This window comes from Nonomuraea sp. NPDC050547 (genome assembly GCF_044457345.1).
In the GTDB taxonomy this organism is placed as follows: Bacteria; Actinomycetota; Actinomycetes; order Streptosporangiales; family Streptosporangiaceae; genus Nonomuraea.
The window spans coordinates 1-55,981 of sequence record NZ_JBITGW010000026.1 but is presented as its reverse complement, the minus strand read 5'-3'; the positions used below and the strand labels follow the sequence as shown (position 1 = coordinate 55,981).

General features: G+C 71.2%; 54 protein-coding genes and 1 pseudogene (1 of these 55 cut by a window edge). 37 read left to right on the top strand and 18 right to left on the bottom strand.

Features of this window, described 5'->3' with window-relative positions; all coding sequences use genetic code 11:
* The 5 genes from dinB to ACIBHY_RS47610 all read right to left on the bottom strand — a co-directional run.
* Positions 1 to 788, bottom strand: the 5' portion of a protein-coding gene (dinB, locus tag ACIBHY_RS47630; RefSeq protein WP_397310240.1) for a DNA polymerase IV. 394 nt of this gene lie to the left of the window's left edge; only the first 788 of its 1,182 coding nucleotides appear in the window; its start codon is at positions 786 to 788; its stop codon lies off the left edge, out of view.
* A gap of 33 nt (positions 789 to 821) precedes the next feature.
* Positions 822 to 1,232: a cupin domain-containing protein gene (locus tag ACIBHY_RS47625; protein WP_397258413.1), complete on the bottom strand. Its 411-nt coding sequence runs from the start codon at positions 1,230 to 1,232 to the stop codon at positions 822 to 824.
* A gap of 21 nt (positions 1,233 to 1,253) precedes the next feature.
* The gene (locus tag ACIBHY_RS47620; RefSeq protein ID WP_397310239.1) at positions 1,254 to 1,511 is read right to left on the bottom strand and encodes a hypothetical protein; all 258 of its coding nucleotides are present in this window, start codon (positions 1,509 to 1,511) and stop codon (positions 1,254 to 1,256) included.
* A gap of 82 nt (positions 1,512 to 1,593) precedes the next feature.
* Positions 1,594 to 2,823, bottom strand: coding sequence for a DUF349 domain-containing protein (locus ACIBHY_RS47615; RefSeq protein WP_379624685.1), 1,230 nt, complete (start codon positions 2,821 to 2,823; stop codon positions 1,594 to 1,596).
* A 60-nt stretch (positions 2,824 to 2,883) separates the two neighbouring features.
* Positions 2,884 to 3,762, bottom strand: coding sequence for a peptidylprolyl isomerase (locus ACIBHY_RS47610; protein ID WP_397258409.1), 879 nt, complete (start codon positions 3,760 to 3,762; stop codon positions 2,884 to 2,886).
* 139 nt (positions 3,763 to 3,901) lie between these two features.
* Here ACIBHY_RS47610 and ACIBHY_RS47605 point away from each other — a divergent pair, with 139 nt between their 5' ends.
* From ACIBHY_RS47605 to ACIBHY_RS47590, 4 genes are read left to right on the top strand one after another with little or no spacing between them, the layout of a single operon-like run.
* Positions 3,902 to 4,582 carry an MBL fold metallo-hydrolase gene (locus ACIBHY_RS47605; protein WP_397258407.1) on the top strand — a complete coding sequence of 227 codons (681 nt, stop codon included), beginning with the start codon at positions 3,902 to 3,904 and terminating at the stop codon, positions 4,580 to 4,582.
* Positions 4,582 to 5,838 (top strand): histidine--tRNA ligase, encoded by a 1,257-nt coding sequence (gene hisS, locus ACIBHY_RS47600; RefSeq protein WP_397310238.1) that lies wholly within the window; start codon positions 4,582 to 4,584, stop codon positions 5,836 to 5,838. Before ACIBHY_RS47605 ends, hisS begins: the two co-directional genes overlap by 1 nt.
* Entirely contained in the window at positions 5,835 to 7,565 is a 1,731-nt protein-coding gene (gene aspS, locus ACIBHY_RS47595; protein ID WP_397258403.1) for an aspartate--tRNA ligase, read from the top strand. The genes hisS and aspS overlap by 4 nt, the downstream gene beginning before the upstream one ends.
* A 19-nt stretch (positions 7,566 to 7,584) precedes the next feature.
* Entirely contained in the window at positions 7,585 to 10,362 is a 2,778-nt protein-coding gene (locus ACIBHY_RS47590) for a DEAD/DEAH box helicase family protein (protein ID WP_397310237.1), read from the top strand.
* A 119-nt stretch (positions 10,363 to 10,481) separates the two neighbouring features.
* Here the strand turns inward: ACIBHY_RS47590 and ACIBHY_RS47585 are convergent, their stop codons facing one another.
* From ACIBHY_RS47585 to ACIBHY_RS47575, 3 genes are all read right to left on the bottom strand, one after another.
* Positions 10,482 to 11,678 (bottom strand): cytochrome P450, encoded by a 1,197-nt coding sequence (locus tag ACIBHY_RS47585; RefSeq protein WP_397258399.1) that lies wholly within the window; start codon positions 11,676 to 11,678, stop codon positions 10,482 to 10,484.
* A gap of 10 nt (positions 11,679 to 11,688) precedes the next feature.
* Positions 11,689 to 12,885 carry a cytochrome P450 gene (locus ACIBHY_RS47580; RefSeq protein WP_397310236.1) on the bottom strand — a complete coding sequence of 399 codons (1,197 nt, stop codon included), beginning with the start codon at positions 12,883 to 12,885 and terminating at the stop codon, positions 11,689 to 11,691.
* A gap of 77 nt (positions 12,886 to 12,962) precedes the next feature.
* A complete protein-coding gene (locus ACIBHY_RS47575; RefSeq protein WP_397310235.1) occupies positions 12,963 to 13,859 on the bottom strand; it encodes a peptidylprolyl isomerase in 897 nt (298 codons plus the stop codon).
* 146 nt (positions 13,860 to 14,005) lie between these two features.
* Here ACIBHY_RS47575 and ACIBHY_RS47570 point away from each other — a divergent pair, with 146 nt between their 5' ends.
* From ACIBHY_RS47570 to ACIBHY_RS47515, 12 genes are all read left to right on the top strand, one after another.
* Positions 14,006 to 14,455, top strand: a complete 450-nt coding sequence (locus tag ACIBHY_RS47570) for a DUF2231 domain-containing protein (RefSeq protein ID WP_397310234.1) — start codon at positions 14,006 to 14,008, stop codon at positions 14,453 to 14,455.
* 69 nt (positions 14,456 to 14,524) lie between these two features.
* Positions 14,525 to 15,766, top strand: a complete 1,242-nt coding sequence (locus ACIBHY_RS47565) for a replication-associated recombination protein A (protein WP_397258463.1) — start codon at positions 14,525 to 14,527, stop codon at positions 15,764 to 15,766.
* A 5-nt stretch (positions 15,767 to 15,771) separates the two neighbouring features.
* Positions 15,772 to 16,158: a VOC family protein gene (locus tag ACIBHY_RS47560; protein ID WP_397310233.1), complete on the top strand. Its 387-nt coding sequence runs from the start codon at positions 15,772 to 15,774 to the stop codon at positions 16,156 to 16,158.
* Between the two features lie 82 nt (positions 16,159 to 16,240).
* On the top strand, positions 16,241 to 17,116 hold the full coding sequence (locus ACIBHY_RS47555) for a hypothetical protein (RefSeq protein ID WP_397310232.1): 876 nt from the start codon (positions 16,241 to 16,243) through the stop codon (positions 17,114 to 17,116).
* On the top strand, positions 17,113 to 18,330 hold the full coding sequence (locus ACIBHY_RS47550; RefSeq protein ID WP_397310231.1) for a methyltransferase family protein: 1,218 nt from the start codon (positions 17,113 to 17,115) through the stop codon (positions 18,328 to 18,330). Before ACIBHY_RS47555 ends, ACIBHY_RS47550 begins: the two co-directional genes overlap by 4 nt.
* Positions 18,331 to 18,595: 265 nt before the next feature.
* Positions 18,596 to 18,982 (top strand): DUF948 domain-containing protein, encoded by a 387-nt coding sequence (locus ACIBHY_RS47545; RefSeq protein WP_397258385.1) that lies wholly within the window; start codon positions 18,596 to 18,598, stop codon positions 18,980 to 18,982.
* Positions 18,979 to 19,209 carry a hypothetical protein gene (locus ACIBHY_RS47540; RefSeq protein ID WP_397096907.1) on the top strand — a complete coding sequence of 77 codons (231 nt, stop codon included), beginning with the start codon at positions 18,979 to 18,981 and terminating at the stop codon, positions 19,207 to 19,209. Before ACIBHY_RS47545 ends, ACIBHY_RS47540 begins: the two co-directional genes overlap by 4 nt.
* Positions 19,210 to 19,227: 18 nt before the next feature.
* Positions 19,228 to 21,900, top strand: coding sequence for an alanine--tRNA ligase (gene alaS, locus ACIBHY_RS47535; RefSeq protein WP_397310230.1), 2,673 nt, complete (start codon positions 19,228 to 19,230; stop codon positions 21,898 to 21,900).
* Between the two features lies 1 nt (position 21,901).
* Positions 21,902 to 22,384 (top strand): Holliday junction resolvase RuvX, encoded by a 483-nt coding sequence (gene ruvX / locus ACIBHY_RS47530; RefSeq protein ID WP_397258381.1) that lies wholly within the window; start codon positions 21,902 to 21,904, stop codon positions 22,382 to 22,384.
* The gene (gene mltG, locus ACIBHY_RS47525) at positions 22,381 to 23,760 is read left to right on the top strand and encodes an endolytic transglycosylase MltG (protein WP_397310229.1); all 1,380 of its coding nucleotides are present in this window, start codon (positions 22,381 to 22,383) and stop codon (positions 23,758 to 23,760) included. Before ruvX ends, mltG (ACIBHY_RS47525) begins: the two co-directional genes overlap by 4 nt.
* A 211-nt stretch (positions 23,761 to 23,971) precedes the next feature.
* Positions 23,972 to 25,120 (top strand): endolytic transglycosylase MltG, encoded by a 1,149-nt coding sequence (gene mltG / locus ACIBHY_RS47520; RefSeq protein WP_397258377.1) that lies wholly within the window; start codon positions 23,972 to 23,974, stop codon positions 25,118 to 25,120.
* Between the two features lie 354 nt (positions 25,121 to 25,474).
* The gene (locus ACIBHY_RS47515) at positions 25,475 to 26,308 is read left to right on the top strand and encodes a shikimate dehydrogenase (protein ID WP_397310228.1); all 834 of its coding nucleotides are present in this window, start codon (positions 25,475 to 25,477) and stop codon (positions 26,306 to 26,308) included.
* Here the strand turns inward: ACIBHY_RS47515 and ACIBHY_RS47510 are convergent.
* Positions 26,283 to 26,699, bottom strand: a complete 417-nt coding sequence (locus ACIBHY_RS47510; protein WP_397310227.1) for a type II toxin-antitoxin system VapC family toxin — start codon at positions 26,697 to 26,699, stop codon at positions 26,283 to 26,285. The genes ACIBHY_RS47515 and ACIBHY_RS47510 overlap by 26 nt on opposite strands.
* Positions 26,696 to 26,953 carry a type II toxin-antitoxin system Phd/YefM family antitoxin gene (locus ACIBHY_RS47505; RefSeq protein ID WP_184961806.1) on the bottom strand — a complete coding sequence of 86 codons (258 nt, stop codon included), beginning with the start codon at positions 26,951 to 26,953 and terminating at the stop codon, positions 26,696 to 26,698. Before ACIBHY_RS47505 ends, ACIBHY_RS47510 begins: the two co-directional genes overlap by 4 nt.
* 363 nt (positions 26,954 to 27,316) lie before the next feature.
* Here ACIBHY_RS47505 and infC point away from each other — a divergent pair.
* The 7 genes and pseudogenes from infC to ACIBHY_RS47470 all read left to right on the top strand — a co-directional run.
* A pseudogene (infC, locus tag ACIBHY_RS47500) lies at positions 27,317 to 27,829 on the top strand (translation initiation factor IF-3); the annotation flags it as partial.
* Positions 27,830 to 28,072: 243 nt separating this feature from the next.
* Positions 28,073 to 28,267 (top strand): 50S ribosomal protein L35, encoded by a 195-nt coding sequence (rpmI, locus tag ACIBHY_RS47495; RefSeq protein WP_379624731.1) that lies wholly within the window; start codon positions 28,073 to 28,075, stop codon positions 28,265 to 28,267.
* 24 nt (positions 28,268 to 28,291) lie between these two features.
* Positions 28,292 to 28,675 (top strand): 50S ribosomal protein L20, encoded by a 384-nt coding sequence (gene rplT, locus ACIBHY_RS47490; RefSeq protein WP_184961802.1) that lies wholly within the window; start codon positions 28,292 to 28,294, stop codon positions 28,673 to 28,675.
* Positions 28,676 to 28,718: 43 nt separating this feature from the next.
* Positions 28,719 to 29,531, top strand: coding sequence for a TrmH family RNA methyltransferase (locus tag ACIBHY_RS47485; RefSeq protein WP_397258369.1), 813 nt, complete (start codon positions 28,719 to 28,721; stop codon positions 29,529 to 29,531).
* Positions 29,532 to 29,580: 49 nt separating this feature from the next.
* Positions 29,581 to 30,663, top strand: a complete 1,083-nt coding sequence (locus ACIBHY_RS47480; RefSeq protein WP_397258367.1) for an ATP-binding protein — start codon at positions 29,581 to 29,583, stop codon at positions 30,661 to 30,663.
* A 123-nt stretch (positions 30,664 to 30,786) separates the two neighbouring features.
* Positions 30,787 to 31,827, top strand: a complete 1,041-nt coding sequence (pheS, locus tag ACIBHY_RS47475) for a phenylalanine--tRNA ligase subunit alpha (RefSeq protein ID WP_379636452.1) — start codon at positions 30,787 to 30,789, stop codon at positions 31,825 to 31,827.
* The gene (locus ACIBHY_RS47470; protein ID WP_397310226.1) at positions 31,827 to 34,376 is read left to right on the top strand and encodes a phenylalanine--tRNA ligase subunit beta; all 2,550 of its coding nucleotides are present in this window, start codon (positions 31,827 to 31,829) and stop codon (positions 34,374 to 34,376) included. The genes pheS and ACIBHY_RS47470 overlap by 1 nt, the downstream gene beginning before the upstream one ends.
* A gap of 36 nt (positions 34,377 to 34,412) precedes the next feature.
* Here ACIBHY_RS47470 and ACIBHY_RS47465 read toward each other — a convergent pair whose 3' ends face one another.
* Complete coding sequence (locus tag ACIBHY_RS47465) at positions 34,413 to 34,997, bottom strand: Uma2 family endonuclease (protein ID WP_397310225.1); 585 nt, start codon at positions 34,995 to 34,997, stop codon at positions 34,413 to 34,415.
* Positions 34,998 to 35,058: 61 nt separating this feature from the next.
* Here ACIBHY_RS47465 and ACIBHY_RS47460 point away from each other — a divergent pair, with 61 nt between their 5' ends.
* Together ACIBHY_RS47460 and ACIBHY_RS47455 are read left to right on the top strand one after the other, a co-directional pair.
* Entirely contained in the window at positions 35,059 to 35,286 is a 228-nt protein-coding gene (locus ACIBHY_RS47460) for a hypothetical protein (protein WP_397258363.1), read from the top strand.
* Between the two features lie 18 nt (positions 35,287 to 35,304).
* A complete protein-coding gene (locus ACIBHY_RS47455; RefSeq protein ID WP_397310224.1) occupies positions 35,305 to 36,045 on the top strand; it encodes a metallophosphoesterase family protein in 741 nt (246 codons plus the stop codon).
* Positions 36,046 to 36,057: 12 nt separating this feature from the next.
* On the opposite strand, the gene ACIBHY_RS47450 is transcribed toward ACIBHY_RS47455, so the two are convergent.
* The 3 genes from ACIBHY_RS47450 to ACIBHY_RS47440 form a co-directional block, all read right to left on the bottom strand.
* Positions 36,058 to 37,335: an MFS transporter gene (locus tag ACIBHY_RS47450; RefSeq protein WP_397258359.1), complete on the bottom strand. Its 1,278-nt coding sequence runs from the start codon at positions 37,333 to 37,335 to the stop codon at positions 36,058 to 36,060.
* A gap of 103 nt (positions 37,336 to 37,438) precedes the next feature.
* Entirely contained in the window at positions 37,439 to 37,792 is a 354-nt protein-coding gene (locus ACIBHY_RS47445) for a nuclear transport factor 2 family protein (protein ID WP_397258357.1), read from the bottom strand.
* A gap of 29 nt (positions 37,793 to 37,821) precedes the next feature.
* Positions 37,822 to 38,226: a hypothetical protein gene (locus tag ACIBHY_RS47440; protein WP_397310223.1), complete on the bottom strand. Its 405-nt coding sequence runs from the start codon at positions 38,224 to 38,226 to the stop codon at positions 37,822 to 37,824.
* Positions 38,227 to 38,476: 250 nt separating this feature from the next.
* Between ACIBHY_RS47440 and ACIBHY_RS47435 the strand changes: the two genes are divergently transcribed.
* The gene (locus ACIBHY_RS47435) at positions 38,477 to 39,571 is read left to right on the top strand and encodes a hypothetical protein (protein WP_397310222.1); all 1,095 of its coding nucleotides are present in this window, start codon (positions 38,477 to 38,479) and stop codon (positions 39,569 to 39,571) included.
* A 61-nt stretch (positions 39,572 to 39,632) separates the two neighbouring features.
* Here ACIBHY_RS47435 and ACIBHY_RS47430 read toward each other — a convergent pair whose 3' ends face one another.
* Entirely contained in the window at positions 39,633 to 41,294 is a 1,662-nt protein-coding gene (locus tag ACIBHY_RS47430) for a class I adenylate-forming enzyme family protein (protein ID WP_397310221.1), read from the bottom strand.
* A gap of 228 nt (positions 41,295 to 41,522) precedes the next feature.
* Between ACIBHY_RS47430 and argC the strand changes: the two genes are divergently transcribed.
* From argC to ACIBHY_RS47385, 9 genes are read left to right on the top strand one after another with little or no spacing between them, the layout of a single operon-like run.
* Positions 41,523 to 42,545: an N-acetyl-gamma-glutamyl-phosphate reductase gene (argC, locus tag ACIBHY_RS47425; protein ID WP_397258349.1), complete on the top strand. Its 1,023-nt coding sequence runs from the start codon at positions 41,523 to 41,525 to the stop codon at positions 42,543 to 42,545.
* Complete coding sequence (argJ, locus tag ACIBHY_RS47420; protein WP_397258347.1) at positions 42,542 to 43,693, top strand: bifunctional glutamate N-acetyltransferase/amino-acid acetyltransferase ArgJ; 1,152 nt, start codon at positions 42,542 to 42,544, stop codon at positions 43,691 to 43,693. Before argC ends, argJ begins: the two co-directional genes overlap by 4 nt.
* Complete coding sequence (gene argB, locus ACIBHY_RS47415; RefSeq protein ID WP_397310220.1) at positions 43,690 to 44,562, top strand: acetylglutamate kinase; 873 nt, start codon at positions 43,690 to 43,692, stop codon at positions 44,560 to 44,562. Before argJ ends, argB begins: the two co-directional genes overlap by 4 nt.
* Positions 44,562 to 45,728, top strand: coding sequence for an acetylornithine transaminase (locus ACIBHY_RS47410; RefSeq protein ID WP_397310219.1), 1,167 nt, complete (start codon positions 44,562 to 44,564; stop codon positions 45,726 to 45,728). Before argB ends, ACIBHY_RS47410 begins: the two co-directional genes overlap by 1 nt.
* Complete coding sequence (argF, locus tag ACIBHY_RS47405; RefSeq protein ID WP_397310218.1) at positions 45,725 to 46,645, top strand: ornithine carbamoyltransferase; 921 nt, start codon at positions 45,725 to 45,727, stop codon at positions 46,643 to 46,645. The genes ACIBHY_RS47410 and argF overlap by 4 nt, the downstream gene beginning before the upstream one ends.
* A 1-nt stretch (position 46,646) precedes the next feature.
* Positions 46,647 to 47,153: an arginine repressor gene (locus ACIBHY_RS47400; RefSeq protein ID WP_379627459.1), complete on the top strand. Its 507-nt coding sequence runs from the start codon at positions 46,647 to 46,649 to the stop codon at positions 47,151 to 47,153.
* Positions 47,154 to 47,209: 56 nt separating this feature from the next.
* The gene (locus ACIBHY_RS47395) at positions 47,210 to 48,409 is read left to right on the top strand and encodes an argininosuccinate synthase (protein ID WP_397310217.1); all 1,200 of its coding nucleotides are present in this window, start codon (positions 47,210 to 47,212) and stop codon (positions 48,407 to 48,409) included.
* Positions 48,410 to 48,417: 8 nt separating this feature from the next.
* A complete protein-coding gene (gene argH, locus ACIBHY_RS47390; protein ID WP_397258338.1) occupies positions 48,418 to 49,875 on the top strand; it encodes an argininosuccinate lyase in 1,458 nt (485 codons plus the stop codon).
* Positions 49,857 to 50,534, top strand: coding sequence for a DNA-3-methyladenine glycosylase (locus ACIBHY_RS47385; protein ID WP_397310216.1), 678 nt, complete (start codon positions 49,857 to 49,859; stop codon positions 50,532 to 50,534). The genes argH and ACIBHY_RS47385 overlap by 19 nt, the downstream gene beginning before the upstream one ends.
* Here ACIBHY_RS47385 and ACIBHY_RS47380 read toward each other — a convergent pair.
* The gene (locus ACIBHY_RS47380) at positions 50,474 to 50,875 is read right to left on the bottom strand and encodes a PH domain-containing protein (RefSeq protein WP_397258334.1); all 402 of its coding nucleotides are present in this window, start codon (positions 50,873 to 50,875) and stop codon (positions 50,474 to 50,476) included. The two genes, ACIBHY_RS47385 and ACIBHY_RS47380, sit on opposite strands and share 61 nt — an antisense overlap.
* An 84-nt stretch (positions 50,876 to 50,959) precedes the next feature.
* On the opposite strand from ACIBHY_RS47380, the gene tyrS reads away from it, so the two are divergent.
* The gene (gene tyrS / locus ACIBHY_RS47375; protein ID WP_397258332.1) at positions 50,960 to 52,222 is read left to right on the top strand and encodes a tyrosine--tRNA ligase; all 1,263 of its coding nucleotides are present in this window, start codon (positions 50,960 to 50,962) and stop codon (positions 52,220 to 52,222) included.
* A gap of 48 nt (positions 52,223 to 52,270) precedes the next feature.
* On the opposite strand, the gene ACIBHY_RS47370 is transcribed toward tyrS, so the two are convergent.
* Positions 52,271 to 53,437 (bottom strand): glycerophosphodiester phosphodiesterase, encoded by a 1,167-nt coding sequence (locus ACIBHY_RS47370; protein ID WP_397310215.1) that lies wholly within the window; start codon positions 53,435 to 53,437, stop codon positions 52,271 to 52,273.
* Positions 53,438 to 53,595: 158 nt separating this feature from the next.
* A complete protein-coding gene (locus ACIBHY_RS47365; RefSeq protein WP_397310214.1) occupies positions 53,596 to 55,008 on the bottom strand; it encodes a glycosyltransferase family 39 protein in 1,413 nt (470 codons plus the stop codon).
* A 22-nt stretch (positions 55,009 to 55,030) separates the two neighbouring features.
* Between ACIBHY_RS47365 and ACIBHY_RS47360 the strand changes: the two genes are divergently transcribed.
* Positions 55,031 to 55,627: an HAD family hydrolase gene (locus ACIBHY_RS47360; protein ID WP_397310213.1), complete on the top strand. Its 597-nt coding sequence runs from the start codon at positions 55,031 to 55,033 to the stop codon at positions 55,625 to 55,627.
* Positions 55,628 to 55,981 lie beyond the last annotated feature (354 nt).

The window sequence follows — 55,981 nt, the reverse complement described above, 5'->3', positions numbered from 1 at the left end:
CCGATGGTGATGGCGTCGAGCTCCCGGCGGGTACGCCGGGTGCGGCCCAGGGCGCGCTGGGCGCCGATGGAGCGCCGCCGGCGGCCTGTGCGCACGGGGCGCGGGTCGTGGTTGAGCGCGAGGGCGAGCAGGTGGCGTCCGGCGGCGGGGCCGAGGCGGGCGGTCAGCGTGGACTCCCGCAGGGCGGCCACCTCGCCCACGGTGGTGATGCCCAGGGCGTGGAGTTTGCGGGCGGTGACGGGGCCCACGCCCCACAGGCGCTCGACCGGCAGGGGATGGAGGAAGTCCAGCTCTCCGTCCGGCGGGACGACGAGCAGGCCGTCGGGCTTGGCGACGCCGCTGGCCACCTTGGCCAGGAACTTGGTGCGGGCCACCCCGACGGTGATGGGCAGGCCCACCTGCTCGCGTACGTCGCGGCGGAGCTTGGCGGCGATGTGGCCGGGCGGGCCGGAGATCTCGCGCAGGCCGCCGACGTCGAGGAAGGCCTCGTCGATGGACAGGCCCTCGACCAGCGGCGTGGTGCGTTCGAAGACGTCGAAGACGGCCTTGCTGGCCTCGGAGTAGGCGGACATGCGGGGCTCGACCACGATCGCGCGCGGGCACAGGCGGCGGGCCTGGCCGCCGCTCATCGCGGTGCGGACCCCGCAGGCCTTAGCCTCGTAGCTGGCCGCCAGCACCACGCCGCCGCCGACGATGACCGGACGGCCGCGCAGGCGCGGGTCGTCACGCTGCTCGACCGAGGCGTAGAAGGCGTCGAGGTCGGCGTGGAGGATCGTCGCTTCGCTCACGAACACATGTTCGCATGGAAGGCAAGATCAGGGCTACCGCAGGCCGGGCAGGTTGACGACGACGGCCTCCTGGGTGCTGCGGGCGATGACCACGACGGCCTCCTGCGAGGGGTCGGGGTTCTCCTCGCGGTGCGGGACGAACGGCGGCACGTAGATGTAGTCGCCGGCCTTGGCGTCGATGCGCACCTCCTCGCCGCCGTCGGGGTCGAGGAAGACGAAGCGCGGGGTGCCGCTGACGACGTAGATGGCGGTCTCGGACTCGCCGTGGTGATGGTCGGCCGAGGTCGTGGACGGGGCGACGTGCGTCTGCCCCATCCACAGGCGGCTGGAGCCCACGGAGGCGCCGCTGATGGCTGCCAGGCGGCGCATGCCCCCGGTCTGCGCGGTGTCGGCCGTCAGCCCGCCGGGGGCGATGTGGTGGAGCTTGCGGTGGAAGGCGTCCATGGCGGCCACCTTCTCACGCGGTCAGACCTCGACGCCGTTGACGAAGACCTCGCGCAGCCTCAGGCCGTCGGTGAACGCGATCTTGTCGGGCCCGGTGATCCCGGTGAGCCGGCACCTGTCCAGGCGTACGTCCGTCAGGTGGCCGGTTGCGAGGCCGTCGAGGTTGAGCACGGCGTCGGCGCGGGTGTCGCGCATGGTGATGTTCCGCACCGACACCGGCAGGGTGCCCGGCTCGGTGCTCGCGCAGTTCATGGTGACGAAGACGATCTCCCGGTCCACCCCGGAGCCGGTGAAGCCGCGGACGTGGACGCACGAAAAACGCCGGCCGGACGTGACCGGCCGGCGTTCGCCGTGGCGAGGCTCAGCTGAACTCGGCGAGCGTGCGCTCGGCCTCCTCCAGCCAGGAACGGCGGGCCGTCAGCGCCTCCTCGGCCTCCTTGACGTCCTTGGCCCGGCCGGCGGCCTCGGCCTTGGCCAGGCGCTTCTCCAACTGCTCGATGGAGGTGCGGAGCTGGTCGACGGTGCTCTGGGCACGGGCGCGGGCCTCGGGGTTGGAGCGCTTCCACTCCGCGTCCTCGGCCTTGCGCACGGCCTCGTCGATCTTGCGCAGCCCGCCTTCGAGCCGGTCGCGCTGCTCGCGCGGCACGGGACCGACGGCCTCCCAGCGCTCCAGCATGTGGCGCAGCGCACCGCGGGCGGCCCGCGCGTCGGTGACCGGGAGGATCTTCTCGGCCTCGACGAGCAGCACCTCCTTGGCCTCCGCGTTGGCCGCGAGCGACGCGTCCCGCTCGGCGAAGACGGCGGAGCGGGCCTGGAAGAACACGTCCTGCGCGGCCTTGAAACGGGCCCACAGCTCGTCCTCGGCGTCGCGTGAGGCCCGTCCCGCCGACTTCCAGCGCTGCATCAGCTCGCGGTAGACCGAGGCGGTGGGGCCCCAGTCGGTGGACTCCGCCAGCGCCTCGGCCTCGGCGACGATGCGCTCCTTCTCGGCGCGCACGCCTTCGCGCTGCTCGTCGAGCCCGGCGAAGTAGGTCTTGCGACGCTTGGCGAAGGCCGTGCGGGCGGCGGAGAGCCGCTTCCACAGGCCGGCCTCGGTGGCGCGGTCGATGCGGTCGGCGGCCTTCCACTCCTCGACGAGCTGCCGAAGCCGCTCGCCGCCGGACTTCCAGTGGGTGGTCTCCTCGGCGATGCGCTCGGCCTCGGCGACGATGCGCTCCTTGACCGCCTTGGCCTCGACGCGCGCGTGCTCGCGGGCGGCCTTGACCTCCTCGCGGCGGTGCGCGACCAGCTCCGACAGCCCGTCGAGGCGGGCCGTCAGCGCGGCCAGGTCGCCGATGGCATGGGCGTCGGCGACGGCCTCGCGCAGCTTGACGATGCTGGCCTCGGCCTGGGCCGGCGCCAGGTCGGTGCCCTTCAGCCGCTGCTCCAGCAGCTGCACCTGCCCGGCCAGCTCGTCGTACTTGCGATGGAAGTAGGCCAGCGCTTCCTCGGGTTCACCGGCCTGCCAGGAGCCGACGGCCCGCTCTCCCTCAGCCGTACGCACGTAGACGGTGCCGTCGTCGTCTACCCGGCCCCACGGGTCGGTGCTCACCGTGTCCTCCCGCACTTTCCATCAGACCCTTCGGGACTACCCGTCCCTAGTTGTATTACGTCAGCTCTTGCCAGAGATTGTCACGTCTTTGAGTTGGAGGGTTTCCTTGGGCGCTCCCGTTCCGTCCGGACCCGGCGTGATAACGCCCGCCTTGTTCACCTTGTCGAGAATGTCGAGCCCCTTGGTGATCGTACCGACTGGCGTGTAATCCGGGGTGAGTCCGATGTCGCCATATACCAGGAAGAACTGGCTGCCGGTCGACCCGGGCGCGCTCGTCTTGGCCATGGCCATCACACCGCGCTTGTAGGCGGCGCCCTTGAGGTTCTCCTCGGCCATCACGTAGCCGGGGCCGCCCATGCCGTCGGTCTGGCTCTTGCCGTCGGCCTTGGCCGTCGGGTCGCCGCACTGCAGCATCGGGAACTTCTCGTTGCCCAGCCGGTGGCACTTGCTGCCGTCGTAGTAGTTCTTCTTCGCCAGGAACTCCAGCGAGTTGACGGTGCACGGCGCGTTGGCGTTGTTCAGCTCCACCTGGATGTCGCCCAGGTTCGTGGCGAACGTCAGCGTCTTGGCCGCCGGCTTCACGCTCGCCTTGGCCGGAGGCATGCCGACGTCCTTCACGGTCCCGTTCTTGTCGGCCACATAGCCGCACTTGCCGGTCTTCGGATCGAACGGCGCAGCCGCCGCGACCTGACTCGGCGAGGTGCTCGGCTGGGCCGAGTCGGAAGCCGCAGGCGTGGGCGAGGCCGCCGCCTCCGTGCCTGGCTCCCCGTTGAACAGGGCCACGGCGGCGACGATGCCGCCGACCACGACGACGACGCCTATGCTGGAGCCGATGATCGCAGTGCGCTTGTTACGCTGCTCGCGCTCGATGCGGCGCTGCATCTGCCGCTCGTAGTGCTCACGAGCCAGCTGCTTCTGCCGGTCCTTCCCCGTGGCCACCGCTTTGCCTCCCATAGTCAATCAACTGAGGTGGGCGAATCGTATCGGCCAAAGGGCAATGGTTCGCAGCCCGGCGACCCGCACCGGTACCCTTCGGTTACATTCCCATTGGCTTTTTCAACGAGATCAGCTGAGGCAGATGCTCATCGCAGGGTTCCCCGCAGGGGCCTTCCAGACCAACTGTTACGTCGTCGCGCCCGCCGCCGGCGAGGAATGTGTGATCGTCGACCCTGGTCAGGACGCCGTGGACGGCGTAGACGAGCTGCTGCGCGAGCACCGGCTGAAGCCGGTCGCGGTCGTGCTGACGCACGGGCACCTCGACCACGTCTGGTCCGTGGCCCCGGTGTGCGGCGCGCGTGACATTCCCGCGTGGATCCACCCGGAAGACCGCGATCTGCTGAGCGATCCCGCCAAAGGCTGGTCCGAGACCTCCGCGCAGCTGTTCGGCGGCATCACGCTGAGCGAGCCGGACGAGGTGAAGGAGCTGTCCGACGGCGCCGTGCTGAAGCTGGCCGGACTGGAGCTCGTCGTGGACCACACCCCCGGCCATACCAGGGGGTCGGTGAGCTTCCGGCTGCCCGAGGACGAGATCATGTTCTCCGGTGACCTGCTGTTCGCCGGCTCCATCGGCCGCACCGACCTGCCGGGCGGCGACTATCCGACGATCCTGCGCAGCCTGGCCGCCAAGTGCCTGCCGCTGCCTGATGAGACGATCGTCCTGCCGGGCCACGGACCACAGACCACGATCGGCCGCGAGCGCGCCACCAATCCTTACCTGAAGGAAGCAGCGCCGCACGCCGGTCCCACACGAGGGATCTAATGAGCTTCCAAGCACCAAAGGGCGTCAAGGAGTACGTTCCTCCGCAGGCCTCGACGTTCTACGCCATCCGCCAGGCGTTCGCCGAGACCGCCAGGCGCGCCGGCTACTCCTACCTGGAGACCGCGGTCTTCGAGGACACCCAGCTGTTCGCGCGCGGCGTCGGCGAGTCCACCGACGTCGTCAGCAAGGAGATGTACACCTTCACCGACCGCGGCGGCCGCTCGCTCACGCTGCGCCCGGAGTTCACCGCCGGAGTGCTGCGCGCGGTCCTGGAGTACGGCCTGCACCGCGGGCAGCTGCCGGTCAAGGTCTGGACCGGCGGCCCGGTCTTCCGCGCCGAGGCGCCCCAGGAGGGCCGCTACCGGCAGTTCTACCAGCTCGACCTGGAGGCCGTCGGCAGCGAGGACCCGGCCGTCGACGCCGAGACCATCGCGCTGGCCTGGCAGTGGTACACCGCGCTCGGCCTGACCCAGGTGCGCCTGCTGCTCAACTCGCTGGGCTGCGCCGAGTGCCGCCCCCTCTACCGCACCCGCCTGCAGGACTTCCTGCGCGGCCTCGACCTCGACGAGGCCACCCGCGCCCGCATCGAGATCAACCCGCTGCGCGTGCTCGACGACCGGCGGCCCGAGGTGCGCGAGCAGCTCGAGGACGCGCCCCTCATCGGCGACCACCTGTGCGCCGACTGCAAGGCCTACCACGACCGCGTCAAGCAGTACCTGGCCGACCTGGACATCCCGTGGCAGGACGAGCCCAGGATGGTACGCGGCCTCGACTACTACACCCGCACCACCTTCGAGTTCGACCACCCGCTGCTGGGCGCGCAGTCCGGCATCGGCGGCGGCGGCCGCTACGACGGCCTGTCGGAGGCCATCGGCGGTCCGCGCCTGCCCGGCATCGGCTTCGGGCTCGGCCTGGACCGCACCGTCATCGCCCTCGGCCGCGAGGGCATCGAGCCCGCCACCCCGCCGCGCTGCGAGGTGTACGGTGTGGCGCTGGGCGACGAGGCCGTCCGGACCATGTTCAAGCTCCTCGGCCGGCTGCGCGCGGCGGGCGTCGCCGCCGACATGTCCTTCGGCGGCAAGGGGCTCAAGGGTGCGATGAAGGGCGCGGACCGCTCCGGCGCCCGGTTCGCGCTGATCCTGGGTGAGCGTGACCTGGCGGCGCAAGCCGTACAACTGAAAGACCTGACCACCGCTGAGCAGACCGAGGTGCCGTTGGCCCAGGTCGTGGACGTTCTGAAGGGGAAAGTGCAGTGATCCGCACGCATAAGGCCGGGGAGCTCCGCAAGGAGCACGCTGGGCAGCAGGTGACGCTCGCAGGATGGGTGGCCCGGCGCCGCGACCATGGCGGCGTGGTCTTCATCGACCTGCGTGACGCCTCCGGCTCGGCCCAGGTGGTCTTCCGCGAGGAGGACCACGCCCACGACCTGCGCGCCGAGTACTGCGTGAAGGTGGTCGGCGAGGTACGCGTGCGGCCCGAGGGCAACGCCAACCCCGAGCTGCCCACCGGCGACATCGAGGTCGTCGCCACCCAGGTCGAGGTGCTCAGCGAGTCGGCGCCGCTGCCCTTCCCCATCGAGGGCAACACCGGGGTGTCGGAGGAGGCGCGGCTGAAGTACCGCTACCTCGACATCCGCCGCCAGCAGGTCGGCAACGCCATGCGGGTGCGCTCCAAGGCCACCTTCCTGGCCAACCAGGTCATGGACGAGCTCGGCTTCGTCTACGTCGAGACGCCCACGCTCACCCGCTCCACGCCGGAGGGCGCGCGCGACTTCCTGGTGCCGGTGCGCCTGCAGCCGTCCAACTGGTACGCGCTGCCCCAGTCGCCCCAGCTGTTCAAGCAGCTCCTGCAGGTGGCCGGTCTCGAGCGCTACTACCAGCTGGCCAAGTGCTATCGCGACGAGGACCTGCGCGCCGACCGGCAGCCGGAGTTCACCCAGATCGACATCGAGATGTCCTTCGTCGACCAGGAGGACGTCATCGCCGTCGGCGAGGCGCTGATCGGCCGCGTGTGGAAGGAGATCCTCGGCTACGAGATCCCCGCCCCGCTGCCGCGGATGACCTACGCCGACGCGATGGCCCGCTACGGCTCCGACAAGCCCGACCTGCGCTTCGGCCAGGAGCTCGTCGACGTCACCGCGTATTTCAAGGACACCACGTTCCGCGTCTTCCAGGCCGACTACGTGGGCGCGGTCGTCATGCCGGGCGGCGCCTCCCAGACCCGCAAGGAGCTCGACGGCTGGCAGGACTGGGCCAAGTCGCGCGGCGCCAGGGGCCTGGCCTACGTGCTGGTCCAGGAGGACGGCACGCTCGGCGGCCCGGTGGCCAAGAACCTCTCCCAGCAGGAGCAGGACGGGCTCGCGGCCTTCGTCAAGGCGGCCCCCGGCGACGCGATCTTCTTCGCCGCCGGAGCCCGCAACTCCTCGCGCGACCTGCTCGGCGCCGCCCGCCTGGAGATCGGCCGCCGCTGCGACCTCATCGACCACTCGCGGTGGGCCTTCCTCTGGGTCGTCGACGCCCCCATGTTCGAGGAGGACGGCGAGGGCGGCTGGACCGCGGTCCACCACCCCTTCACCGGCCCCAAGCCGGAGTACGCCGCCGACTTCCAGGACAAGCCGGGCGAAGCCCTGGCCTACGCCTACGACATGGTCTGCAACGGCATGGAGATCGGCGGCGGCTCGATCCGTATCCACCGGGCCGAGATGCAGCAGCGCGTCTTCGACGTGCTCGGCATCTCCAAGGAGGAGGCCGAGAGCAAGTTCGGCTTCCTGCTCGACGCCTTCCAGTACGGCCCGCCCCCGCACGGCGGCATCGCCTACGGCTGGGACCGCATCTGCATGCTGCTGGCCGGCGGCGAGTCGATCCGCGACGTGATCGCCTTCCCCAAGACGGCCTCCGGCTTCGACCCGCTGACCGGCGCCCCGACCGCGATCACGGCCGAGCAGCGCAAGGAAGCCGGCGTCGACGCCAAGCCCAAGGAGTAGCCGCGAGCGTGAGGTCCGCGTGAGATATGCCGGTCTCGCCGCCCCCAAGCCGCTGCGCCGCCACCAGCGACAGGCCCTGAACGCGCTGGAGGCGGCGTTCGCGGCCGGACGGCGCCGGGCCTGGGTCGTGTTACCGCCCGGCACCGGCAAGACGCTCACGGCCCTGGAGGCGGCCAGAAGGCTGGATGCCCCGATCGTGGCCTTCGGCCCCAACACGGCCATCCAGGGCCAATGGCTGGCCGAGTGGCGCGCCTTCGGCGAGAAGGCCCGCGCCGGCACCTCGCGCCTGCTCGGCGAGGACGTCACCGTCCTGACCTACCAGGCGCTGGCCAGCTTCGACCCCGACGCCGAGATCGACGAGGAGGGCGGCAGGCGGCCCGCCCACCTCGACCGGCTGCGCCCGGCGGGCCGCGAGCTGGTGGAGCGCCTGGCCGCGCTCGGCCGGGTGACGTTGCTGCTCGACGAGTGCCACCACCTGCTCGACACCTGGGGCGAGCTGCTGGCCGAGGTCCTGCGGCGGCTGCCGGAGGCCACCGTGATCGGGCTGACCGCCACCCCGCCCGACCGGCTCACCCCGGCGCAGGGCGAGCTGGTCGAGGAGCTGTTCGGGCCGGTGGTGCGCGGTCCTTCGATCCCGGCCGTGGTCCGCGAGGGCCACCTGGCCCCGTACGCGGAGCTGGCGTGGCTGACCTGCCCGACCGCGCACGAGCAGGCGTGGCTGGCCGCCGAGGCCGAGCGCTTCGCCGAGCTCACCACCGACCTGCTCGACCCCGGCTTCGCCACCGTGGGTTTCCTGCGATGGCTCGACAGCCGCCTCGTCCACCGCGGCGACGACGCGATGACCTGGCAGCGGCTCGAACGCCGCGAGCCCGCGCTGGCCGCCGCCGCGCTGCGCCTGCACCACGCCGGGCTGCTGCCGCTGCCGGAGGGCGCCCGCGTCCGTGAGGAGCACCGTCACCGGCCCACGGCCGACGACTGGGTCTGCCTGCTCGACGACTACGTGCGCCGCTGCCTGCGGCGGGGCGGCGAGCCCGCGGACGCGGCGGCCGTCGAGGCGATCCGGCTGGCGCTGCCGTCGATCGGCTACCAGCTGACCGCGCGTGGCGTGCGGGCCGGCCGTACCCCGGTCGACCGGGTGGTGGCGCGCAGCGAGGCCAAGACGGTGGCGGTGGCGGAGATTCTGGCCGCCGAGCACGCCGCGCTCGGGGAGCGGATGCGCGCGCTGGTGCTGTGCGACCACGAGCGGGCCACCGCCACGCTGCCCGCGCGCCTGTCGGGCGTGCTGGACGAGCAGGCCGGGTCGGCCAGGCTGGTGCTGGAGACGCTGGCCGCCGACCCGCGTACCGCGCGGCTGCACCCCATGCTCGTCACCGGCCGCACGGTCGCCGCACCGGCCGCCACGGCCGCGGCCTTCGCCGCGTTCTGCGCGGGTACGGCCCGCCTGGACCCGATCCCGCCCGGCGCGCGGGGCGTGGTCGAGGTGACCGGCTCCTGGAACAGCCGCGCCTGGGTCGCCCTCGCCACCCGCTTCCTGGAGTCCGGCGGCTGCTCGGTCCTGGTCGGCACCCGGGCGATGCTCGGCGAGGGCTGGGACGCCAAGGGCGTCAACACGGTCGTCGACCTCACCGAGGCCACGACTGCGGGCGCGGTCGTGCAGATGCGCGGGCGCGGGCTGCGCGCGGACCCGGCGTGGCCGGAGAAGGTGGCCAACACCTGGTCCGTGGTCTGCGTCAGCGCCGAGCATCCCAAGGGGTCGGCCGACTGGGAGCGGTTCGTCCGCAAGCACGACGGCTACTTCGGGCTGACCGACTCCGGGACGATCGCCGCCGGGGTCGCGCACGTGCATCCCGAGCTGTCGCCCTACGCGCCGCCTCCGGTGTCCGGCTTCGACCGGTTCAACACGTCGATGCTGGAGCGGGCGGCCGACCGGGCCAGGGTGCGGGAGCTGTGGCGGGTCGGCTCGCCGTATGAGGACCTGCCGGTGCACAGCCTGCGCGTCGAGCCCGCCCGCGCCGCCGCCCGCCCGGCGGTGAGCCGTCCGGAGCCGCCGCGCGCGGTGCCCGCCGAGCGCGGCATCAGCCCGCGCCCCCGTCTCGATCGCCGCCCGCACCTGCTCGCGGGCGCCGCCGGATGGGTCGCGGGCGCCGCCGCCTGGCTCGCCGCGGGCTTCGCCGAGGCGCCAGCCGTCCTGGTCGCCGACGCGCTCCCGCTGGCGCTTCCCGGCGGGCTGCCGCTCGGCGCCGCCGCCTTCCTCCTGGTACGGCGCGCCCGTCGCGCCACCGCGGGACAGGCGGCGTTGCGCGAGGTGGCAGGGCAGTTCGACTTGCCCGCGATCGCCTGCGCCGTGGCCGACGCCCTGCACGCGGCCGGGCAGGTGCCCGAGGGAGCGCGGGCGGTGCACGTGGAGCCGGACGGCGCCGGCGCCTACTGGATCGAGCTGCGCGGTGTCCCGGAGGCGGCCTCGCGGCGCTTCAGCCTCGCGCTGGACGAGGTGCTGACCGCGCCGGTCGCGCCGCGCTACCTGGTGCCCCGCTACCTGGTCGAGCCGGGACGCCGGCAGGGGCGGGCGCTCATGGCGGGCCACCCGGAGCCGAACGCGGTCGTCCACCACGCGGTGCCCGAGGCCCTCGGCGAGCGCAGGAAGGACGCGCAGGCGTTCGCGAAGGCGTGGAACCGCTGGGTGAGCCTCGGCGAGCCGCTCTACACACGCTCGCCGGAAGGGGCGGGGATCCTGGCCGCGCAGGCGGGCGGCTCGCCCCTGGACGTCGCCACCGCCCTGCGCGTCACCTGGCGCTGAGCACGGTCCGGCGCTCGGCGAAGTCCGGTGCTTGGCACGTCCGGCGCTTGGCACGTCCCGGGCTGAGCATGGCCCCGCCCGCCGCGACCCCGAGCGGCGGGCGGTGGCCGTACCGGCGATCAGAAGCGGACGGGAAGCCGCGTCAGGCCCCGCACCACCGAGCCCGGCGGCCGCCACGCCAGCTCCTCCTCCGCGCAGTCCAGCGCGAGGCCGGGCAGGCGGGCCAGCAGCGTGCCGATGGCGATCCGCCCCTCCAGGCGGGCCAGCGGCGCGCCCAGGCAGAAGTGGATGCCGTGGCCGAAGGCGAGGTGGCGGTTGTCGCGGCGGGTGATGTCGAGCTCACGCGGCGAGGAGACGGCGGCGGGGTCGCTGCCCGCGGCGCCCAGCGAGATGTGCACCATCGCGCCACGCGGCACCGCCACCCCGGCGATCTCCATGTCCTCGGCGGCGAAGCGGGGAGTGGAGCGCTCGACCGGCCCGTCGAAGCGCAGGAACTCCTCGATCGCGTCCGGCAGCAGCTCCGGCTCGCCGCGCAGCAGCGCGAGCTGGTCGGGGTTGCGCAGCAGGGCCAGCATGCCGTTGCCGATGAGGTTGACCGTCGTCTCGTGCCCGGCGATCAGCAGCAGCGTGAGCGTGGACAGCAGCTCGCGCTCGTCCAGGTCGCCGCCGTTGGCCAGGGCGCTGACCAGGTCATCGCGTGGGTCGGCGCGCCGCTCGGCGACCAGGCTCGCGAAGTAGGCGTGCGTGTCGCGGGCCGCCTGCTGCCGCACCCTTGTGCCTTCGGGGTCGAAGCTGGGGTTGACCAGCCGCCCCGACCAATCGCGGAACAGCTCGCGGTCCTCGGCGGGCACGCCGAGCAGCTCGCAGATGACGATGATCGGCAGCGGGAAGGCGAACTCGTCGATCAGCTCGGCGCTGCCGTTCATCTCCATGGCGTCGATGAGCTCGTCGGTGATCTCCTGGACGCGCGGGCGCAGGGCCTCGACCCGCCGCGGGGTGAAGTCCTTGGAGACCACGCGGCGCAGGCGGGTGTGCTCGGGCGGGTCGACCTGGAGCATGTTCGACTGGAACAGCAGGTCGTTGGTGTCGGCGAGCTTGCGGAAGTAGTCGCCGAAGACCGTGATGTCCTTCGACAGCCTGGGGTCGTTGAGCGCGGCGCGCCCGACTTCGTGGTCGATGATCAGGAAGGCGTCCATCCCGGGCGGGAAGTCGATCGGATGCACCGGACCCCCGGCGCGCAGGCCGTCGTAGGCGGTGTAGGGGTCGCGGCTGAAGTCGGGCGCGAAAAGGAACTCGAACGGTAGTTTCTCCGGCACGGAGATCACCCTAGAACGCCACGGGCAGCGCGGAAAGCGAGCGCAGGATCGAACCGCTCAGCCGCCACGAGAGCTCGTCCTCACGGCAGTCGAGCCGCAGGTCCGGCAGCCGCTCCAGCAGCATCGCGAAGGCGACCTGGGCCTCCAGGCGTGCCAGTGGCGCGCCCAGGCAGAAGTGGATGCCGTGGCCGAAGGAGACGTGCCGGGTGTCCTGGCGGGCCACGTCGAGCCCGTCGGGGTGCGCGTTGGCCCGCGGGTCGCGGCCGGCGGCGCCGATGGAGACGTGGACGAAGGCGCCCTTGCCGACCGGCGTTCCGGCGATCTCCAGGTCCTCGACGGCGATCCTGAACGTGCCGCGCTCGACGGGCGCGTCGAAGCGCAGGAACTCCTCCACGGCGTTCGGCACCAGCTCGGGGCGGCTCCTGAGCAGCGCGAACTGCTCCGGGTCGCGCAGCAGGGCCAGGGTGCCGTTGCCGATGAGGTTGACGGTCGTCTCGTGCCCGGCGATCAGCAGCAGCGCCAGCGTGGACAGCAGCTCCTTGTCGTCGAGCTCGGGGCTGGTGACGAGCACGCTGACCAGGTCGTCGCCGGGCGCGGCGCGGCGCGCGGCGATCAGGTCGGCGAAGTAGGCGCGCAGCGACTCGGTGGCCCGCGCCCGGCTGGCCTGCTGCTCCTCGTCGATCGCGGGATCGACCAGCGCGGCCGACCATTCGCGGAACAGCTCGCGGTCCTCGGCCGGTACGCCCATCAGCTCGCAGATGACGACGATCGGCAGCGGGAAGGCGAAGTCGGAGACGAGCTCGGCCCGGCCCCGGCCCTCGATCACGTCGAGGAGCTCGCCGGTGATCTGCTCGATCCTGGGCCGCAGCAGCTCGATGCGGCGCGGGGTGAAGGCCCGCTGAACGACCTTGCGCAGCCGCGTGTGGTCGGGAGGGTCCGACATGAGCATGTTGTCGGCGAGGATCGGATCGCCGACGCGGACCGCGTCGCGAAACCACTCCGGGCCGCTGTCGATGTTCTTGGACAGTCGCGGGTCGGCCAGCGCCGCCCGGCCGTGCTCGTAGTCGACCACCACGTACGCCTCGGCGCCCGGCGGGAAGTCCACCCGGTGGATCGGGCCCTTGGCGCGCAGCTCCGCGTACATCGGGTACGGGTTCGCGCTGAACTCGGGCGAGAAGAAGAACTCGAAAGGCAGGTTTTCCGGCATGCGGCCACTCCTTTGGGTCCAGATCCACTCTGGCTCCGCGGAAGCGGCCGATCAGCCGCTTGTGACGGGAATCACCATCACTTGGTGGACATCTTGACATCCTTGATGATGAAGGGGTTCTTCGGCGCCGTGGAGCCGCCGTCGCCCGTGATGTCGTCCGGGTTGACGATGAAGCCCTCCTTGGACGCCTGGTCGATGATCTCGAGGCCGCTGGTCACCGTGCCGAGGATCGAGTAGGCCGGGTCGAGCTGCGTGTTCTCGTCCGACATCGAGATGGCGAACTGGCTGGAGTTCTGCCCCTGGGCGTCGGTGGGCTGGGTCAGGAAGACCACGCCGCGGGTGTACGGCATGGCCCCGGCGGCCTCGTCGCCGTAGACGTAGCCCGCGGTGCCCTGGCCGTCGGTGGGGCTCTTGCCGTCCGCCTTGGCCAGCGCGTCACCGCACTGCAGCAGGAACAGGCCCGAGTTCTCCGGCACCACCAGGCGGTGGCACTTGGTGTTGTCGTAGAAGTTCTTCTTGGCCAGGAACGCCATGGAGTTGACCGTGCACGGGGTGAACTTCGGGTCCACCTGGATCACGATGTCGCCGCGGTTCGTGACCACGGTCATCGTCTTGATCTTCAAGGAGTCGCCCGGCTTCTTGGGCGGGAACCCGACGAACTTCTTCGGGACGTCCTGCGTGTCCTTGGTGTACGTGCAGCTGATCGGGCCGGTCTTCGGCGTCATCGACGGCTCGGGCTCCGAGGAGGCGCTGGACGACGGGGACGGCGAGGACGTCGCCGCGACCTTCTTGGCGTCGTCGCCGCCGCCGAGGAGGGTGGTGGCGGCCACGATGCCGCCGGCAACCAGGACCAGGGCCACGCCGCCGCCGATGAGGGTGTTACGCCTGCCCTTGGCGTTCTCCCCAGCAGCACGCCGCGCCTGCCGCTCCTTGTGCTCTCGCGCCAGCTCGCTCTGGCGGTCGTCGCCGCTCACGGATATGTCCTCCATCTTTGCCGACACATGACCAAACAACTTCGCGAATGCTACCGGCCTCCCTTATGTGGTGTACGTAAGTGGCGGAAGGGACGGGAACCAGGTCCTTGCCTCATACGTAGTTGAAATGAGAACGGAGTGCTGCCATGTTCAACGAGATCCTCGGGCTCCCCGCCCACCCCCTGATCATCCATTTCGCCGTGGTGCTGACGCCGCTGCTCGTGGCCGTTTCCGTGGTCTACGCCGCGGTCTCGCGCTGGCGGCCCCAACTGGCCTGGGCGGTGGTGGCCCTGTCGGTGCTGGCGCCCGGCGCGGTCTTCGCGGCCAGGCAGAGCGGCATGGCGCTGAAGGAGGCCCGGTTCGCCACCGCCGACGGCGACCTGGGCCGGCGCATCGCCACCCACGAGAGCTTCGCCACCCCGCTGATGCTGTCCACGCTGGCCCTCGGCGCCCTGTCGCTGCTGCTGGTCTTCGCCGCCCGCAACAAGACCGTGGGGCTGGTCCTTTCCGTGCTCACGGTCGTGGCGGCGCTCGTGGCCGCGTACTACGTGTTCCGCGCCGGCGACTCGGGAGCGAGAGCGGTGTGGACCCTGTAGTCTCGATTTGTGGATAGCCTGTTCGATTCGGCGGCGGAGGAGGCCACTCCGCAGCCGCTCGCCGTGCGGATGCGACCTCGCGCCCTCGACGAGGTGATCGGCCAGCGGCACCTGCTCGGTCCCGGCACGCCGCTGCGGCGGCTGGTCGAGAGCGAGGCGCCGATGTCGCTGTTCCTCTGGGGGCCGCCCGGCACGGGCAAGACCACGCTCGCGTACGTGGTCTCCAACGTCACCAAGCGCCGCTTCGTCGAGATCTCCGCCGTCTCGGCGGGCGTCAAGGACGTGCGCGCCGCCATCGACAACGCCCGGCGCGAGCTCGGCATGACCGGCCGCCAGACCGTGCTGTTCGTCGACGAGGTCCACCGCTTCAACAAGGCCCAGCAGGACGCGCTGCTGCCCGCCGTCGAGAACCGCTGGGTCACCTTCATCGGCGCCACCACCGAGAACCCGTACTTCTCCGTCATCTCCCCGCTCCTGTCGCGCTCGCTGCTGCTGACCCTGGAGTCGCTGTCCGACGACGACATCCGCGCCGTCCTGGAGCGCGCCGTCGCCGAGGAGCGCGGCCTGGGCGGCCGCGCGAGCCTGGCCCCGCAGGCCCTCGACCATCTCGTACGGCTGGCGGGCGGCGACGCCCGGCGCTCCCTGACCTACCTGGAGGCGGCGGCGCTCCTGGCCGACGACATCACCGTCGAGGTGGTCGAGAAGGCCGTCGACAAGGCGGCCGTCCGCTACGACCGCCAGGGCGACCAGCACTACGACGTCATCAGCGCCTTCATCAAGTCGATGCGCGGCTCCGACGCCGACGCCGCCCTCCACTACCTGGCCCGCATGATCGAGGCCGGTGAGGACCCCCGTTTCATCGCCCGGCGCATCGTCATCTTCGCCTCCGAGGACGTCGGCATGGCCGACCCCACCTGCCTGCAGACCGCGGTGGCCGTGGCGCAGGCCGTCCAGCTCATCGGCCTGCCGGAGGGTCAGATCAACCTGGCGCACGCGGTCATCCACTGCGCGATGGCCCCCAAGTCCAACGCCGTGGTGAAGGCCATCGGCGCCGCGGCGACGGACGTGCGCAAGGGCCTCATCGGCCAGGTGCCCGGCCATCTGCGCGACGCCCACTATCCGGGCGCGGCCAAGCTCGGCCACGGCGACGGCTACAAGTACCCGCACGACTTCGACCACGGCGTCGTCCGCCAGGACTACGCGCCGGAGCAGGTGCGCGAGCGCCGCTACTACGAGCCGACCAGGCATGGCGCGGAAGCGCCCGTCGCCGAGCGGTGGGCCAAGATCCGCGCCTTCCTCCGGGGCGAGTGAGCGCCGTGCACGGCACGCTGCACCACGTCGAGCTGTGGGTCGACTCCCTGAGCGAGGTGCTGCCCGGCTTCTCCTGGCTGTTCGAGCGGCTGGGCTACGCGCCGTTCCAGAGCTGGGAGGGCGGGCGGTCCTGGCTGCTCGGCGGCACCTACGTGGTGCTGGAGGAGTCGCCGGCCCGCGTACCCGGCCGCCACGACCGGCTGCGCGCCGGACTCAACCATCTCGCCTTCCACGTGGACGACCCCGACGCGCTGGCCGAGGAGGCGCGCGAGCACGGCTGGACGCTCCTGTTCGCCGACCGCCACCCTTACGCGGGCGGCCCCGCCCACCACGCGGCCTACCTGGAGAACGCCGCGGGCTTCGAGATCGAACTGGTGCGCGCCACCGGCTGAGTGCGACCCGGGTCTTCTGCCCGGCCCCGGTCTGCCGTAAGGTTTGAGCGTTCGATTAAAGCATTCGGTTAAGGGGTTCGCGATGGAGCGGAATGCCGCCCGCATGACCTTGGCGGGCGTGGTGAGCGCGCTGTTCGCGGCGATGGCGGCCTACAAGCTGCTGCACGCCGGAGGGCTGGAGCAGACGGCGGTGTTCTACGTGGGCGTGCCCGCGGTCATCGCCATCACCGTGGTGCTGGTCGCCAAGCCGCGCTCGGCCATCGGGCTGGTGATGGCGGTCATCACCGTCGCGCTCGCGCTCGCCGGCCCGCTGCTGGGCGAGGGGATCGTCTGCCTGGTCTTCGCCGCGCCGCTGTTCTACCTGGTGGGGGCGCTGTTCGGGGCGTTCGCCGACTATCTGCGCGCCCAGGGGCCCAGGGGCCCGCAGATGCTCGCCGCACCGCTGCTCCTGCTGGTCGTGCTCGAAGGGGCGGGCGAGGCCACGTCGATGCCACGCGAGGAGGTGGTCAGCGCGTCCGTCACCGCGCCGGGGGGCGTGGCCGCCGCGCTGGCCGCGCCGCCCCGGTTCGCGCCCTACACCTCGGTCCTGCTCAAGCTCGGCTTCCCGCGGGCGCTGTCGGCGAGCGGCACCGGGCTCGAGGCCGGCGCGACGCGCGAGATCGTCTTCAGCCCGCGCCGCTCCCTGGGCATCGGCGCCGAGCCCGAGCCGCGCTCGATGACGCTGAGGGTGAAGGAGAGCGCCCCTGGCCGGGTGGTGTTCGAGGTGGCCCGCGACACCACGCTGGCCCGCTGGCTGGAGCTGCGCGAAGCCGCGTTCACCTGGAACGGCGGTCGCCTCACCGTCGCGCTGAGCTACCGCAGGACCTTCGACCCCTCCTGGTACTTCGGCCCGATCCAGCGCCACGCCGCCACCGAGGCCGCCGGCTACCTGGCCCGGACCTTCGCCGGTGCGCGGTGAGCGCCGCCCTGATCAGAGGGCTCGGCCTGATGCTGCCGCTGGCCGCCGTCCTCGTGGCGGCCCTGCTCGCCGCGCGCGCCGGCCGGCTCGGTCCGCCGCGCGCCGCCGCCGCCATCCTGGCCACCGGCTGGAACGCCATGGTGCTCATGGCCGTCAACCAGGGCGGCTGGTGGACCTTCCACGCCGAGGGCGGCACGCTGGCCGGAGTACCACTCGACCTGCTGCTCGGCTGGGCGCTGCTGTGGGGCGCGCTGCCCGCGCTGGCCTTCCCCGACGCACCTCCGGCGCTCGGCGCCGCGGGACTGGCCTGGTTCGACCTGGCGGTGATGCCGCTGGCCGAGCCCGTGGTGGTGCTCGGGCCCGACTGGCTGTACGGCGAGGCGGTGGCGGTCGGCCTCGCGCTCGTGCCCGGACTGCTGCTGATCCGCTGGACCGTGCGGGGGACGCTGCCGATGGCCCGCGCCGGGTTCCAGGTGGTGCTGGCCGTAGGGCTCGGGGTCGTCGCGCCCGTGCTGCTGCTCGGGGTGTGGCGGCAGCCCGCGTGGGTGCTGGCGCTCATGGCGCAGGCGCTGGCGGTGCCGTTCGTGATGGGGGCCTCGGCGGTCCGCGAGTTCGCGAGGACGGGCGGGGGCACGCCCTTTCCCTACGACCCGCCCCGGCGGCTGGTGACCGGCGGGCCTTACGCCTATGTGCGCAATCCCATGCAGGTGGCGATGACCGCCGGGTATGTGCTGCTGGCCGTACTCGACGTGCGCTTTCTCGCCGCCGCGGCGATCAGCCTCGCCTACGGCGCCGGGCTGGCCGCCTGGCACGAGGGCGAACAGCTCACGCGGCGCTTCGGCGCGGACTGGGCCGCCTACCGGGCCGCCGTGCGGGCCTGGCTGCCGCGCCGGCGGCCGGCCGCGGTGCCCGCGACCGTGTACGTGGCGGCCACGTGCGGGCAGTGCTCCCAGGTCGGCGCCTGGATCGAGCGGCGCGGCCCGGTCGCGCTGCGGGTCGTGGCCGCCGAGACCCACCCGGCCGGTCTGCGCCGCATCACCTACGAGCGCGCCGACGGCCTGCGGGCGCAGGGCGTCGCGGCCGTCGCGCACGTGCTCACCCACATCCACCTGGGCTGGGCGCTGGCGGGCTGGCTGCTCCTGCTGCCCTGCCTGAACGGCTTCGCCCAGCTCTGCGTGGACGCGCTGGGCGGCGGCCCACGCGAACCGGCCTGACCGGCACCCGAACCTCCCCCGCCCCTCGGCCCTTCACCCGGGCCCGCCCCTGCGTTTCACCCGGGCCCGGCTTTCGGCGTTTCAGCGAGCCCGCCGAGGTCCGTGCCCGTGTCGGGGAGCGCGCAGGGGACGCGGTGCGATGGCGGGTGACGGCGGCGGCACGTGCGCCGACGGGCGCGCTGCGTCCCGCCGCCGGCCTTTGATGCCCTCTTCTGTCGGGAGGACGCGATAGGGTCTTGGCGTTCCGGCCCAGCGTAAGAGGGAGATGAGCGGAGTGCTTACCGCTGGAGAGGTCGCCGGGCTGATCGCCGCCACGGGCTGGATAGTCCTGGTCTGCGTGCTGGCCATGGTGCTCGTCAAGCTCGCCCGGCTGCTCACCGAGACCACCAAGATGGTCTCCGACCTGAGCGAGCGGGTGGTGCCGTTGCTCGAAGACGTCAGCGTCACGGTCAACGAGGCCAATCGCCAGCTCGTCGCGGTCGAGGCGATCACGAAGGACGTCAAGCAGGTCAGCTCGCACGCGGCCAAGCTCAGCGGGGTGACCCAGACCATCTTCACGGGCCCGCTGATCAAGGTCTCGGCGCTCAGCTACGGTGTGCGCAGGGCGATCCAGGCCCGCCGTCCGCGCCCCCGGGTGAGGCGGCACCGATGATCCGCCGCCTGTTCTACCTGTCGCTCGGCGCGTTCACCGCGGTCTGGGTGATGCGCAGGCTGCAGGCTCTGCGTCCCGAGCATGTGGCCCGCCGTACCGTGGACAACGCGGCGGGGCTCCTGGAGCAGGTGAGAGACTTTACCTCGGACGCGCTCGGCGAGGCCGCCGAGCGCGAAACCACGTTGCGCGCCCGCTTCGGGCTCGACAACGGTGACAACCACCACTGATTGCAAAGGATGGCTGACATGGAGTCGGCAGAAATCGCTCGCCGCTTCCTGCGCTTCTTCGAGGAGCGTGGGCACAAAGTAGTGCCCTCGGCCAGCCTGATCGCCGAAGACCCCACGTTGCTGCTGGTGCCCGCGGGCATGGTCCCGTTCAAGCCGTACTTCCTGGGGCAGCGCAAGCCTCCGGCGGCCCGGCTGGCCAGTGTGCAGAAGTGCGTGCGCACGCCCGACATCGAAGAGGTCGGCAAGACCACGCGCCACGCGACGTTCTTCCAGATGCTCGGCAACTTCTCCTTCGGCGACTACTTCAAGGACCAGGCGATCCCCTTCGCCTGGGAGCTGCTGACCAACGCGGAGTCCGACGGCGGCTTCGGCTTCCCGGAGGAGAAGCTCTGGGTGACGGTCTTCCTCGACGACGACGAGGCGATCGACATCTGGCACAACAAGGTCGGCGTGCCCATGGAGCGCATCCAGCGCCGCGGCCTGGAGGACAACTACTGGCACATGGGCGTGCCCGGCCCCGGCGGCCCCTGCTCGGAGATCTACTACGACCGCGGCCAGGAGTACGGCAGGGACGGCGGCCCGGTGGCCGACGAGGACCGCTACCTCGAGGTCTGGAACAACGTCTTCATGCAGTACCAGCTCAGCGCGGTGCGCTCGAAGACCGACTTCGACGTCGCGGGCGAGCTGCCGGCCAAGAACATCGACACCGGCATGGGCCTGGAGCGCATGGCGACGATCCTGCAGGGCGTCGACAACCTCTACGAGATCGACACCACCTACAAGATCCTCGACAAGGCCGCCGAGCTCACCAAGACCCGCTACGGCCGCGACCCGCGCGCCGACATCAGCCTGCGGGTGATCGCCGACCACGTCCGCACCGGCACCATGCTGGTCGCCGACGGCGTCGCGCCCAGCAACGAGGGCCGCGGCTACGTGCTGCGCCGCATCCTGCGCCGCTCGATCCGCAACCTGCGCCTGCTGGGCTCGGGCGAGGAGCGCTACATGCACGAGCTCACCGACGTCACCATCGACGCGATGGGCGAGACCTACCCCGAGCTCAAGGCCGACGCCCCGCAGATCCACGCGGTCGTCGACGCAGAGGAGGCCTCCTTCCTCGGCACGCTGCGCACCGGCACCGCGATCTTCGACGTCGCGGTCGAGGAGACCAAGCGCAAGTCCGGCAGCACGCTCTCCGGCGACCAGGCCTTCCAGCTCCACGACACCTACGGCTTCCCCATCGACCTCACCCTGGAGATGGCGGCCGAGCAGGGCCTGCGGGTCGACGAGGACGGCTTCCGCCGCCTCATGAAGGAGCAGCGCGAGCGCGCCAAGGCCGACGCGAAGGCCAAGAAGACCGGCAACGCCGACATCTCCGTCTTCGGCACGCTGCTGGAGAAGGCGGGCAAGGTCGAGTTCCTCGGCTACGACGCCACCGAGGCCGACTCCACCATCCTCGGCATCCTCGTCGACGGCGCCACCGTGCCCGTCGCCGGCAAGGGCACCACGGTCGAGATCGTGCTGGGCCGTACCCCCTTCTACGCCGAGGGCGGCGGCCAGCTCGCCGACCAGGGCGTCATCCGCACCGGCAGCGGTGAGGCCGAGATCCTCGACGTGCAGTCGCCCATCGGCGGGCTGGTCGTCCACCGCGGGCGCGTGCGCGAGGGCGAGATCAGAGCCGGCGACGAGGCGCACGCCGAGATCGACATCGAGCGCCGCCGCGCGATCTCCCGCAGCCACAGCGCCACCCACCTCGTCCACCGCGGCTTCAAGAACGCGCTCGGCGAGACCGCGGCGCAGGCCGGTTCGGAGAACTCGCCCGGCCGCTTCCGCTTCGACTTCACCGCCGCGGGCGCCGTGCCGCAGAGCGTGCTGCGCGACGTCGAGGACGAGGTCAACGCCGTCCTCATCAACGACCTCCAGGTCAACGCCTTCTACACCACGCAGGCCGAGGCGCGCGCCATGGGCGCCCTGGCCATGTTCGGCGAGAAGTACGGCGACGAGGTCCGCGTCGTCGAGATCGGCGACTACTCCCGCGAGCTGTGCGGCGGCACCCACGTCCACAGCTCCGGGCAGCTCGGCCTGGTCAAGGTGCTCGGCGAGCAGTCCGTCGGCGCCGGCGTGCGCCGCGTCGAGGCGCTGGTCGGCATCGACGCCTTCCGCTTCCTGGCCCGCGAGAGCCTGCTCGTCGCCCAGCTCACCGAGCAGCTCAAGGCCCGCCGCGAGGAACTGCCCGAGCGGGTCGAGGGCATCGTCTCCCGGCTGCGCGCCGCCGAGAAGGACCTGGAGAAGCTGCGCTCGGCCCAGGTGCTCCAGATCGCCGGCGAACTCGCCTCGCAGGCGCGTGACCTGCACGGAGTCTCCTTCGTCGCGCACCGCGCGCCTGATGGAACCGGTGCCGACGACCTGCGTAAGCTCGCGCTTGATGTGCGCGGCAGGTTCCCGGCCGACCGCCCGGCGGTCGTCGTGATCGCCGGGGCCCCCACCGAACGGCCCGTGGTGGTTGCCGCGGTCAACGAGGCGGGACGCGAGCGTGGTCTCAAGGCCGGGCGACTGGTCGGCGTCGCCGCCAAGGCACTTGGGGGTGGCGGTGGCGGCAAGGACGATGTCGCGCAGGGCGGTGGCACCGACGCGGGCGCCGTCGCCGAGGCGCTGCAGGCAGTCGAGCGGTCCGTCGGTGAGCAGCTCACCTGACATGAGGTTCGGCACAAGGCTCGGCGTCGACGTCGGGTCGGTACGCATCGGCGTGGCCCGCAGCGACCCCTCGGGGCTGCTGGCCACCCCGGTCGAAACGGTCAGGCGCGGCAAGGGCGACCAGACCAGGATCGCGGCGATCGCCGCCGAGCACGAGGCGATCGAGGTGATCGTGGGCCTGCCCACCTCGCTGTCCGGCCGTGAGGGGCAGGCCGCCGAGCTGGCCCGCGCCTTCGCCCGTTCGCTGGCGGTACGGCTGGCGCCCATCCCGGTCCGGCTCTACGACGAGCGGCTGACCACGGTCGCCGCCCAGCAGGGGCTGCGGGCCAGCGGGGTCAAGGCCAAGAAGCAGCGCGGGGTCGTCGACCAGGCGGCGGCCGTGGTGCTGCTGCAGGACGCCCTCGACCGGGAACGCGCCACAGGCGAGCCACCGGGCAGACCCGTCGATCCGCCCGCCGGGGCGGACGACGGGGCTGCCCGGTGAGCGGACACGAGCACCCGGCCGGAGGCCCGGCCCCCGACCCCCGGCCCGACGAGCCGCCGTCAGAAGACTCACCGCCGGCGGAGCCTGCCGCCGCGGGTGCGCCGTCCACCGGTGAGCGGTCCGGGCATGGGGCCTTCGTGCCCGAGCAGGGCTCGCCAGGAGGCGAGCCGTCCAGGGCGGGGCAGGATCGGGCCCGGGACGGGGCCGGGCTGGCCGCCGCCGTTCCGCCGCAGGGCGGTGCCAAGGACGACCCGGGCTCGCTGGCCGCGGAACTGCTGGCCGGTGGGGAGATCGACGTGGCCGAGGAGGTCGGGGCGGAGACGGTGCCCCTGCCCGCCCAGCGCGGCCTCACCCGGCGGACCAAGGGGCTGCTGGTGGCCGGGTTCGCCGCGTCGGTCGTGGCGGTGGGTGTGGGTGGGTATGTGGTGGCGAAGCCGTACCTGCTGCCCGATGACTTCGACGGGCAGGGGAGCGGCGCGGTCACGGTGCGCATCCAGCCCGGCTCCAGTGCGGGAGAGGTCGGCGCGGCGCTGACGGCGGCGGGGGTGGTGGCGAGCGCGCGCTCGTTCATCAACGCCACCGAGCAGAAGGCGGTCGCCGACCGGCTGCGGCCGGGGCACTACCGGATGCGCAAGGGCATGGCGGCGGGGGCGGCCGTGGACATGCTGCTGCACCCGGGGTCGCGGGTGGTGAAGAAGGTGTCGGTGCCGGAGGGCATGCGGGCCGAGGAGGTGCTCCGGCGGGTGGCGGCCCAGGGCGGGCTGCCGCTGAACGAGCTGCGCTCGATCGACACCGACCTGCTCGGGCTGCCGGAGTACGCGCGAGGCGTGGAGGGGTTCCTGTTCCCGGCGACGTACGAGATCGAGCCGGACTCCTCGGCCACGGACGTGGTCGCGGCGATGGTGGAGCGGTTCAGGACGGCGGCCGGAGAGGTGAAGCTGGCCCAGCGTGCTCCCGAGGTGAACCTGACGCCGCTGGAGGTCGTGACGGTGGCCAGCATCGTCCAGGCCGAGGGCGGCAGGGACGCCGACTACCCGAAGATCGCCAGGGTGATCTACAACCGGATGGGACTGGGCATGCCGCTGCAGCTCGACACCACCGTGCTGTACGCCCAGAGCCGCCGCACACTCAAGGTCTCGGAGAAGGACACCAGGGTGCGCTCGCCGTACAACACCTACCTCCGTGCGGGGCTGCCGCCGGGGCCGATCTCCAACCCTGGAGAGAAGGCGCTGATGGCGGCTTTGAACCCTGCGGAGGGCGATTGGTACTGGTTTGTCACCACCGATCCGGAGCATAGAATCACGAAATTCACCGATAAAGAGAGTGAGTTTGTGAGATACCGGGAAGAGCTGAACGAATACCTCGGGACCAACTGATGCTCGTCGGGACACCCCCCGTCCCGCAGGGAGTCTCCCTGCGCCGCCCCGCGGAAGGGGCGCACGCACTCTCCGCGTCCCCTAGCATGGCTACTCAGAGTGATCATCGCTGGTCATCCGCATGTGACCGGCGGTTCCCCCCGTTCCGCTCGGTAACCCTCGCCGGTCTTGACGCCAGGCCGGTCATACCGGGAGATTGGCCATCGCAGCTATGAACGATCTCGACATGGACCTGCTCCTCGGCTCCGAGGACGACAACGGACGCTCGCGCCGCCAGAAGGGCAACGGCCGGCGCGGGCGCCGCCGTCGCCGCCGTCGCAATCGCGGCGGTTTCATGGCGCCGCTGCTCGCGCTCATCGTCTTGCTCGGCATCGTCGGCGGCGGTGGCTACTACGGCTACCTGTGGGTGAGCGACCGCCTCGTGCCCGGCGACTTCTCCGGCCCCGGCAGCGGCTCGGTCGCCCTGGAGATCAGGCAGGGCCAGAGCGCCACCGACGTCGCGGAAGAACTCGAGCGCCTCGGCGTCATCAAGGACTCCAGAGCCTTCATCAACGCCGTCACCAACTCCGGCAAGAGCGCCTCGCTCGTCCCCGGCCACTACACGCTGCGCAAGCAGATGCGCGCCTCGGACGCCGTCACCGAACTCGACGCGAACAACCGGCAGTACACCGAGGTGACGCTGCAGGAGGGCCTGCGCCTCAGCGACACCTTCACGCAGCTCGCCGACAAGACGAAGATCCCGGCCAAGGACTTCACCGCCGCCGCCAAGAAGTCCGGCGGACTCGGCCTGCCCGGTTACGCCAAGGGCCGCCTGGAGGGTTACGCGTTCCCCGCGACCTACCAGTTCCCGCCGAAGTCGAGCGCGGCCGCGATCCTCACGAAGATGGTCGACCGCTTCAAGGAGACCGCCGACCGGACCGGCCTGGAGGCGGGCGCCAAGGACCTCGGCCGCACCCCGCACGAGATCATGATCATCGCGAGCATCATCCAGGCGGAGGCCGGGCGCCAGGAGGACATGGGCAAGATCTCCCGCGTCGTCTACAACCGGCTCGCCCACCAGCCGGAGATGCACCTGAAGATGGACAGCACGGTCATGTACGCGCTCGGCAAGTACAAGACGGCCGCCACCTTCGCCGAGACGAAGACGCCGTCGAAGTACAACACCTACCTGCACCTGGGCCTGCCGCCCGGCCCCATCGCCAACCCGGGCGACCACGCGATCGAGGCCGCGCTCAACCCGACACCGGGCACGTGGCTTTACTTCGTCGCCACCGACCCGAAGAGCCAGGTCACCAAGTTCGCCACCACGGACGCGGAGTTCCAGGTGCTGCTGAACGAGTACAAGAAGAACGGCGGCTGAGCGGGCGGCGGCTCCCGCCCGTCGCGGACGTCTCCCGGAAGGGGCCCTTCCACCAGGGCCCCTTCCGCTACGGCGGGCACTTCTCGTCGCGGCGGGCCCTCTTCAAGGGCCTCTACCGTCGCGGCGGGCCCGTTTCCCAGGCTCTCCGTTGTGGCAGGCGCCCTTTTCGTTACGGCAAGCCACCCCGGCGCCACCCGCCGTCACGGGCGGGCGCAGGTCGTGGGGATCGCTTCTCACGTCGGACGCACTCCCCGCCGCGACGGCCCGCCCAAGTGGTGGTGTTCTTCCGGCCGCCGATGTCGGCCGGATCGGCGGCCAGGGGTAGGGTCCTGTGGCTGGAGAAGGAGGGGTTTCATGCGGGCAGCGGTACTCGGTTCGCCGATCGCGCATTCGCTCTCGCCGTACCTGCACAGGGCGGCCTACCGGGCGATGGGCCTCGACGACTGGACCTACGACGCCTTCGAGTGTGACGAGGCGGCGCTGCCCGCGCGGATGGCGGGCCTGCGCGGTGAGGCCGGGCAGTGGGCGGGGCTGTCGCTGACGATGCCGCTCAAGCGGGCCGTGCTGCCCCTGCTGGATACCGTCTCCGAGCTGGCCGTCGAGGTCGGCGGGGCCAACACGGTGGTCTTCCGGGACGGCTCCGCCCATGGTGAGAACACCGATGTCTACGGGATCGAGCGGGCGCTGGCCGAGGCGGGCGTGCCGCGGCCGGGTTCGGCGCTGGTGCTGGGCGGGGGAGCGACCGCCGGTTCCGCGCTGGCGGCCCTGCGGAACCTGGGGCTGGAGCGGGTGACGCTGGCCGTACGGGATGCGGGGCGGGCGGCCGGGACGGCCGCGGTGGCTGGGCGGCTGGGGGTGGCTCTGCGGGTGGCGCCGCTGGACGAGCTCGATGACCTGCTCGGGGTGGACCTGGTGATCTCCACGCTGCCCGGCGGCGCCGCCGACGGTCACGCGGGGTCGCTGGCGGGGGTGCCGGCGTTGTTCGACGTGGTCTACGCTTCGTGGCCCACGAAGGCGGCGGCGAGCGTGCTGGAGGCGGGCGGGCGCGTGGTGGGCGGGTTCGCGATGCTGCTGCACCAGGCGGTGCGGCAGGTGGAGCTGATGACCGGCCGCGCGGACGTGCCGGTCGAGGCCATGCGCGCGGCCGGCGAGGCGGAGATCCTCAGGCGGGCCAGTCAAAAGGGTTGATGATCCGCAGGTCGAGCCCGTTGAAGTCTTTGACGTTCCGGGTGACGAGCGCCCAGTTGCGGGTACGAGCGGTGGCGGCCATGAGACCGTCGACGACGGGAATGGGGCGGATGGCGTTGAACCGGCCCCACTCCTCGGCCACTTCGGTGGTGACAGGCAGGATCCGCAAGGCGAACTCGGCTTGGAGCCTGGTGAGCCAGGCCTCGTGCGCGGCGGCCCTTACCGGGTCGTGGCGCCTGGCGAGCTCGATGCCCTTGCGTATCTCACCCATGACCAGAACGCTCAGATAGAGGGTCGGCCCGTTGATCGTCTCCAGCCAGGCGGCCACCCCCGGATCCCGGTGGCGCTTGGTCATCTCCGAGACGACGTTGGTGTCCAGTAGATAGGTCACCAGTCGGTCCCCAGGTCAACCTCGCGGGGCAGATCGCGGGACCGGGTGAGGTCGAGGTCGCTGAGGTCGGGCCCGGACATGAGGAACTCCTTGAAGTCGGGCTCGCCTCCCTTGAGGCGCCGGTACTCGGCCATGTCGATGATCACGGCCACGTCCTCGCCGTGCCGGGTGACGATCTGGGGTCCTTCGTCGTGTGCCCGCCGCACCACTTCGCTGAAGCGCTGCTTGGCCTCCTGGAGCTGCCATGAGGACATGGACCCACCTCCTGTCTAGTCTGTCTAGATTAGCAAGCCGGCCCGGTAACACACAGTGATAGCAAGCCGACGCTCCCGGCGCGGGATGATTCGAAGAACTCGGTGTGTTGTGGTAACGTAACTCCCTGATCGGTCCGGCATGCCTTGCTGGACGCGCAAGCGGAGGTCTCCCTCCCACCTGAGTCGCCGCCCGGCGGCCGGGTCCAGGATCACGCCGGACTACTCCGGGGAGCTTACGGCCACGAAGCCGACGAGCTCAGTGGCCCCGCATGCGCGACGTGCGGGGCTTTTCGCGTGTACAGACACGTACGTGCGAAGCTCTCGGCACGACGAGCACGTAGGGACGCAAACCTAGGAGGCCCCATCAGCACTGAGCCCCGCATCAACGAGCGTATCCGAGTTCCCGAGGTTCGCCTCGTGGGCCCGAACGGCGAGCAGGTCGGCATCGTCTCCATTCACGACGCCCTCAAGCTCGCCCAGGAGGCCGACCTCGACCTCGTCGAGGTCGCGGCCACGGCTCGACCGCCCGTGTGCAAGCTCATGGACTACGGAAAATTCAAGTACGAGTCCGCGATGAAGGCGCGCGAGGCGCGCAAGAATCAGGCGCACACGATCATCAAGGAGATCAAGCTCCGGCCGAAGATCGACCCGCACGACTACGAGACCAAGAAGGGTCACGTGGTGCGGTTCCTCAAGGCGGGAGACAAGGTCAAAGTCACGATCATGTTCCGCGGACGTGAGCAGTCGCGTCCCGAGCTGGGCTTCCGGCTCCTGCAGAAGCTGGCGGAGGACGTCACGGAGCTCGGCTTCGTCGAGTCCCAGCCCAAGCAGGACGGCCGAAACATGATCATGGTGATCGGTCCGCACAAGAAGAAGGCCGAGGCCAAGGCCGAAAAGGCCGCAGCCAAGGCACAGCGTGGCGGCGAGGAGCCTTCTCTGGGTGAGGAAGCTTCCGTACCAGGTGAGGAAGTTTCCGCACAGGAAGCGTGACCCGCGGTTCGGGTTAGCCTTACACGGCAACCCCCGAACGACGCCACTGCCGTAACGAAGACGCCGCGACCGGGTCGGCCTGCACCGACCCGGCCACCGGCACGGACGAATTGAGGGAGAGACGGCGAGATGCCGAAGATGAAGACGCACAGCGGTGCGAAGAAGCGGTTCCGGCTTACCGGCACCGGCAAGGTCAAGCGCCGTCGTGCCGCTCGCGCGCACTACAACGAGTGGAAGTCCTCCACGCTGACGCGCCGTCTCAAGGGCGAAGTGATTGTCTCCGACAATGACGTCAAGAAGATCAAGAAGCTGCTCGCTAAGTAGCGCGAACCCCCGGGGAGATACAACATGGCACGCGTGAAGCGGGCGCTCAACGCCAAGAAGAAGCGCAAGGTCGTCCTCGAACGGGCAGCGGGCTACCGCGGCCAGCGGTCGCGGCTCTACCGCAAGGCCAAGGAGCAGATGCTCCACTCGATGACGTACGCCTACCGGGACCGCAAGGACCGTAAGGGTGCGTTCCGCCGTCTGTGGATCCAGCGGATCAACGCCGCCGCCCGCCAGAACGGCATGACTTACAACCGCCTGATCCAGGGACTGCGTCTGGCCCACATCGAGGTCGACCGCAAGATCCTCGCCGACCTCGCGGTGAACGACAGCCAGACCTTCGCCACGCTCGTCGAGGCCGCCAAGAAGGCGCTGCCGGCGAACGTGAACGCGCCGGCCGCGAGCTGAGGTTTTACGGTCAAGGGGCCCACCTCCGGTGGGCCCTTTTTGCATGGCACTGGGGGACAACGTGGAGCTGACCAACATCAGGGCGCCGCGGGTGAAGGCGGCCAGGCGCCTGGCCAAGCGTTCCTTCCGCGACCAGGACCGCAGGTTCGTGGCCGAGGGCCCGCAGGCGGTGCGCGAGGCGCTCAAGCTCGACGGCGTGACGCTGGAGCTGTTCGCCACCGCGGAGGCCGAGCAGCGCCACCCCGACCTGGTCGACGAGGCGCTCTCACGCGACCTGCCGGTGCACCGCGCCAGCGGCGAGGTGATGGCCGAGCTCTCGCAGACGGTCACCCCGCAGGGGCTGCTGGCCGTCTGCCGCTTCGTGCACGTCCCGCTGGAGGAGGCGCTCGACGGCGCCCCCCGCCTGGTGGCGGTGCTGGCGCACGTGCGCGACCCGGGCAACGCCGGCACCGTGATGCGGGCGGCCGACGCGGCAGGGGCCGACTCCGTGGTCTTCACCGACGCTTCCGTGGACCCCTACAACGGCAAGTGCGTACGCGCCAGCGCCGGCAGCCTGTTCCACCTGCCGGTGGTGATCGGCAGCCCGGTGGCGGGAGCCGTACAGGCGCTCAAGGACAAGGGACTTCGGGTGCTGGCCGCGGACGGCGCGGGCGAGCGCACCCTCGACGACGTGGACCTGTCCGGGCCGACGGCGTGGATCTTCGGCAACGAGGCGTGGGGGCTGCCGGAAGAGGTACGCGCGCTGGCCGACGACGTGGTGCGAGTGCCCATCTACGGGCAGGCGGAGAGCCTCAACCTGGCCACCGCGGCAGCAGTGTGTCTCTACGCGTCCGCACGGGCTCAGCGGGTGCCCTAGGGGCGCGGAAACCCGCTATTGTCGGCCATGTAGTCGAGGAGGCGGGGTCGTGCACGGCGAAGACAGCGAAGGTCGGGTGGTGGCCTCCGTGTGCACGATCGGCATCGACGACCTTCCTGACGGGGTCATCGTCACCGACAGGTTCGGCAGGGTGCTGGCGCTCAACAAGGCGGCCGCGAGGCTGACGGGCGTACCCGTCGAACGGGCGGTCGGACGGCACATGAACGACGTCTTCCCGCTGCGCGACCACGACGGCCGCGAGTGGTGGAAGGCCCTCGACCCGGAGGGCGGGCTGCGCACCCGCACCCGTGTCCCGGAACGCCCGCTGCATCTGCCCGGAGGCCAGGAGCTCCACGTGACCGCCCGGCTGGTCCGCGAGCCCGAGCGCCGCGGCGACGTCGAACGGGTGACGATCGTCCTGCGCGACGGCGGCGCCCGCGCCCGGCTGGAACGCAGCCGCGCCGACCTGGTCTCGACCGTCGCCCACGAGCTGCGCTCCCCGCTGACCAGCGTCAAGGGCTTCACCGCGACGCTGCTGGCCAAGTGGAGCCGCTTCACCGACGAGCAGAAGCGCGTCATGCTCGACACCATCAACACCGACGCCGACCGCGTCACCCGGCTGATCACCGAGCTGCTCGACGTCTCGCGCATCGAGTCGGGCCGCATGGAGGTGCACCGGCAGGTCGTCGACGTGCCCGCGCGGGTGCGCCGGGCCATCGCCGGGCGCGTGGCCGCGGGCGAGCCCGAGGACCGCTTCCGGCTCGCCGTCGCCGACCACCTGCCCGAGACCTGGCTCGACCAGGACAAGATCGACCAGATTCTCGGTAACCTGGTGGAAAACGCTTTGCGGCACGGACGCGGAACCGTGAGCATTGACGTTCAAGCCGTCGACTATGGAGTAGCCGTGTCTGTGCGCGACCAGGGTGAGGGCATCCGCCCCGAGCTGGCCACGCGCGTCTTCCGGCAGTTCTGGCGCGGCAACAGCCGCCGGCGCGGCGGCACCGGGCTTGGCCTGTTCATCGTCAAGGGCCTGGTCGAGGCGCACGGCGGGACGATCACCGTGCAGCGTGCTCCCGAGGGCGGGGCCGAGTTCCGATTTATGTTGCCCACCGGCACGCCTGACTTCGCGTAGGTCATCGGCTCCGGTGGGCCAGCACTAGACTCAGTCTCGCTCAAGCCCTGGATACGGAGCTCTCTCTTGTCTGACTACGACCCTGTCGAGGTCACGCCCCTGCATGCCGACGAGCTGTCGCGCATGGAGGCGGACGCCGTAACGGCGATCAAGGCGGCCGGCAGCCTCGACGAACTCAAGCAGGTACGCCTGGCCCACGCCGGCGACCGTTCGCCCATCGCGCTGGCCAACCGCGAGATCGGCGCGCTGCCCCCGGCGGCGCGCGCCGAGGCGGGCAAGCGCATCGGCGCCGCCCGCAAGGCCGTGGGCGAGGCGCTGGCCGCCCGCCAGGCCGAGCTGGAGGCCGAGCGCGACGCCCGCGTCCTCGTCGAGGAGACCGTCGACGTCACCCTCCCGTGGGACCGCCGGCCGCAGGGGGCCCGTCACCCCCTGACCACGATGCAGGAACGCATCGCCGACACCTTCGTCGCCATGGGCTACGAGGTCGCCGAGGGCCCCGAGCTCGAAGGCGAGTGGTTCAACTTCGACGCGCTCAACATCTCCAAGGACCACCCGGCCCGCTCCGACCACGACACCTTCTTCGTGGAGTCGGCCGACTCGGGCATGGTGCTGCGCACGCAGACCTCACCGGTGCAGATCCGCGCGCTGCTGCAGCGCGGCGTGCCGTGCTATGTGGTCTCGCCGGGCAAGACCTTCCGCACCGACGAGCTCGACGCCACCCACACCCCGGTCTTCCATCAGGTCGAGGGCCTGGCGGTCGACGAGGGCCTGACGATGGCGCACCTGAAGGGCACGCTCGACCGCTTCGCCGAGGTCATGTTCGGCGAGGGCATCACCACGCGCTTCCGGCCGCACTACTTCCCCTTCACCGAGCCGTCGGCCGAGATGGACCTCAAGTGCTTCGTCTGCCGCGGCACCAGTGCCGTGCCGGGCAACCCGCCGTGCCGTACCTGCAAGAGCGAGGGCTGGATCGAGTGGGGCGGCTGCGGCATGGTCAACCCGCGGGTGCTCGTCGCGGGCGGCGTCGACCCGGCCCGCTACAGCGGCTTCGCCTTCGGCATGGGCATCGAGCGCACGCTGATGTTCCGCCACAACGCCGAGGACATGCGCGACATGGTCGAGGGTGACGTCCGCTTCTCGCTCCCGTTCGGAATGGAGATCTGATGAAGGCCCCGCTTTCCTGGCTGCGGGAGTACGTCGATCTGCCGCCGGTCACCGCCCACGAGGTCGCCGAGCGGCTGACCGCTGCCGGGCTCAAGCTGGAGCGGATCATCTCCCACGGCCACGACGTCAAGAACGTCGTCGTCGGCGAGGTCCTCGAGATCGAGGAGCTCACCGGCTTCAAGAAGCCGATCCGCCACTGCAAGGTCGAGGTCGGCGAGGCGACGCCGCGCGAGATCGTCTGCGGCGCCGGCAACTTCGTGGCCGGCGACCGCGTCCCGGTCGTGCTGCCCGGCGGCGTGCTGCCCGGCGGTTTCGAGGTCGGCGCGCGCAAGACCTACGGCCGGCTGTCCGAGGGCATGATCTGCTCCGAGCGTGAGCTCGGGCTCGGCGACGACCACGACGGCATCATGGTCCTGCCGCCCGAGACGCCCATCGGCACCGACGTGGTCGAGCTGCTCGGCCTGCGCGACGACGTCATCGAGATGGAGATCACCCCCGACATCAGCTACGCGATGTCGATGCGCGGCGTGGCCCGCGAGGCGGCCATCGCCTTCGGCGTGCCCTTCCGCGACCCCGCCGCGCTCCAGCCGCCCGCCGCCGGCGAGGAGGCGTGGCCGGCGTGGATCGCCGACGCCACCGCCTGCGACCGGTTCGTGCTGCGCGAGGTGCGCGGCTTCGACCCGGCCGCGCAGAGCCCCCTCTGGATGCGGGTACGGCTGACGCGCGCCGGCATGCGGCCGGTCTCGCTGGCCGTCGACATCACCAACTACGTGATGCTGGAGATGGGCCAGCCCCTGCACGCGTTCGACCGGGCCAAGCTCACCGGCGAGATCGTCGTACGCCGCGCCGAGCCCGGCGAGCGCCTGGAGACCCTCGACCACGTGGTGCGCGAACTCCACCCCGAGGACATCCTCATCACCGACCAGTCGGGGCCGATCTCGATGGCCGGCACCATGGGCGGCCTGGCCACCGAGATCTCCGAGACGACCACCGACGTGGTCATCGAGGCGGCGCACTTCTCCGCGCCCGGCATCTCGCGCGAGTCGCGCGCCCACAACCTGGTCTCGGAGTCGTCCAAGCGCTTCGAGCGCGGCGTCGACCGCGAGCTGCCGGTGGTCGCCACCTGGCGGGCGGTCACCATGCTGGCCGAGCTGGGCGGCGCCGCCATCCAGCCGGGGCTCACCCACGCCGAGGTCGAGGTGGTGCCGGCGCGCATCGCCATCCCGGCCGCCTACCCGGGTCAGGTGGGCGGCGTGCCGTACCCGAAGGAGACCGTGGTGCGGCGCCTGGAGCAGGTCGGCTGCACGGTCGCCGACGGCGACGACCCGGTGATCCGCCGGGGCGGCGTCGCGCCGACCGCGGTGGTCACCGGCGGCGAGATCGCGGCCAGGCTGGCCGTCACCGGCCCCGACATGATCACGGTGACGCCGCCGTCGTGGCGCACCGACCTGACCGACCCGGCCGACCTGGCCGAGGAGGTCATCCGGCTCGAAGGGTACGAGGGGCTGCCGTCGGTGCTGCCCAAGGCGCCCGCCGGCGCCGGCCTCACCGAGACGCAGCGCCTGCGCCGGCGCGTCGGGCGGGTGCTGGCCGACCACGGCTACGTCGAGGTGCTGTCCTACCCGTTCATCGGGCAGGCCGACCTCGACCACCTGCAGCTTCCCGCGGACGACGATCGCAGGCGGGCCACCCGGCTGACGAACCCGATCTCCGACGACGAGCCGTACATGCGCACCACGCTGCTGCCCGGCCTGCTCAAGACGCTGGTACGCAACGTGGGCCGGGGCTTCCCCGACGTGGCGCTGTTCGAGTCCGGCCTGGTCTACCGCGCCAAGCCCGACGCCCCGGCGACCGCGCCGGTCTTCGGCGTGGAGCGCGCCCCCGACGGGGAGGAGCTCGCCGCGCTGGAGGCCGCGCTGCCCGCCCAGCCGGAACGGCTGGCCGTCGTGCTGGCCGGTGAGTTCGACCGCTCCGGCTGGTGGGGCAAGGGCCGCCAGGCCACCTGGGCCGACGCCGTCGAGGCTGCCAGGATGGCGGCCGCGCAGGCAGGGGTGGAGCTGCGGGTCGCCGCCGACCAGCACGAGCCGTGGCACCCTGGCCGCTGCGCCGCCCTCTACGCCGGCGACACGCTGGTGGGTCACGCGGGCGAACTGCACCCGCGCGTCGTCGAGGCCTACGGCCTGCCGCCGCGCACCTGCGCGATGGAGCTGGAACTGACCCGCCTCGACCTGCGGGGCCCGGTGAACGCGCCCGCCGTGTCCTCCTACCCGGTGGCCACCCAGGACGTCGCCCTGATCGTCGCCGCCGACACCCCGGAAGCCTCGGTGGCCGCCGCGCTGCGCGAGGGGGCGGGCGACCTGCTGGAGTCGATCCGGCTGTTCGACGTCTACACCGGGGCGCAGGTGGGCGAGGGGAACAAGTCACTGGCCTACACGCTGCGCTTCCGCGCACCGGAGCGGACGCTGACGGTGGAGGAGACGACGGAGGCCCGTGACGCGGCGGTCGCGCTGGCCGCCGACCGCGTGGGCGCTTCGCTACGTGGAGCCTGACGGGAGGCGGGCACGGTGTTCGGCCGTGTCCGCCTTTCAGAGCTGGTCGATCTCGGTGAGGTCGATGTCGATGGTGAACGGCACGGGCACCTTGAGCCGGTCATGGAAGATTCCGGCGACGGTGTAGCTCCCGGTCGACGGCTCCAGCGCGTAGACGTGGACCATCAGCTGGCCCTCCGCGTTCTCGACGCGCCAGAAGTAGGGGATGCCCGCCCGCGCGTAGAGCACGGGCTTGCGCTCCCTGTCACGCACCCTGGAGTCCGGGGAGACGACCTCAACGGCCAGAAGGACGTCGTCGGCGTCGTAGAAGGTCGCGTCGGGCTGGATGCGGGCCCCCGGGCCCAGGATGATCAGATCTGGCTCGGGGCGCTGGGTCGCGGACAGCCGCACGCTCATCTGGCGCCGCACCCTGTGATCGCTCGGCACCGAACCGCGAAGCGCCTTCTCCAGAAGGTAGAGCGCGGAGGTGTGGAAGTCTCGCTGGGGGCTCTCGAAGACCAAGCTTCCGTCAATCAACTCCGTGTGCGCAGGCAATCCCGGAATGTGATCGAGGTCCTCCGCGACGAAGCCTTTCGGGGGCGGGAAGACCCAGTCGGGAAGCGATGGTGGCTTTTCAGGCATATCTATGCTCACCGCTTCGGCCGTCAGGGTTTTACGGTAGCAATCTATGAAGGACGGGGCTGTGCGAAACCTGCTGGTGTTCGGTGAGCGGGGTGACGCCGAGGCGGTGGCCGAGGCGCTGGGGGAGTGGCTGGGCGAGGTGCCCCGGGTGGTGCGGGAGACCCTGGCGGGCGAGGACGACGCCGAGGACGCGCAGTGGGTCGTGGTCGTCGAGGACCTGCCCGCGGAGCTGGCCGGCGAGGTCGAGGCGCTGGCCGAGGAGTATGACGGGTGGCGGGAGAGCCTCTAGCCGACGTGAGGAGAACGGATGCGTGTCGCGGTCTTGTCCGATGTGCACGGGGTGCTGCCCGCCCTGGAGGCGGTGCTGGGTGAGGCGGACGTGCGGGGCGCGGACCTGCTGGTGCTGACCGGCGACGTGGCCGCGGGGCCGATGCCGGTCGAGACGATCGATCTGCTGGTCTCGCTGGGGGATCGGGCGCTCTGGGTCGGCGGCAATGCCGACCGGGAGCTGGTGGAGGCGGCTCGGGGGCAGGGGTCGGAGTTCGCGATCTCGCGGTGGGCGGGGGAGCGGCTGCGGGATGATCAGGTTGGCGTGCTCGCCGCTCTGCCCGCCCGGCAGGAGCTGGATCTGGGACGCTTGGGGCGGACGTTGTTCGTGCACGGGACACCGCGCAGTGACGACGAGGTCGTGCTCGTCGACAGTTCGCTGGAGCGGTGGCGGCAGGTGCTGGACGGGGAGCCGGCCGACACGGTGGTGCTGGGGAACACGCACATGCCGTTCGCGCGGCTGGCCGATCGGCGGCTGATCGTGAACCCGGGTTCCGTGGGCATGCCGTACGGGACGGACGGGGCTCATTGGGCGCTGCTCGACTCCGTCAGCGGGGCGGTGACGTTGCGGCGGACCCCCCTCGATGCCGCGGAGGTGGCGGCTCGGCTGGTGGCGGAGTCGGGGTTCGACGGGATCGAGGAGTGGGTCGCGGAGTACGTGCGGGAGGTCTACTCCGACGCGGTGGCGCTGACGGCGTTCGCGAGGCGCGAGGGCCGGTGAGACCGCACCCCGTCAGGGTGCGGCCAGTGCGCGGCGGGCCTTTTCGGCCAGGGCGTGTTCGTCGGTGCGGGCGTCGTAGCGGCGGAACTTCGGCAACGCTCCGGCCAGGGCGACCACCGCGCCCACGCACAGCAGGCCGCCCACGCCCAGTGCGAAGCGGGCACCGCCGAAGGCGGCCATCGCTCCGGCGCGGGCGTTGCCCAGCATGGGGCCGCTGGCGTACGACAGCAGTTCGATGCCGGCCAGGCGGCCGCGCAGCTCGTTCGGGATGGTCTGGTTCCACATGGTCGAGCGGAAGATGCCGCTGATCATGTCGGCGGCGCCCGCCAGCGCGAGGCAGAAGAAGACCGCGAACAGGTTCGGCACCACCGCGGCCAGCGCCACGGCCACGCCCCACAGCCCGGCGGCCACGATCACGCCCAGGCCGTGCCGGTGCACGCGTGCCGTCCAGCCGCCGGTGAGGGAGGCGATCAGGGCGCCCACCGCGCTGGCCGAGTAGAGCAGCCCGACCGCCTGCGGCGCGCCCAGCTGCTTGGCCAGGAACGGGAACAGCGCCGTCGACATGGCGAAGACCATCGCCGCGATGTCGACCAGGTAGGTGCCCATGAGGTCGCTGCGCCGCCAGGCGTAGCGGACGCCCTCGGCCAGCGTTTTTAGTGAGGCGGGCCGCGCCTCCTCGTGCGGCGGCACCGCGCGCATCCGCCACAGCAGCACCAGTGACAGCGCGAACGACGCCGTGTCCAGCCCGTAGGCGAGGGCGGTGCCGTAGGTGGCCACGAGCAGGCCGCCCAGGGCGGGCGCGGCGATGGCGCCGATGTTCCAGCGCAGGCTGGCCAGCACCGCGGCCGCCGGGAGCTGGTCGTGCCGGACGACCTGCGGGATGAGCGCCTCAAGGCTGGGCCGCTGCAGGCAGGTCAGACCCATCGCGATCGCGCCGACCACGTACAGCACCCACACCTGCGGGCGCGGCAGCATCGCGTTGACGGTCAGCAGGCCCGAGGTGACCAGCAGGCCCACCTCGCTGAACAGCACGATCTTGCGCCGGTCGAGCGCGTCGGCGATCGCCCCGCCCCACAGCCCGCACACGACCATCGGCACGAACTCGGCCAGGCTCATCAGTCCCACGGCGACGTAGTCGCCGGTCAGCTCCATCATCTGGAACGGCAGCGCCACCATGGTGACGAACGTGCCGAACATCGTGATCACCCCGGAGACCATGAGCAGCCGGTAGTCACGCGAGTCGCGCAACGGGCCCAGGTCGGGTGCGATGCGTTTGATGAGGGAGAACACGAGGTGACATTGTCCGTCCTGCCCGCGCGCGAGCTCAAACGGTTTTCTCCCGGACGTGGGGAAGGGCCCTCCCGGCGACCGGGAGGGCCCTTCCCCACGGGGTTCAGGCGGGGACCTTGTCGAGGAAGCCCAGGACCCGCTGGATCCTGCCGTCCTCGGCCAGCTCCGCCACGTCGAACCCGACCGCGATCGGCTCGCCGCCGGGCGCGCCGAGGTGCCAGGTGAAGCGGGCCACGTTGTGGTGGGTCTCGAACACCTCGCCCGGGGTGAAGACCATGCCGGGGAACATCCCCTGCGCCCCGGCGATCACCGCGGCGATCGCCTCATGGCCGGTGACGGCGGCCAGCGGGTCGGTGTAGACGCCGTCCTCGGCCCACACGTCGGCGACGGCCTTGGCGCGGGCGTCGGCGTCGGTCTCGTTCCAGGCGGCCACATAGCGCTCGACCAGGTTTTCCATGATGGTTTGTCCTCTCTCGGATTATCGGATCAGCGGCGGGCCCTGCGCAGGCCCATGATCTGCAGTTCGGCCAGCACGCCGACCACCAGCGCCTGGGCGATGGCCCACACGGCGCCGATCGTGGTGAACTCCACCAGCCCGAACGCCACGGCGGCCACCCCGGCCAGCGTCCAGGCGATGTTGACGGCGACGACGGCCTTGGTGCCGGCGAGGCTGATCTCGCGGCGGGTGCCCAGTACGGCCACGGCGGCGCCGTACGCGAGCAAGAAGGCGCCGAGGGCCCGCAGCATCCCCGAGCCGGGCCCCAGGAGATCGCTGAGCAGCGGCGCGGCGACCAGGTAGGCCAGGCCGTTGGCGCCGGTGACGAGGGCGTCGGCGACGAGCACGGCGCGCAGGAACTTGGTCCGGTCGGCGGTGACGGGTACGGCGGTCATCTCGGTTCTCCTCGCGGGTGATTCCGACAGCGGGTGTTCCCGTAAGCGGGTGTTTCCGGTGCCGGGTGTTTCCGACACAGGAACCGTGTCATCGGGGGCATAGCCGGTGCGATTACGCGCCAGGTAATGGAGGTGGCTATGTACCCCGTGACCTGCGGAGACTTCTCGGGAGAAATCGGGAAACCGGCCCGCGGCGCCGTACGCCTCGTTACTGTCTCTTTGCAATCACGCGAACACGAGGAGTGAGTCGATGGATCTGCTGGCCCGCGCGCGGGAGCTCAAGCCCGAGCTGGTGCACTACGCGACGTCCGGCAGGTTCCAGCGCGAGCTGACCGCCGTGCTCGACCGCTTCTACGCCGGCGGGCGGCCGCAGGACGAGGCGAACGCCTTCCTGCCGGTCGACTACTTCGTGCACCAGCACAAGCTCGGCGGCGGCGGCACGGTCGTCGACCGGTTCGTGCACGAGCACCCGGGCCTCGACGCGGCCGACCACGAGCTGCTGCTCAGCTGGAAGGACGTGGTCGAGGGCGTCTTCGAGGTGACCGGGTTCGACGGCCCGGCGCTCATCCTGTTCAACCACGTGGACGAGCTGACCTACCGCACGCTGTCCAACCTGGGTGAGGAGGCGTTCGCGCCGCTGGCCGAAGGCATGTTCGTGGTCGGCAGGCTCATCCCGCTCGGCCGCGACTGGCTGATCAGCGCCACCCCGTCGGTGCACACCGCGCAGGCGCGCGGGCGGCTGGTCGCGGCGGCCGCGCACGTGGCGCTGGAGAATCCGGCCGCCGCCTACCGCAATCCGGACCTGCTGGCCGCGGCCCGGCGTACGCAGGCCGAGCAGCGCCGCTGCTTCATCTCCTACTTCGGCTCCGACCAGGTCGTGGTGGCGGGCGCGGAGGTGGCGGCGAAGATCCAGGGCTATCTCGGCTACCAGGCCGAACGGCTCGGCGGGCGGGTCGACGCCGAGATCCCCGAGCACGTGTCGCGGGCCGGGAGCGTGGCCCTGATCTTCGATGAGACCGACGGCCTGGGCTACTACGCGGAGTTCGCCCGGCTGGCCGAGATCTTCGACCGGCCCGGCCTGGTCGCCCGGCGCGAGGGGCGCGACCTGGTGACCTCCTACCTCAAGGGCGACGCGGTCTCGCCGGTGCCGATCGTCCGCCTGGCCGAGCGCGACCACGCCAAGGCCGGCGAGTTGTTCGCGGGGCTGCTGGGCCGGCCCGGCTTCCTGTGGGAGCGCAGCGGGCAGGCGCTGCTGCGCACCCACAAACCCGGCTATTTCGACGGCCCGCGCCTGCCCACGGTCGTGCCGCCCACCCGCGCGGTCGCCGAGCACACCGGCGGCTGAGCGCCGTGGGCCGCGGGGCATGCGGCCCACGGCCGAACTTCCGGGGGCGGAGGCGCGCCCGTCAGCCGCCCAGGACCTCGCGCCGCAGGTGTGTCTTGAGGATCTTGCCGCCGGGGTTGCGGGGCAGTTCGTCCTCGCGGAACCAGAAGTGGGCGGGGATCTTGAACTTGGCGATGCGCTCGGCCAGGAACGAGCGGACCTCCTCGGCGGTGGTCGCGGTGCCCGGCTTGAGCCGCAGCACGGCGCCGACCTCCTCGCCCAGCTCGTCGTGGGGCACGCCGATGACCGCCGCGTCGTCCACGGCCGGATGCTCGAAGAGGGCGGCCTCGACCTCGGCGCAGTAGACGTTCTCCCCGCCCCTGATGACCATGTCCTTGGCCCGGTCGACGATGTAGACGAAGCCCTCCTCGTCGATCCTGGCCAGGTCGCCGGTGTGGAGCCAGCCGCCGACGAAGGTCTCGGCGGTGGCCTGCGGCTTGTTCCAGTAGCCCATGATGACGTTGGGCCCGCGTACGCACAGTTCGCCGACCTCGCCCGCGGCCAGTACCTCGCCCATCGGGTCGACGACCCTGACGTCCACGACCGCGGAGGGCAGGCCGATGCTGTCGGGCTTGGCCTGGTAGTCGGGGCCGCCGTTGCCGACGGCCAGCGCGGTGGTCTCGGTCATGCCGTAGCCGTTGGAGGCCGAGCGCTCGGGCATGTTCTCGTTGATGCGCTCCAGCAGCTTGGGTGGGGCGGGGGCGCCGCCGTAACCGAGCGTGGTCAGCGAGGACAGGTCGCGCTTGCCGAAGTCGGCGTGGGACATCAGCTGCCACGCGTTGGTCGGCACGCCGATCATCGCGGTGACCTTCTCGCGCTCGATGAGCTCCAGGGCCTGCCCGGCGTCCCACTTGTACATGAGCACGAGACCGCCGCCGGTGAACATGGTCGTGGTCAGCGCGGAGAAGCATCCCGTCACGTGGAACAGCGGCACCGTCAGCAGCGTCACCCTGCGCACGCCCGCCGCGGCGCCGATGTCCCTTCCGGCCAGCGCGACCGCGCGCAGCAGCCCGTAGGCGACGGTCATGGGCGACTGGCCCAGGTTGCGGTGGCTGCCGAGCGCGCCCTTGGGCCGCCCGGTCGTGCCGGAGGTGTAGAAGATCGTGGCCGGGTCCTCGGGGCCCAGCTCGACGGCGGGCAGCGTGACGTCGGCGGCGACCTCGCCCATGACCTCCTCGAAGGAGCGCGCGCCCGCGGGCGCCTGGCCCCGGGTGACGATCAGCGGGACGCCGGTGCCCGCCAGTCTGACGGCGCGCTCGCCGTCGGCGATGAGCACCTTCGCGCCGGAGTCCCGCACGCCGTAGGCGAGCTCCTGCTCGGTCCACCACGCGTTCAGGGGTACGGCTATCGCGCCCGCGGCCAGCGCCGCCGAGAAGGAGACCACCCATTCCGGGTAGTTGCGCATGGCGATGGCCACCCGATCGCCCTTGGCCACGCCGTAGTCCGTGACGAGCCGGTTGGCGAGCGTGGCCGCGCGGCGGAAGTGCTCCTCGAAGGTGATGTGCTCGTCCTCGTAGACGAGGAACACCTTCTCCCCGTGGAAGCGGCTCATCTCCAGCAGCGCCCTGAAGTGGCCGGGCGCGTGCTTCCACGTACGGACGCCCGTGTCGCCGATCTCCTCGGTCTCGAAGAGCTGGCCGGGGCCGGTGAGCTGGGCCTGGACCTGGGCGTGGCTGATGGTCATGCGCAGAACTCCCGCGTGGCTCGGCAATCCGGATAAATCACAGTACCGACCAGTAGGTACGTGACGCTAGAGCCTTGTTCTGTGAGTGATTATGCATGAAATGGGTGATTTGTCCGATCTCACCATGTGGACGGGAAGGGCGGTCTCACTTGCATGTTCATCCTCTGTTGTGCATCATCTTTCTAAGCAAGAACATGAGTTACAGTGCATGAACATGCAGGAGGTCCGATGAGGGCGGCGATCGCCGGTGCCAGCGGCTACGCCGGCGGAGAGCTGCTCCGCCTGCTGCTCGGCCACCCCAAACTGCGGATCGGCGCGCTCACCGCGGCTGCCAGCGCGGGCAGCACGCTCGGCGCCCACCAGCCGCACCTGCCCCAGCTCGCCGACCGGGTCATCGAGGAAACCAGCCCCCAGACCCTCGACGGCCACGACGTCGTCTTCCTGGCCCTGCCGCATGGCCATTCGGCCGCCGTCGCCGCCGGACTCGGGCCCGACACCATTGTCGTCGACTGCGGCGCCGATCACCGGCTCACCGACCCCGCCGCGTGGCGGGAGTTCTACGGCGGCGCCCACGCGGGCAGCTGGCCGTACGGGCTGCCGGAACTGCCCGGCCAGCGCGAGGTGCTCAAGGGCGCCCGGCGCATCGCCGTACCCGGCTGCTACCCGACCGCCGTGACCCTCGCCCTGTTCCCCGCCTTCGCCGCCGGCCTGGCCGAACCCGACGTCGTCGTGGTCGCCGCCTCCGGCACCAGCGGCGCCGGCAAGTCGCTCAAGGCGAACCTGCTCGGCAGCGAGGTCATGGGCTCGGTCAGCGCCTACGGCGTCGGCGGTGGCCACCGGCACACCCCCGAGATGGAGCAGACCCTCGGCGCCGTCGCCGGAACCGGGGTCCGGGTCTCCTTCACCCCGACGCTGGCCCCGATGAGCCGCGGCATCCTGGCCACCTGTACGGCTCCCGCCGTACCCGGGCTGACCAGGCGGGCACTGCGCGACGCCTACCACGAGGCGTACGCCACCGAGCCGTTCGTGAGCCTGCTGCCGGAGGGCGCCTGGCCCGCCACCGCGATGACCTACGGCGCCAACACCGCCGCCCTGCAGGTGACGCTCGACGAGCGCGCCGGGCGCCTGATCGCCGTCATCGCCATCGACAACCTCACCAAGGGCACCGCCGGAGGCGCGATCCAGAGCGTTAACCTCGCCCTCGGCCTGCCGGAAGAGCTCGGCCTCCCCCTGACAGGAGTTGCTCCATGAGTGTGACCGCCCCGCTTGGCTTCAAGGCCGCAGGTATCGCCGCGGGCATCAAGGCCAGCGGCAACCGCGACCTGGCCCTCGTCGTCAACGAAGGACCCTCGCGCGCCGCCGCGGGCGTCTTCACCGCCAACCGCGTGAAGGCCGCCCCCGTGCTCTGGTCGCAGCAGGTCCTGCGCGGCGGCCGGGTCCGAGCGGTCGTGCTCAACTCCGGCGGCGCCAACGCCTGCACCGGCCCCGAGGGATTCCAGGACACCCATGCCACCGCGGAGCAGGTGGCCGCCTCGCTCCAGGACTCCGCGGGCGAGATCGCGGTCTGCTCGACCGGCCTGATCGGCGAGCGACTGCCCATGGACGCGCTGCTCGGCGGCGTCGAGACGGCCGCCGAGCAGCTCTCCCGCGACGGCGGCCTGGCCGCAGCCGACGCGATCAGGACGACCGACACCGTCTCGAAGATCTCCTTCAAGCGCGGTGAGGGCTACATGGTCGGCGGCATGGCCAAGGGCGCGGGGATGCTCGCCCCGGCCCTGGCCACCATGCTCGTCGTGCTGACCACCGACGCCGACGTGACCAGCGAGGAGCTCGACGCGGTCCTGCGCAAGGCCACCGCGAAGACCTTCGACCGGCTCGACGCCGACGGCTGCATGTCGACCAACGACACCGTGCTCCTGCTCGCCTCCGGCGCCGCCGGGGTGAAGCCGGTGCTGAGGGAGTTCGAGGAGAAGGTCACCGAGGTCTGCGCCGACCTGGCCAGGCAGCTGCTCGTGGACGCCGAGGGCGCCTCCAAGGCGATCGCCATCGAGGTGGTCGGCGCCGCCTCCGAGGACGACGCGGTCAAGGTCGGCCGGACCGTCGCCCGCTCGAACCTGCTCAAGTGCGCCATCCACGGCGAGGACCCCAACTGGGGCCGCGTCCTGGCCGCGGTCGGCACCACCGACGCCGTCTTCGAGCCCGAGCGCCTCAACGTCGCCATCAACGGCGTGTGGATCTGCCGGGGCGGTGCCGTCGGCGACGACCGCGACAAGGTCGACATGCGTCCCCGCGACGTCACCATCACCATCGACCTGTCGGCGGGCACCAACTCGGCCACCATCCACACCACCGACCTGACCGCGGACTACGTCCACGAGAACTCGGCCTACTCCTCATGAGGTCGGCCTCCGCGCTCACGAAAGCGGCCACGCTGATCGAGGCGCTGCCCTGGCTGACCCGCTTCCAGGGAGCCACCGTCGTCATCAAGTACGGTGGCAACGCCATGACCGAAGAGTCGCTCAAGGCGGGATTCGCGGAGGACATCGTCTTCCTGCGCTACGCCGGCCTCAAGCCGGTCGTCGTCCACGGCGGCGGCCCCCAGATCAGCAAGGCGCTCGACCTGCACGGGATCGAGTCGACCTTCACCGCCGGGCTGCGCGTGACCTCGCCCGAGGCCATGGAGGTCGTCAGGATGGTCCTGGTCGGCCAGGTCAACCGCGAGGTCGTCGGCCTGGTCAACCGGCACGGCCCGTTCGCGGTCGGGCTGTCCGGCGAGGACGCCAACCTCTTCACCGCCGAGCGCAAGCACGCCGTCGTCGACGGCGAGAAGGTCGACATCGGCCAGGTCGGCGAGATCGTCCACGTCGACCCCGGCGCCCTGCGCGCGCTCATGGACGACGGCCGCATCCCGGTCGTCTCCAGCGTCGCCCGCGGCGAGGACGGCCAGATCTACAACGTCAACGCCGACACCGCCGCCGCCGCGCTGGCCGTGGCGCTCAAGGCGGAGAAGCTCATCGTCCTGACCGACGTCGAAGGCCTGTACGCCAACTGGCCCGACGACAGCGACGTCATCGGCAAGCTCAAGGCCGCCGAGCTCGAAGAGCTGATGCCCACCCTGTCCAGCGGCATGGTGCCCAAGATGGGCGCCTGCCTGAGCGCGGTCCAGGGCGGCGTCAACCACGCCCACGTCCTCGACGGCCGCGTCCCGCACTCCCTGCTGCTAGAGATCTTCACCGACGAAGGAATCGGAACCATGGTGATGCCCTGATGAGCCTGTTCGAGAGGTTCGAGAAGTCGTTCATGCCGAACTACGGCACCCCGCCGGTCGCCCTGGTCCGCGGCGAGGGCAGCGCGGTGTGGGACGTCGACGGCAGGCGCTACCTCGACTTCATCGGCGGCATCGCGGTCAGCTCGCTCGGCCACGCCCACCCGGCGCTGGTCGAGGCGGTTTCCCGGCAGGTCGCCACGCTGGCCCACACCTCCAACCTGTTCGTGCACGAGCCCGAGGTCCTGCTCGCCGAGAAACTGCTCGGGCTGCTGAAGGAGCCGGCCAAGATCTTCCTGGCCAACTCCGGCACCGAGGCCAACGAGGCCGCGTACAAGCTCGCGCTCAAGTACGGCCGGCGTGAGGGCCGGCGCTACTTCGTCGCCGCCGAGAACGGCTTCCACGGCCGCACCATCGGCGCCCTGTCGCTGACCGGCAAGAAGGCCATCCGCGACCAGTTCGGCCCGTTCCCGGTCGAGGTCAGGTTCGTCCCCTACGGCGACGCCGAGGCCCTGCGCGAGGAGGTCGGCGGCGAGTGCATCGCGGTCTTCCTGGAGCCCACCCAGGGTGAGGCCGGCGTCGTCCCCCCGCCGGACGGCTACTTCCAGGCCGTCAGGGAGATCTGCGACTCCACCGGCGCGCTCATGGTCGCCGACGAGATCCAGTCGGCGATCGGACGCACCGGCCACTGGTTCGCCCACCAGGCCGACGGCGTCGTCCCCGACATCCTCACGCTGGCCAAGGGCCTGGGCGGCGGGCTGCCGATCGGCGCCTGCGTCGGCTTCGGCGAGGCCGGCACACTGTTCGCCAAGGGCGACCACGGCTCGACGTTCGGCGGCAACCCGGTCTCGTGCGCCGCGGCGCTGGCCGTACTGGAGAACGTGGATCTCGAACACGTGCAGAAGGTCGCCGTGCAGCTGCGCACCGGCCTGGAGGCGATCGAGCACCCGCTGCTGAAGGGCGTGCGCGGCCGCGGCCTGTGGCTGGGCGCCGTCCTCACCTCCGACGTCTCGGCCGCCGTGCAGAAGGCCGCCGCCGACGCGGGCTTCCTGGTCAACGCCCTGCAGCCCGACGCGGTACGGCTCGCGCCCCCGCTGGTGGTCACCGACTCCGAGGTGCAGTCCTTCGTGGACGCCTTCCCCAAGATCCTCACCGAGGCCGCACCATGACCAGGAGACACTTCCTCAAGGACGACGACCTGAGCCCGGCCGAGCAGGCCGAGGTGCTGGCGCTGGCCGCCGCGATGAAGAAGGACCGCTACGGCTACCGCCCCTTCGAGGGGCCCAAGACCGTCGCCGTCCTGTTCGACAAGCCCTCCACCAGGACCCGCGTCTCCTTCGCCGTCGGCGTCGGCGAGCTGGGCGGCCTGCCCCTGATCATCGACGGCGGCGCCTCCCAGATGGGCCGCGGCGAGCCCATCGAGGACAGCGCCCGCGTCCTGGAGCGCCAGTGCGCCGCCATCGTCTGGCGCACCGCGGGCCAGGAGCGCATCGAGGCGATGGCCGAGGGCACCACGGTCCCGGTCGTCAACGCGCTGACCGACGAGTACCACCCCTGCCAGATCCTCGCCGACCTGCAGACCGTCCGCGAGCGTTTCGGCACCACGAAGGGCCTGACCCTCGCCTACGTCGGCGACGGCGCCAACAACATGGCCCACTCCTACCTGCTGGGCGGCGCCACCGCCGGCATGCACGTGCGGATCGGCGCCCCGAACGGCTACCAGCCGGACGCCGTCATCCTCGACCGGGCCGCCGCCATCGCGGCCGGGACCGGCGGCTCGGTGGTCTCGCTGAGCGACCCGGCCGCCGCCGTCCGGGGCGCGCACGTGATCGCCACCGACACCTGGGTCTCCATGGGCCAGGACGGCAAGGACGAGCGCGTCGCCGCGCTCATGCCCTTCCAGGTCAACACCGAACTGCTGGCCCACGCCGCCGGTGACGCGATCGTGCTGCACTGCCTGCCCGCCTACCGGGGCTACGAGATCACCGCCGACGTCCTCGACGGCCCGAAGAGCGCCGTGTGGGACCAGGCGGAGAACCGGCTGCACGCCCAGAAGGCGCTGCTGCACTGGCTGGTGAACAGCTGAGATGACCATCCCGATGACCAAGGTCGCCCGCCAGGCGAAGATCACCGAGCTGCTTCAGCGGCAGGCGGTCCGCTCGCAGCCCGAGCTGGCCAAACTGCTGGCCGAGAGCGGCGTCGAGGTCACCCAGGCGACGCTCTCACGCGACCTCGACGAACTGGGGGCGCTCAAGTTGCGTGCCGAGGACGGCTCGCTGGTGTACGCGCTGCCCGGCGAGGGCGGCGGCCGCATCCCGCTGGCCAGGCTCGGCACCGGCGAGACCCCGGCCGCCAGGCTCCACCGCATCGCCGAGGAACTCCTGGTATCGGCCGAGGCCAGCGCGAACCTGGTCATCGTGAAGACCCCGCCCGGCGCGGCCCAGTTCCTCGCCTCGGCGATCGACCACGCCGACTGGGAGTCGATCCTCGGCTGCGTGGCCGGGGACGACACCGTCCTCGTCATCGCCCGCGACCCGCAGGGCGGCGCCGGCGTCGCGCAGTCGCTGCTGAAGGTGGCCGACCGACGAAGCTAGCCCGCTGACCGCGGGCTCTTCGCGCCACCATCAGTCACCGAATCGGAGAAGACACCATGACCGAGAGAGTAGTTCTCGCATATTCCGGCGGCCTCGACACCTCCGTCGCCATCCCGTACCTCGCCGAGAAGATGAACGCCGAGGTGATCGCCGTCGCGGTCGACCTCGGCCAGGGCGGTGAGGACATGGACGTCATCCAGAAGCGGGCCCTCGACTGCGGCGCGGCCGAGTCCGTCGTGGTCGACGCCAAGGAGGAGTTCGCCGCCGACTTCTGCCTGCCCGCGCTGCGCGCCAACGCCCTCTACATGGACCGCTACCCGCTGGTCTCCGCGCTCTCGCGCCCGCTCATCGTCAAGCACCTGGTGAGCGCCGCCCAGCGCTTCAACGGCACGATCGTCTCCCACGGCTGCACGGGCAAGGGCAACGACCAGGTCCGCTTCGAGGCCGGCCTCGCCGCCCTCGCGCCCGGCCTGCGCGTCGTCGCCCCCGCCCGCGACTTCGCCTGGACCCGCGACAAGGCCATCGAGTACGCCGCGTCGAAGAACCTGCCGATCGAGACCAGCAAGAAGAACCCGTTCTCCATCGACCAGAACCTATGGGGCCGCGCCGTCGAGACCGGCTTCCTGGAGGACATCTGGAACGGCCCCACCCAGGACGTCTACTCCTACACCGCCGACCCTGCCCAGCCGCGCGCGGCCGACGAGGTCGTCATCACGTTCGAGGCGGGCGTGCCGGTCAAGCTCGACGGGCGGGCGCTGACGCCGTACCAGATCGTCGCGGAGATGAACGCCCGCGCCGGTGCGCAGGGCGTGGGCCGCATCGACATGGTCGAGGACCGGCTCGTCGGCATCAAGTCGCGCGAGGTCTACGAGGCGCCCGGCGCCGTCGCGCTCATCGCCGCGCACATGGAGCTGGAGAACGTCACCGTCGAGCGGGATCTGGCGCGCTTCAAGCGGGGCGTGGACCAGCGCTGGAGCGAACTCGTCTACGACGGCCTGTGGTTCTCGCCGCTCAAGGACGCCCTGGAGTCGCTCATCGACGACGCCCAGAAGTACGTCACCGGCGACATCCGGATGACGCTGCACGCCGGCAAGGCCGTGGTCACCGGCCGGCGTTCCGAGGAGTCGCTGTACGACTTCTCGCTGGCCACCTACGACACCGGCGACACCTTCGACCAGTCCCTGGCCAAGGGGTTCGTCCAGTTGTTCTCGCTGCCCGCGAAGATCGCGGCCGCCCGGGACGCCAAGCGGGCCTGAGGTGCACTATGGTCGCGGAGGACTTCGCTGTGGAGATTGAGGAGCTGACGGTGAGTGATGGTAAGCCGATGAGGCTGTGGGGCGGACGCTTCGAAGGTGGTCCGGCCGACGCGCTGACCCGGCTGTCGGTGAGCGTGCACTTCGACTGGCGGCTCGTGCCGTACGACCTGGCCGCGTCCAGGGCGCACGCGCGGGTCCTGCACAGGGCGGGTCTGCTCACGCGGGACGAGCTCGAGCGCATGATCGGCGCGATCGACGACCTGGAGCGCGCCTGCAAGTCGGGCGAGTTCCGGCCGACCGTCGCCGACGAGGACGTGCACACCGCCCTGGAGCGCGGCCTGCTGGAACGGCTCGGCGCCCTCGGCGGCAAGCTGCGCGCCGGACGCTCGCGCAACGACCAGATCGCCACCGACCTGCGGCTCTACCTGCGCGACCACGCGCGCACGATCGTCTTCAGGCTCGTGGAGCTGGAGACGGCGCTCATGGCGCAGGCCGAGCAGCACGCCGAGACCGCCGCCCCGGGCATGACGCACCTGCAGCACGCCCAGCCGGTCTCCTTCGGCCACCAGCTGCTCGCCCACGTGCACGCCTTCGCCCGCGACATCGACCGCCTCACCGACTGGGACAAGCGCGCCGCCGTCTCCCCGCTCGGCGCCGGCGCCCTGGCCGGCTCCTCGCTCCCGCTCGACCCCGAGGCGGTCGCCGACGAGCTCGGCTTCTCCTCCGCCGCCCCCAACTCGATGGACGCCGTCGCCGAGCGCGACTTCGCCGCCGAGTTCCTCTTCGACGCGGCCATGATCGGCATGCACCTGTCGCGGCTGGGCGAGGAGATCGTCCTGTGGGCCTCGCAGGAGTTCCGCTGGATCGAGATGGACGACGCCTACTCCACCGGCTCCTCGATCATGCCGCAGAAGAAGAACCCCGACGTGGCGGAGCTGGCGCGCGGCAAGTCCGGGCGCCTGATCGGCAACCTCGTGTCCCTGCTGACCGTGCTGAAGGGCCTGCCGCTCACCTACAACCGCGACCTGCAGGAGGACAAGGAGCCCGTCTTCGACTCCGTCGACACGCTCCTGCTCGTGCTGCCCGCGATGGCCGGGCTCGTGGCCACCATGCGGGTCAACACCGCCCGGCTGCAGGCCACCGCCTCCGACGGCTTCGCCCTGGCCACCGACCTGGCCGAGCTGCTGGTCCGCAAGGGCGTCGCGTTCCGCGAGGCCCACGAGGCCGTCGGCCACCTGGTCGTCTACTGCCAGGTCAACGACGTCGAGCTCGGTGACGTCAGCGACGAGGACCTGCTCAAGGTCTCGCCGCACCTGACCCCCGACGTGCGCGACGTCCTCAACGTCCCCGGCGCCCTGGCCGCCCGCAAGGCGCCCGGCGGCACCGCGCCCGACCGGGTCCGCGACCAGCTCGTCGCGCTGCGGGAGGCGGTCGACGCGCAGGCGGCATGGGCGGCCGGATCCTGAAGCCGCTGCCGCGCTCCTTCTTCGACCGGCCCTCGCACGAGGTCGCGCCCGACCTGCTCGGGCGCGTCCTCGTGCACGGCCCCGTCTCCCTGCGCCTGACCGAGGTCGAGGCGTACGGCGGGCCGGGCGAGGACCCGGCGGCCCACACCTACCGGGGCAGAACGCCGCGTAACGCGGTCATGTTCGGCCCGCCCGGCCACCTGTACGTGTACTTCACCTACGGCATGCACTACTGCGCCAACCTGGTCTGCCTGCCGGAGGAGCACGGCTCGGCGGTACTGCTGCGCGCGGGCGAGATCGTGGACGGACTGGAGACCGCGCGATCCCGGCGCGGCGCCACGCGCCCGGCGGCCAGGCGGATGCCCGACCGCGACCTCGCGCGCGGCCCCGCCAGGCTCGCGGTCGCGCTCGGCCTGCACCGCGAGCACAACGGCCTCGACGCGATCCGCACCGGATCCGGCACCCTCGCCGTGCTGGAGGGCGAGCCGCCCGCGCGCACCCACGTCCGGTCCGGGCCGCGCACCGGGATCTCCACCGCCAAAGAGGTGCCGTGGCGGTTCTGGATCGACGGCGACCCGACCGTCTCGCCCTACAAGGCTCACGTCCCCCGGCGGCGCAGCGCGGCGGCCACCTCGGTGGGGGAGGCGCCCAGCTCGTGAGGGCTGAAGATGTGCAGGGCGTCGCCGGTGTCGATCTCCAGCATCTCGCTGCGCAGACCGAACCGGGTGCGCACATCCACCTTGACGTCCTGGATCTGCTCCCACGGCACGTGCCGGTGGCCGGCGTAGCCGTGGACGACCGTGATGCCGCTCTCGTCGGCGCGCAGCCGTACCGGGACCAGGAGATCGCGCAGTGCCATGGCGCCGACCAGCAGTGTCGCGGGGACGGCCAGGATCAACCCGCGGGTGTCTCCCGCCAGCCACCAGTACACGGCGAGAGCCGCGCACACGACAGCCCCTAGGATCTTGAGAGCGGCCAGCTCGCGACGGACCTTCCACATGGAGACCGAGCGTATCCAAGTGGCGCTCATCCGTATGGATCGGGCAGGCTGGGACCGACATCCACTACCCGGAAAGCCGAGATCGTGACCGACATTCTCGATGACCTCGCCTGGCGCGGCCTGATCGCGCAGTCCACCGACCTCGACGCCCTGCGCGCGTCGCTGGCGACCGGTCCGATCACGGCCTATTGCGGGTTCGACCCGACCGCGCCCTCCCTGCACGTGGGCAACCTGGTCCCGCTGTTCACGCTGGCCAGGATCCAGCAGGCGGGCCACCGGGCGATCGGCCTGGTCGGCGGCGCCACCGGCCTGATCGGCGACCCGGGCGGGCGCAGCACCGAGCGGGCGCTCAACCCGGCCGAGGTCGTGGCCGAGTGGGTGGCGAAGATCCGGGTGCAGGTCGAGCGCTTCCTCGACCTGTCCGACGAGGCGCGCGGCGTCATGGTCAGCAACCTCGACTGGACCGCCGAGCTGTCGGCGATCGACTTCCTTCGCGACGTGGGCAAGCACTTCCCGGTCAACCGCATGCTGGCGCGCGAGGTGGTCGCCGCCCGCCTGGCCGGTGAGGGGCTCAGCTACACCGAGTTCAGCTACCAGCTGCTGCAGTCCAACGACTACCTGGAGCTCCACCGCCGCTTCGGCTGCACGCTGCAGCTCGGCGGCAGCGACCAGTGGGGCAACATCACCGCGGGCGTCGACTTCATCCGGCGGGTCGAGGGCGCGCACGTGCACGCCCTGACCGTGCCGCTGATCACCAAGGCCGACGGCACCAAGTTCGGCAAAACGGCCGGCGGCGCGGTGTGGCTCAACCCCGAGATGACCTCGCCGTACGCCTTCTACCAGTTCTGGCTCAACTCCGACGACCGCGACATCGTGAAGTTCCTCAAGATCTTCAGCTTCCGCGGGCGCGAGGAGATCGAGGAGCTGGAGAAGTCCGTCGCCGAGCGGCCCTTCGCCCGCGAGGCGCAGCGGGCGCTGGCCGAGGAGTTCACCACGCTGCTGCACGGGGCCGGCGAGCTGGTCAAGGTGCAGGCGGCGTCCAAGGCGCTGTTCGGGCAGGGCTCGCTGGAGGAGCTCGACGCGGCCACCCTCGGCTCGGCGCTGGCGGAAGTGCCCAAGGCGGCCGTGCCGGCGCTCGGAGCCCCGTTCATCGACCTGCTGGCCGAGAGCGGGCTGGTGGAGTCGAAGTCGGCGGCGCGGCGCGCGGTCAAGGAGGGCGGCGCGTACCTCAACAACATGAAGATCACCGACGAGGCGTACGTGCCCGAGGCCAAGGACCTGCTGCAGGGGCGCTTCCTGGTGCTGCGCCGCGGCAAGAAGTCGATCGGCGGCGTCGAGGTCGGCTGAACGCGGGCGGGCCCTTCCTTCGGCGGAAGGGCCCGCCTTCTTCCGCGTCTAGTGCCGGCCCTCCTCGGGCTCGTCGGCGTTGAGCGGGGTGAGCTGGTCGGCCGGCGTCTGCCCGTTCGGCCGGGTACGTTCCCCGCGCGCCAGCACCGCCGTGTCCGGGTAGTCCGTGACGAACGCGTCCACGCCCAGCTCGATGTGCGCCCGGTACTCCGCCAGCGCGTCACCGTGCTCGGTCGGCACGCTCCCGCGCCGTAGCTGCAGCGGCAGGTACTGGTTCTCGCTCCGGAACGTGTAGACGCCGATCTTGAGCCCGGCCTTGTGCGCGTCGGAGACGAGCGAGGTGGGCGCGCCGGTGCCGCCGTCCGGGTTCAGGGGGATGGCCGAGGACTTGTCCGGGCCGATCCACTGGGCGTAGCCGGCGATCTTCGCCAGTCCTTCGGGCTTCATCATGTCGGCGTACGTGGTGGGGTCGCCCGCCGCCTTCAGGTCGTACGGCTGGCCCGTCGTCCCCAGCGCCTGCCACAGCGGCACCCGCAGCGCGCCGGCCACCCGCTTCAGGCTCGACGGCTCGAACGACTGCACCACCACGGGCCCGCGCGGCCGGTTCAGCCCGTTGCGCCGGACCGTCTCGATCAGCTTCTCCTCCAGCGGCAGGCCGATCGAGCGGAAATAGGTCGGATGCTTGGTCTCGGGGAAGACGCCGACCTCCCGGTCGTACCTCTTGGAGAGCTTCTTCGCCAGGTCGAGCACCTCCTGGAAGGTCATGACCTGGTAGTAGCCGTTGTAGACGGTGTTGCGCTGGCGGATGGCCGGCAGCCGCTCCACGGCGCGCAGCGTCTTGAGCTCGGCCAGCGTGAAGTCCTCGGTGAACCAGCCGGTGACGTTGCGCCCGTCGACGACCTTGGTGGTCCTGCGCCCGGCGAACTCCGGACGCGCCGAGACGTCGGTGGTGCCGGAGATCTCGTTCTCGTGCCGCACGACCAGCACGTGGTCCTTGGTCGGCACCAGGTCGGGCTCGATCCAGTCGGCGCCCATGGCCACGGCCAGCTCGTAGCTGCCCTGGGTGTGCTCGGGGCGGTGCCCGGCCGAGCCGCGGTGGCCGATGACGACGACCTGCGAACGCTCGGGACGGTGGTCGGCGGCGGTGGCCGCGCTCGCTCCCGCTCCGGTGAGAGGGGTCAGGACGGCGAGCGTGGTCGCTGCGATCTTTCGCACGTGGAACTCCCTGCGGCGCCATCGCCGGAGACTCTCACCGGTCGATCACCGCGGCGATTATGGTAAGGACCGAAACCTCCGGTTGTGCCAACAATCGCGAAACTTCCGGTGACATCGCGTCCTCGGTGTGCTCGGCTGCGGTTGGTGCTCAGCGGAATTCAGCGGCGCGTGAACAGGGCGACCGTGATGCCGGGGATCTCGGCCGAATGCCAGGCGGAGGCCTGTTCGAAGCCCGCCGCCTGTACCGCCGCGATCCGCGGGAGCTTCGCCGTCTTCGCCCCGCGCCACAACATCCAGACGCGTTCGCGCCCCTCCAGCGCGGCGGTGACGTCGTCGCGCTCGGGCCAGGCGAAGCCGTGCGCCTCCGGTTCCCGCGAGGCCAGGAGCACGTCGTCGGGCAGGGGCTTGGCGGCGTAGTAGAGGACGCCCTTGCGTTCGGAGCTCTGGCCGTAGACGAGGGCGTCGCCGGGGCGCGTCTTGATCCTGGCGAGGGCTCCGGGGAAGTCCGCGTACCGCCCGTTGTGGTCGCGCACGTCCAGATGCGCCGGTACGGCCAGCGCGACCGTCACCCCGGCCAGCACGGCGCCCGCGACGACGGGCAGGCGCGGCACACTGGCCGCGGCCAGCCCCGCTAGGAGGGCCAGCGCCGGAGTGGTGACAAAGAGGTAGCGGTCGACATACACAGGTGTCACCAGATGGGAGACCGCCAGCAACAGGACCGGCGGCAGCACCAGCCAGGCCAGCAGCGCGGGGCTCTCCTTCAGGCGCCACGTCAGTGCCGCCCCGAACAGGGCGGCCGCGAACAGCAGCAGGCCGACCTCCATCGAGTCCGCCGCCATCTTGGGGAACTTCAGCAGCACGTCGGGGCCGCGTTGCGGGATCCAGCTGATCGCGTGGCGCTCGCCGTACCCGATCAGGCCGAGGGCGACGGCGGGCAGGCCGCCTACGGCGAGTGCGGCCAGCATGCGCGACCAGGTCGCGCGGCGCGCGAGCAGCAGATGCGCGGGCAGCGTGAGCACGGCGAACAGATGGGTGCAGCAGACCAGCGCGATCGCCCCGCCGTAAAGAACCCAGCGGCCGGTACGGCGCGGCTCCTCGATCGCCCGGTGCAGCGCCCAGAAGGCGAAGACCACCGCGGCGGCGGCGAACGCGTACGAGCGGGCGAAGGCGCCGTAATAGGACACGGAGGGTAGTGCCGTGAAGATCACCGCGGCCGCCACGCCCGCGGTCGTGCCGTGCAGGCGGCGGCCCAGATCGGTCAGGAACCAGGCGGCGACGCCGATGGCCAGCGCCGAGGGGAGGCGCAGCCACAGCTCCGCCGTGCCGAGCTTCACCCACAGGTGCATGAAGACGTAGTACGGCAGGAAATGGCCGTCGATGTGCTGCGACAGCTCCCACAACCCGGAGATGGAGCGTCTGGCCGCGCTGACCGTGGCGAGTTCGTCGCCGTTGAGCGAGGCTATTCCGGAGCCGGACAGCGCCACCGCGGCTGCCAGTGCGGCCATCGGCCAGGGGAGCCAGGCGTACGAACGGGTCGCCGGCGGGGCTGGGCGGATGATCGTGGCAGTCACCGGGGAAGAATACGCTCGAAACATGAGCGACGTGATTCTGTTTGACCTTTATGGGGTTATCGCCCGCACGCAGACCGAGCAGGCGCGCGAGCGGCTCGTGGAGCTCGCGGGGGTGCCGGGCGAGCGGTTCTGGAAGGCCTACTGGGATTGCCGGCCGGACTACGACGCGGGGCTCGGCAGTGCGGCGTACTGGGAGAACGTGGCCGCGCGGCTCGGGACCACCTTCGCCGACGTGGCCGCGCTGACCGCGGCGGACCTGGACAGCTGGTCGGAGTCCGACCCCGAGATGGTGGCGCTGGTGAACGAGCTGGCCGACGAGGGCCGCACGCTCGGCCTGCTGTCGAACATCATCGAGGACCTGGTGCCGGTGTGGGAGCGCAGCGACTGGCTGAAGCGCTTCGCCGCACGGACCTTCTCGTGCCGGATCGGCGTGGCCAAGCCGGACCCGCGTGCCTATGAGGTGGCGGCCGGGCAGCTCGGGGTGCCCGTGGAGCGGATCCTGTTCCTCGACGACAGCGAGGTGAACGTACGGGCGGCGCTGGCGGTGGGGATGGCGGCCGAGGTGTTCACGTCGGCCGCGCAGGTCAGGAAGCTGGTCGGCGGCGCGCCGACGTGGTGATTTGACGTCACGCCGATCGCGACCTAGTCTTTGTTTTCGCCCCGGGAGCGATCCGGACGCCGTGTCAGGCGGACGGGCCCCAGGGCACAAGCCCCTTGAGACTCCGTCTCGGGTACGCGTAGAGCCACCGGAAAACTCCGTTGATTCGACACGCCCATGATGGCACGGTACGTTTTTAGGGGTTTCTTGCTGCTCGGAATTTGCGAAACGTCAAATCCTCGGATTTGACAGGAAGCAAGCCGGGTGAAACTATAGAAATACGAAATGAGCCGCTGGAAAACGCGTCCGTTTCTTGAGAACTCAACAGTGTGTTAAAAGCCAGTGCATGAAGTATTTCATGCAACACCTCGTCTG

Coding starts and splice junctions, on each gene's coding strand:
- ACIBHY_RS47435 (WP_397310222.1), top strand. CDS start 38,477: ATGGATCTGCTGGCCCGCGCGCGGGAGCTCAAGCCCGAGCTGGTGCAC.
- ACIBHY_RS47625 (WP_397258413.1), bottom strand. CDS start 1,232: ATGGACGCCTTCCACCGCAAGCTCCACCACATCGCCCCCGGCGGGCTG.
- mltG (WP_397258377.1), top strand. CDS start 23,972: ATGAACGATCTCGACATGGACCTGCTCCTCGGCTCCGAGGACGACAAC.
- ACIBHY_RS47395 (WP_397310217.1), top strand. CDS start 47,210: ATGACCGAGAGAGTAGTTCTCGCATATTCCGGCGGCCTCGACACCTCC.
- ACIBHY_RS47570 (WP_397310234.1), top strand. CDS start 14,006: ATGTTCAACGAGATCCTCGGGCTCCCCGCCCACCCCCTGATCATCCAT.
- ACIBHY_RS47515 (WP_397310228.1), top strand. CDS start 25,475: ATGCGGGCAGCGGTACTCGGTTCGCCGATCGCGCATTCGCTCTCGCCG.
- argJ (WP_397258347.1), top strand. CDS start 42,542: ATGAGTGTGACCGCCCCGCTTGGCTTCAAGGCCGCAGGTATCGCCGCG.
- ACIBHY_RS47505 (WP_184961806.1), bottom strand. CDS start 26,953: ATGTCCTCATGGCAGCTCCAGGAGGCCAAGCAGCGCTTCAGCGAAGTG.
- ACIBHY_RS47360 (WP_397310213.1), top strand. CDS start 55,031: ATGAGCGACGTGATTCTGTTTGACCTTTATGGGGTTATCGCCCGCACG.
- ACIBHY_RS47545 (WP_397258385.1), top strand. CDS start 18,596: ATGAGCGGAGTGCTTACCGCTGGAGAGGTCGCCGGGCTGATCGCCGCC.
- ACIBHY_RS47400 (WP_379627459.1), top strand. CDS start 46,647: ATGACCATCCCGATGACCAAGGTCGCCCGCCAGGCGAAGATCACCGAG.
- ACIBHY_RS47605 (WP_397258407.1), top strand. CDS start 3,902: ATGCTCATCGCAGGGTTCCCCGCAGGGGCCTTCCAGACCAACTGTTAC.
- rplT (WP_184961802.1), top strand. CDS start 28,292: ATGGCACGCGTGAAGCGGGCGCTCAACGCCAAGAAGAAGCGCAAGGTC.
- ACIBHY_RS47445 (WP_397258357.1), bottom strand. CDS start 37,792: ATGGAAAACCTGGTCGAGCGCTATGTGGCCGCCTGGAACGAGACCGAC.
- ACIBHY_RS47485 (WP_397258369.1), top strand. CDS start 28,719: ATGGCACTGGGGGACAACGTGGAGCTGACCAACATCAGGGCGCCGCGG.
- ACIBHY_RS47565 (WP_397258463.1), top strand. CDS start 14,525: ATGCGACCTCGCGCCCTCGACGAGGTGATCGGCCAGCGGCACCTGCTC.
- ACIBHY_RS47555 (WP_397310232.1), top strand. CDS start 16,241: ATGGAGCGGAATGCCGCCCGCATGACCTTGGCGGGCGTGGTGAGCGCG.
- ACIBHY_RS47430 (WP_397310221.1), bottom strand. CDS start 41,294: ATGACCATCAGCCACGCCCAGGTCCAGGCCCAGCTCACCGGCCCCGGC.
- argB (WP_397310220.1), top strand. CDS start 43,690: ATGAGGTCGGCCTCCGCGCTCACGAAAGCGGCCACGCTGATCGAGGCG.
- pheS (WP_379636452.1), top strand. CDS start 30,787: ATGGAGGCGGACGCCGTAACGGCGATCAAGGCGGCCGGCAGCCTCGAC.
- ACIBHY_RS47470 (WP_397310226.1), top strand. CDS start 31,827: ATGAAGGCCCCGCTTTCCTGGCTGCGGGAGTACGTCGATCTGCCGCCG.
- rpmI (WP_379624731.1), top strand. CDS start 28,073: ATGCCGAAGATGAAGACGCACAGCGGTGCGAAGAAGCGGTTCCGGCTT.
- ACIBHY_RS47380 (WP_397258334.1), bottom strand. CDS start 50,875: ATGTGGAAGGTCCGTCGCGAGCTGGCCGCTCTCAAGATCCTAGGGGCT.
- ACIBHY_RS47440 (WP_397310223.1), bottom strand. CDS start 38,226: ATGACCGCCGTACCCGTCACCGCCGACCGGACCAAGTTCCTGCGCGCC.
- ACIBHY_RS47465 (WP_397310225.1), bottom strand. CDS start 34,997: ATGCCTGAAAAGCCACCATCGCTTCCCGACTGGGTCTTCCCGCCCCCG.
- argF (WP_397310218.1), top strand. CDS start 45,725: ATGACCAGGAGACACTTCCTCAAGGACGACGACCTGAGCCCGGCCGAG.
- ACIBHY_RS47540 (WP_397096907.1), top strand. CDS start 18,979: ATGATCCGCCGCCTGTTCTACCTGTCGCTCGGCGCGTTCACCGCGGTC.
- argC (WP_397258349.1), top strand. CDS start 41,523: ATGAGGGCGGCGATCGCCGGTGCCAGCGGCTACGCCGGCGGAGAGCTG.
- ruvX (WP_397258381.1), top strand. CDS start 21,902: ATGAGGTTCGGCACAAGGCTCGGCGTCGACGTCGGGTCGGTACGCATC.
- ACIBHY_RS47410 (WP_397310219.1), top strand. CDS start 44,562: ATGAGCCTGTTCGAGAGGTTCGAGAAGTCGTTCATGCCGAACTACGGC.
- hisS (WP_397310238.1), top strand. CDS start 4,582: ATGAGCTTCCAAGCACCAAAGGGCGTCAAGGAGTACGTTCCTCCGCAG.
- ACIBHY_RS47580 (WP_397310236.1), bottom strand. CDS start 12,885: ATGCCGGAAAACCTGCCTTTCGAGTTCTTCTTCTCGCCCGAGTTCAGC.
- ACIBHY_RS47455 (WP_397310224.1), top strand. CDS start 35,305: ATGCGTGTCGCGGTCTTGTCCGATGTGCACGGGGTGCTGCCCGCCCTG.
- argH (WP_397258338.1), top strand. CDS start 48,418: ATGGTCGCGGAGGACTTCGCTGTGGAGATTGAGGAGCTGACGGTGAGT.
- ACIBHY_RS47385 (WP_397310216.1), top strand. CDS start 49,857: ATGGGCGGCCGGATCCTGAAGCCGCTGCCGCGCTCCTTCTTCGACCGG.
- alaS (WP_397310230.1), top strand. CDS start 19,228: ATGGAGTCGGCAGAAATCGCTCGCCGCTTCCTGCGCTTCTTCGAGGAG.